Here is a 46,678-nt window from a genome sequence, read left to right on the forward strand (position 1 = left end):
AACTCTTATTTGAAATAAGAAAACATGAAATCTGTCAAATGAGCGACTATATTGATCAAATTTTGGATAAAGAGAAAGACTATCTCTTTATTCCTGCCATTAGGCTATCTATCATGTTTGATCGTTTGGTAGAACAAGAACTCTTGTTTGAGACTATGTCAACTGCCAAAGAGAGCATGTCCATGAAAGAAGCTAAGATGGCTAATATCATATACTTCATTAAAATGGCATTTAAGGACTACACATCATCTTATAGCGAAGAAGACTATAAACACAGAGAGATCATGATTTCAGGTATGATCGAGTCAACCTTTCAAGCTTATATAGAAGGTTTTGATATCGATCTAGATTATATGCAAGAACTCATCATCCAAACAGTATATAGAACCTTTGATGTACCGGAGGATAAAATAGACTACATACTCAATAATTATCGCAACTATTTAAGAAAAGATGTCACCTAGACATCTTTTTTACATAAGCGGTGCAAACAATCTTAAAACTAGTGCACATAATATTTTAAACCAACCCACATTTTGCAGATCTTCCATAGTAATCTCTACACTCTTATCCAAGGTATCTATATAATCCTCTTTTACATCTAAAACTGTCTTGGTGTTCATCATCCAAACACCACATTCAAAGTGAAGATACAAACTTCTGAAGTCCATATTGATGGTACCAACCACGGCATACATATCATCCACAACAAAGTTCTTACCATGCATGAAACCTGGTTCGTACTCGAATATTTTAACACCATTCTTTAAAAGCACTTCGTAGTAGGATTGAGAAACCATATGCACATACCATTTATCTGGTATATGAGGTGTGATAATTCTTACATCAACACCTGACTTGCTGGCGTTACATAAGGCTGTGATCATTTCAGAAGAAATAATCAAGTATGGTGTTGTTATGTAAACATAATCCTTTGCCTTGTTGATCATATTGATATAGACATTTTCTCCAACAGATTCATTATCAAGTGGATTATCTGAATATGGTAATACGAAACCCTTTTCCGTAATAGTATCCTGCTTGACCTTAAACTGCGTGATATCTGTATCATCTCCAGAAAGGTAATCCCACAAGGTTAAAAACATCACAGTAAAAGACCATACAGCGTCACCTCTTAACTTGATGCCCATGTCCTTCCAGTGGCCAAGTCTTTCTATTTTGTTGATGTACTCATCCGCTATATTTAGACCACCAGTAAAGGCAACCAAGCCATCAATGACCAAAATCTTTCTGTGATCTCTTGTATTGTATTTAGAAGATATAATGGGTACCAGTGGATTGAAAACCTCACATTTGATACCATAAGATCGAATCTTTTTATAGTACTTATGGGGTAACTTTAGAGAACAACCTAAATCATCATAGACAACTCTAACATCTACACCTTCTTTAACCTTTTCTTTTAGAATCTCTAATATAGAGTCCCACATGTAGCCCCTCTCAACTATGAAATACTCCATGAAAATGAATTTTTTAGCCTTCTTCAGCTCTATGATCATATCTTCATAGTTCTTCTCTCCTATGGGATAATAGGTGGTGTCTGTGTTGACATACGACGGATAAGGTCCATAAGTTTCTAAGTAGTTCATCTGCTGGCTACCATATGGATCTATGTCTCTTGCAGCTTCTAGATGACTTGGATCTACTTCTAATAAGGACTTAGTCTTATTTTCTATGACCCCCATCTTTTCTTTTTCCTTCCTACTCAATTGGTTACCTGAAAAAGTGATGTAAAAAACACCACCGAAAATAGGCATAAGGGCTATAGGCAGCGCCCAAGCCAACTTGTAAGCAGGATTTGTATCATCATAAACAATTTTAAGTATTGCCAAGGTTGAAATTAAGAGATTAATTCCATAAAAAAGCTGAGAATAATCGCTTAAAAGCCATAGCATAGAAATCAAAAACATAAGTTGTGATAGAAATGCTGTTGCTAAGATGATGATTCTGTTAAAAAATATTTTTCTAATAAACTTCATAGTGCCTCCGTAAAGTCTATTATACAACAAAAAACTCCCTGACGGGAGTTAATTAAATTTTAAATTTACTTATAGCATCAACCAGTTCATCAGATAACTCCTTACTCACATGAGCTGTCATAGACAGTTCTTGTATAGAAGCCATTTGCTCCTCAGTAGAGGCACTCGCCTGTTGAACACTTGATGAGTTGTCTTCAATTGATCTTGAAATCTCCTGAATTGAATGAACAATGTCATCCTTATTGGCATTGATTTTAGCAGAAATTTCTCTTACAAGATCAATACGCTGATTCAGACTAGATAATGCCGATGACGTATCTTTAAAGATATCACTGGTCGCTTCAATAGAAGAGTTTTGGTCATCAAATATTTCTTGAATATCTGACATCATATTTACTGCTTGAACTGACTTGTTTTGGATATCACCAATTAATGTCTTAATGTCTTCAGTTGCTGTACTGGTTTCTTCAGATAATTTTCTGATTTCTTCAGCAACTACTGCAAAACCTCTACCCGCTTCTCCAGCTCTAGCAGCTTCTATAGAAGCATTTAAAGCCAATAAATTGGTTTGAGATGATATTGCTTCTATGATCTCTGTGATTTGCTCTGCATCTGTTGCTGACTTATTAATTTCATTGGTCATAACTGAAATTTCTTGAGCAGACTCATTAGACTTAGCAGTCTTTTCATTCAGTTCATCAATAATTTTTAAACCTTTAACACTCATCTCATTGGTTTCATGAGAATACTCTTGAACTGAATAGATTTGAGTTTCAGAATCCTGTATCTGGTCACCAAGATCATTTGTCTTTGTAACAACTACAACTGCTTCATCTGTTTGTTCTTGAGAGGTATCTGCAATCTGAGACATAGCCTCTGTAATTTCGTTCATGGCATAAGAAGACTGTTCTGTAACTTCAGCTAAACTTGTAGAAGAAGCTGAAACTGATTCAGATGCGTCTCTTACTCTTCTTAATAGGTCTCCTACATTGTCCTTTAGTTCATTTAAGGCTCTTGCAAGATCGCCAATTTCGTCACTTCTTGAAAGTGTTTTTTCTTGTATTTCTACAGTGAAATCACCTGTCGCGATTTGCTCCATCTCATTTCTGAACTTAGAAAGTGGACGAAGAACAATTTTATTAACAATTACCAATATACCAAAGACAAGCGCTAAGATAAACCATCTTACCCATGACGTGTACTTATTGGCTATCTCCTGAACATTTTGTAATTGATCAATATGTTCATTTAATAAAGTATTGATATGAACCTGGAAACCATCTAAATCATCTTGGATAAATCGTGCATCATCATTGATTAGTTTCATGCCTTCCATCATCATTTGCTCTGACATATTTGCAGTTGCATTAGATGAATAGTCATTCATATCTGATGTAAGTTGCAAGTGATTTTCCTTCAATGCTAATAAATGATCGTATACTTCTTGGTACTCAGCTTCTTCATCTGGATTAAAATCATCTTTGGCCTCAGTTAGCATTACACCGGCATAACCAATAGCTTCATCATATTTAGCTGCAACTTCTGCTTCTAATTTCATCAAAGCTTGATGAGGATCAGGCGCATTGACATTATTTCCTCTATCATTAAACATGTTTGACATAGAAGCCAACATAAACATGTTTTCTTGTTTTAACTCTAAAACCTTGATATCTGATATAGCATTATTTAGTGGTATACTAGTATCTTTTACATCCTGTAATTCATTTGATACTATGCCTGTCTGAACTGATGTTGTTATCTCTAATGCTAACATACCAACAATAATTAGGGCAAATAAGATAAATACTCTTGCTCTTATACTTTTTACATTCGCTTTTCTTTTCATATATTTTCTCCTCATAAATATTTTATACCACATCATTCTTGATTTAAAATAAAGAATTTATAAAAAAATATTAAAATATTGAATAATAAAATTTTATTTACATATACTGGTTAAAAATAGGCTTTGCATCCATATGAAAGCATACTTACTTCTTAAATGATTCATACAAATAAAATAGCATAACAGTTAATTCTGTTACGCTATCATTAAATATAATCTTAAATTTTAAACTTACCAATTTCTAATTGTAAATCATCTGCCATTTGGTTCAGAATTTCTGCAGACTTAGCCACTTCAGACATAGAAACAGATTGTTCTTCAACAGAAGCTGTTACTTCTTCTGAAGCTGCAGCAGATTCCTCTGATACTGCAGAAATCTTTTCTATTGCCGAAACCATTTCTTCTTTATCTTGGTTGACAGCTTGAATAAAGTTAACCAACTCATCGATAATGGATGTGATTTTTTCTGTAGAGTGATGAATCTTATCAAATACTTGGTCTACAGAGACAACAGCAGTTTCCTGGTCTTTTGTTACCTTAAGCACTTCATTCATAGCTTCTGAAGTATTATGGCTTTCTGTTTGAAGGTCTTTAACAATGATTCTAATGTTATCAGCCGCCATAGAAGAGCCTTCTGCTAGCTTTCTTATTTCTTCTGCAACAACAGCAAATCCTCTACCGTGTTCACCGGCTCTAGCAGCCTCTATAGAAGCATTAAGGGCAAGCAGGTTTGTTTGATCAGCAATACTAGTGATAGTTTCTAAGATAACACCAATTTCACCAGTCTTAGATTCTAACATTCTAATTGCTGTATCTATCTTTGAAATAGACTCTGCATTTTCAGTTGATTGACTCTTTAATGTGCTCATAACAGTTAAACCATCTTTATTGGCTTCTTTAACTTCATCAGCTGCACCTGCCATGATTTCACTGTCTTTATTTAATACCTGTAATTTTTCAGAAAGGCCTACCATAAGAGTTGCTGAATGTTCAGCCTCTCCAGCCTGTTCACTCGCACCTAATGCAATTTCATCTACAGTACGAGCGATTTCTTCACTTGAAGCACTGACTTCTTCAGAACTTGCTGCAAGGTCTTGTGCCGACATAGAAACCTGCTCAGATACATGTTTACTTGCCTTAAGCATTTCAGAAAAATGATCCAACATGATATTAAAACTCTTGGCAATCGATCCAATTTCATCTTCTGTTAGAACGTCAGCTCTTACAGTTAAGTCACCTTCTTGCACTATCAAAATTGAAGATTCTAATGCTTTAATCGGCTTAATCAGATTTCTACCTAATAATATAGCTACAAAAACAGAAATCAAAACACCAACGCCTAATATAATATAAGATATGGCTCTAATAGGTCCTAATAAAACATTTACTTCAGACTGATTCATCGTTACAATAACAGTCCAGTCTAAGTACTCAATTTTTTTATAGACTGCAAATTTCTTTACACCTTCATATTTATATTCCACAATGCCTTCAGATTCTTTAGCCAAAGCTTCTTCAATCTCTTTTACTGGAAGATGCTGACCTATTAAGTCCGCATTATTATGCGTCATAATGATATTTTCACTATCTAATAATACAGGATAGCCTTCCTCACCTACCTTGATTTCTGAGAATGATTCTGAGAACACACCAAGATCAACGTCCATACCCATGACACCAATAAAGTTACCACCTAAATCATAAACTGGCTTAGAAATGGAGAATGTCACTTGACCTGTACCTAAATCTACATATGGTGCAGTATAATAAATATCATCTTTTTCTTTAGCTCCGATATACCAATCTCTAGTTCTTGCATCGAAGTCATCAGGTAAATCAAAGTCAATTGGAGATATTAAGTCACCTTTTTCAGTACCAATGTATAAGAGCTGTACTTCAGGGTGATCTTCTAAATATGTCCTAAACTCTTTTTTAATCCATATTGCTGCACTGGTATCAACTGATATCAACTTAACCTTATCACTTTCAGAGTAAATTGATACTGCTGTTTCAAGTGCTTCTAAATGATTTTCAATACCATATTCAATGGTCTTTACAATTTCTAAATTTGAACTCTCGTAGCCATACTTTACAACACCACTTGTTAACTTATTATTCATAACAGTTAAGAATAATAAAGGCAAGGTACTGATGGCCAATAAAATAACAATTAACTTAAACTTTAAACTCTTCTTCATCGTTCCTCCTTATATTACGAGTGAGGAGTATTCAATCACAAAAAATACGCCCTAGGCGCGTTGGCAGCCTGGCAATCGTAGATAATCCTTAGACCCATGGCTTTGCGTCCTAATCTTTCAATTAGTTTGCCTCAAATTCTAGTATATTTTCACTCAATTTACTACAGAATTATATAAATCTAAATTACATTATGCAAGTTAAATAAATGTAACATATAAAAAATTTGTTACTTTTACACAAGAAAGCCCTACTTTTAGACCATTTTATACACTCTCGCTTCATAAGGTTTATATAAAACATTCGAGGTCTCATATGAGGATAAGAGCATAATGTATTTTTTCATGGACAAACCAATATCTTTTGTTTTTTCCTCTAAATTGATGATGATCAAGTAAACATCTTTTCCCAACCTTCTTTCATATATCATGACACCCTTGTCATTTGCCTTATAAGGCACTGTCTTACCATATATCAATGTTTTGTGTTCTTTTCTAAACTGAATCATATTTTTATAGAAACTTAAAACTGAATCTTTTCTTAAAAGTTGATCTTCTACATTCACTTCCATATAGTCATCACTGTTTTTAATCCAAGGTGTGTGAATAGAAAATCCAGCGTTCTTTTCAGAAGACCAGGAGACTGGTAAACGTGCATTGTCTCTTGAAGCTTCATTTAACAGATCTATTACCGCCTCTTCAGATAAATCAGTTTCTCTAAGCTCATGATATTTATTGATACTTTCTATATCCCTAAACTGACTGATATGTTTAAAGTCAGGATTATTCATACCAATCTCTTGCCCCTGATAGATAAAAGGCGTACCTCTCATAGTAAGACTCAATAAGCCTAGCATCTTAGCAAGAGCAGCTTTATGTTTCTGATCTTTTAAAAGTTTCCCAAGCATTCTAGGGGTATCATGATTGTTCATGAAAAGTGTGTTCCAATATGGAGAACCTAGTTCTTGGTACTTAAACAAGGTATGTTTTAAATATTCTATATCATAAGGCTTTTGTTGCCATTTATCTCGTCCATGACTGTAAAGATGATCAAAATTGAAGATCATATTTAACTCATCTCTATTATCATGTGTAAAATACTTCATAAGTTCTATGCCGATACCAGGACATTCACCTACAGTCATGATATCTTTATCTTTAAAGGAAGCTCTATTAAGTTCTTGTAAGAAATCATGAACACGTGGTCCATACATATAGTGTTCAATACCAGTTAGGTTTGTCATCTTACCTAGACTTTCGTTGCCATCTGGTAGGCCTGTTTCTTTACTGATAAAATTAATGACGTCCAGTCTAAAACCATCTATACCCTTGTCTAACCACCAGTTAACCATCTGAAAGAGATCGTTTCTTACATCAGGATTGTCCCAGTTTAAATCTGGTTGCTTCTTTGAAAAAACATGTAGGTAGTAAGCTTCTCTGGATTCATCATATGTCCAAGCAGAACCACCGAACATAGACTGCCAATTGTTAGGCTTGTCTCTACATATATAATAATCTTGATAGATTTCATCATTGAGTCTAGAAAGTTTGAACCATTCATGTTCATCACTGGTATGATTGATCACAAGGTCCATAATCAGTTTCATACCCTTATTATGAACTTCTTCTAGAAGCAAATCAAAATCAGCCATTGTACCAAAATCGGATAGAATTTTCTTGTAGTTTCTTATGTCGTAGCCATTATCATCATTTGGGGAATCGTAAATGGGACTTAGCCAAATAACATCTACACCCAAGTCCTTAAGATACTCAAGCTTTTCTATGATACCCTTGATATCACCAATTCCATCACCATCACCATCTTTAAAGGACCTTGGATAAATCTGATAAACAACAGCTTCCTTCCACCAAATCTTTTTAAGCTTTCCTGTTGTATGATCGATACTTTCATCGTGATAATGATTCATCTTGTGACAAAGTGTTTCAAGTATGCTTGTATCCAGTCCCGGTATCCTAGCCAAAGACTTTAACTTCATCTGTTGGATGACTGGGTTGAATATCAAGTCATAATGATTGGCAATCTGCATCTCATTTAAGAGTGAAAAGAATAAGTCCTTGCCTATAGGATTATTCAGTACGTCCTTTATTTTACTATTTAAACCAAACATAAGCCCTCCTAAGAATATTGTACCCAAAGGAAGGCTTTTATAAAACACTTATTTATGATGCAACTATATTTTATGACTGGACAACCAAATATGGCCTGGACCTTCAAGCACAATGGACTTAAAATCCTCACCTTGAATCTTTATAGAGTCTGTCATGGCCATCAAGGCATCTTTGTCTATGCTAAGCCTAATATCAGCCTCCACTTGCTTGATTTGGATTTCTCCTAAACTATATAGGAATATTGAAGAGTCTTTAACATGAATCAAATCATGGTCGGTTTCCATATCGTGGCTAGAACAAAGAACTCTATTAGGATCTACGAGATAAGACCTTTTATTATCAAGTTTTCTAATCTCATTACACAAATGAACAGAAAAAATCATTTGACGGGTCCTGTCAAAAGTGTTCTTGAACTCAGTAAACTGAGTAGAATCCTTTTTTATGATGCTGTCCAAAAGTTCATGATAATCGGCATGAATTTTTATGCCCTTGTCTTTTGTGACGACTGATTTTATATCACCGAAAACCTTCTCGTTCTTTAATAAATTCACTTCTAGGTATTGCACTTCATTACCATGTATTTTATAATCCATAAGCCCCTCCTATATCAAGAATAGGAGAAGATATGCCTTTCTTCAATAAACCAGTGGTCACTTATTTCAGTCATCAGTCACTAAATCCAGCGGCTTAGGATAAGATAAGAGGTAGCCCTGTAAAAGATCACATGAAAGGTCTTCAAGCACTCTGGCCTCATCTTCTTTTTCAACACCTTCTGCTACAACCTTAAGGTGGTACTGCTTACCTAAGTTGATCATCATCTCTACAAGTTTTAAAACCTTTCTATCTAACAACATGGTATCAATAAATGATTTATCAATTTTTAGTTCCTGAATATTAAGGTGGGCAAGATATCTTAAGGATGAGTAACCTGAACCAAAATCATCTAATGAAATGGTAAAACCAAGAGTCACAAGTTCTTCTAAAATAAGCTCTACATGGTCAAGATTTTCTATCAATACTTCTTCAGTTATCTCAAATGTAATCTTTTGAGTAGGTATATGATGTTTCACCACCATGGACTTAATATGATCTGTAAAATCACCTGACAATAGATGTGAAGGTGAAATATTTATGGCTATTTTTATATCTTTACCAAAACATTTGCATATTTCATGGTAATTAGAAAAAACCTGACTGATGATCAGTTCGCCAAATGATTTAGCATAACCAAGTTGTTCAATAATTGGTATAAATGTATCAGGAGCAACTTGTCCTAAAACTTCATCCTTCCATCTTGCCAAGACTTCTACCCCTAAGAGCTTTCTCGTTTCAGCATGATGTTTTCCCTGAAATACGCAGTAGAACTTGCCTTTTTCAAGAGCCAGTTTGATTCTTTCCTTTAATAGTTCTTCTTTAAATACAAGTTCCTCCAAAGCGTCATCATAAATGATGCTTCGATCTTTATCGTTGGCTTTTGAATGTGACAAGGCAAGCCTAGTACGATGGATAACAGAATCAAAGGTATCACCTGAACGACTTTGTACAATTACTGTATGAAAATCAATTTTTTTGGTCATGTTCTTCATATTGAACTTAATTTCAAAGTTCTTTTTGAAATCATCAATCCATTTAGATATGTTATCATCTGATTCATTTTCCAGCCAGATGATGAACTCACTGCCGCTCATTCTTGCAACCAAAGCCTTGTGATCAAAGTCCTTTAAAAGCGTGGCAACAATCATCAGAACCTGATCACCAATTTTATCGCTGTATATGGAGTTAATCAAATGCAGGTTTCTAACATTAAAAACAACTAAATAGCCGCCGATGTTATTTTCTAATCTCGCCTTTACCTCTATCTCAAATAAGTTCATATTCATAAAGCCAGTCAAGCTGTCGAAGTAGGCCAACTCATATATTTTATCTATACTACTTTCTAGTTCACTGATATTTTCAAATAAATAGTCTCTGATTGAATAAATCATCAAATGAATAATTAATAAGTATAGTATCAAAACAAAAAATTGAATGATCCATAAGGATATTTCATCTAGTACATGAGTATCTGTCGGATTAAATATGGCTATTATATATAGGGATATGTAGGCAAGCACTGTGAAAATCCCCAGTCCTATGCTCTTGTTTCTTGGTAAAAACAATGTCGCTAAAGCATTGGAAATCATAAAGAGTGCAATACCGGCACTTTCAAACCCACCATCTATAAAAGATAAATAACCTATTATAAAAGGAATGACCAATGTGACACGCATTTTAAACTCATCACTGATTTGCCTTCTCATAATGGACATGTAGGCAAATACAGCGCCCATTGCGAAATCTAAATATACAAAAAATTTATCAAAATCTGCGTAAAACAGAATAATTGCAGTACAAAAACAAACCAAACTTCCTAGTGGCATGATTCTATCAAAATGTTTCTCAACCCGTCTTAAAATCAAATTATTATAGTCTTTTTTCATATCATCACCACTATAATAATACCCAAGAAGTTTTTAACTAAAACTAAAAGGCGCAAATGCGCCTTTAAATATATGATTTTGTCACCGACTCATCTGATTTCACAATATCACAAGGTTTACCTTCAAATAAGAGATAACCCCCTTGACTACCGCCTTTTGGTCCAAGTTCTATTAAATGGTCAGCAGATTTTAACATGTCCATATGGTGGTCAATAACAATTAAAGTATTATCCTCATCTACAATGGCATTGAAAAGGTGTATTAACTTACGTACATCATATAGATGCAGACCATCTGTTGGTTCATCTAAAACATAAACTTGACCCTTTTGATTCAACTTGGAGGCCAGCTTAATTCTTTGGAGTTCACCACCAGATAAGGTAGACATGGACTGGTTTAAATGAAGATAGCCCAGTCCAACTTTTTCCAAGTCATTGAGTCGTCCTATAATAAAAGCATCGTCAAAGAAATCAATGGCCTCGTTTACCGAAAGATCAAACACTTGAGCTATGGAATGGGATTTATACTTGTATTCTAGAACTTGATTATTATATCTCTTACCATTACAGGATTCACAAACCGATTCAATTTGGTCCATAAAACCCATTTCAGTTGTAATAATGCCTTTTCCTTTACATACAGGACATGCACCTTTTGCATTAAAAGAGAAATAGGAAATGTTCTTACCCGTCTCTTTAGCATACAACTTTCTTACTGCATCTGATATACCCATATAAGTTGCAGGTGTAGAACGGCTATTTGCACCAATAGACTTTTGAGAGATAAAAACATAATTCTTTTCAAGCTGATCTAAAATACAAGAAGCCAAAGAAGATTTACCAGATCCCGCCACACCTGCAATCAGGGTCCAAACACCTCTTGGTATTTCCAAACTGATGTTTTTTAAGTTATGATGGGATAAGTCTCTTAGTGAAATAAAGTCCTTTGATTCTCTAAGGTTTTCTTTGAAGGTAAAATTGTCCTTTAACATTTTACTTGTGATGGTATCCGCTTCTAATAAAGCCTTATAAGGCCCTTCATACATGACATAGCCACCCTTTTCTCCCCCTACAGGGCCCATATCAATAACATGGTCAGCCATTTGAATGATGCCTGGATGGTGTTCTACCATCATAATGGTATTGCCTCTGTCTCTCAATTTTTCAATAGAAGACTTTAAGTTGAATATATCATGCTGGTGTAAACCAACACTGGGTTCATCTAGAACATAAACCACATCAGTAAGAGCTGAGTTGATATACTTTGATATCTTAACGCGCTGGGCTTCTCCACCTGATAAAGTACCCATGCCTCTTTCTAAAGTTAAATAAGATAAACCTACATCAATAAGAGGTTGCAACCTCTTGTTTATTTCATCAACAATGGGGTCAGCCAATGGATCTTTTAAACCATGAAGAAAAGATTTGATTTCTGGGATCGGAAGAGCCAAAATATCACTGATACTTTTGTCATTTATCTTACATGAACGAATGGTGTCATTAAGTCTTGTACCATGACAAGATTCACAAACACGAGTGGTCACCATGGTATCTAAAAGTTTCTTATGTCTTTTACCTTCTTTTGTGTAAATGATAGACCTGTACATTCTAGGATAGATACCTTCGAACTTGGCAGACTTCGGCCAGTTGGATGGTGGATCTTTTAGCTTGACTTGGGGAGAATGTAAAAAAAGCTCTAATTCTTCCTCCGAATAATCTTTTATTTTTTTATTCAAATCAAATAAACCGCTGTTGGCATAACGTTTCCATCGCCATGCCCCTGTAGTAAAGGCAGGAAAGTTGATTACACCTTCATCATTAAGACATTTATTAAAATCAACCAGCTTATGAATATCTAATTTGGTAACTTCACCTAAGCCTTCACATTCACTACATCTCCCCTTAGGATGATTAAATGAAAAAACATCTGAATAACCTACAAATGGTTTACCCACACGTGAGAACAAAAGTCTTAGAAAGGCATTGATATCTGTATAAGTACCTATTGTCGACCGGCTTGAATTACTTGGTTTTTTTTGATCTAAAATCATTGTTACAGGTAGATTTTCAATGATACCAACATTTGGACGACCATACTTAGGTAAATACTGCTGAACAAAGCTTGGGAAGGTATCATTTAATTCCCTTCTAGATTCTGCTGCAATTGTATCCATACATAAAGAAGATTTGCCAGAACCTGATACACCAGTAAAAACTGTGATTTTATTTTTGGGAATTTCTACATCCACATGTTTAAGATTGTGTTCATATGCGTCTTTTACTATAATCTTCATTTTGCCTCCACAAGAAATTGGATGGTAGAATTCCAATAATTCATGTCATAAAACTTGTTGTATAAATTGTCAATCAAAAGTTTTGGGCCTAACAAACGATAGCCCAAATCATTTACCATCTGCATGGCCTCTTTTTCGTGTTTCTCCAAATCCTCATCATTTTTATAAGATACCTGAAAAGAAAAGTACTTACCGCCAGGTATGGTCATCTCAGTTAAGTTATGACTTGGATGTTCTCCTTGATAAAAGAAGCCATAAATAACTTCCTTATCTGTAAACTCTACAATTTCATAATTGTAATTGAGATAATCTATCTCATATTCTCTTGTTATATCATAAATCTGACGGATGTTAGCATTCACCATATTAAAACCTTTTATTACATGTATGGTTCTTTCCTCATAGTCTTCTACCGTATAGCCACTATGAAACTCTTTATAAGTAGCAAGTCTTTTTTCAATATCAATTTTTTTGACTTGCAGCTGTTGTATTTCACTGGTGATCTTTTTATGTGCCTTGTCCAGATAATAGGCATAATCAAAAGTAGGTTTGTTTATGACTTCCTTAATTTCCTTTAAAGACATCCCCATCTTCTTGAATAAAAGAATCATTTCTAATCTATCTACTTCTTTAAATCCATATTCACTGTAACCGTTAGAATCTACTACTACATCTAATAAACCCTTTTTCTCATAAAAGCGAATTTGAGATTTTTGAATACCCAAAAGAGATGCTACTTCACCCTTAGTTAATTTATTTGACATTTTTCCTCCAAAAAGACTTGACTGTGAACTAAGTTCATACCTTATGATACATTATAGATTATCAGAAAGGAAGTATTATGAATAACATTCAACTAGGAAATGACAATATAAAAAAGATATTTTGGATGTATGCAATTCCATCCGTTTTATCAATGATCGCTCAAACTACAGCAACTATGATAGATTCCATATTTATTGGAAGATATGTAGGCTCTTCTGGCCTATCTGCAATCACAATATTCTTTCCACTAATCGGTATTGTTATTGGTATAGCATCCATGTTTTCCATAGGTGGTACAACATTAGCGGGTATAGAGCTTGGGAAAAAGAATCTAGAAAAGTCCAATAACTATTTTAACGTAACCCTGGCTATATCACTTATATTGAGTATTACATTCACCGTTCTTATTCAGTTGACTTTACCCTACCTATTAAAGCTTCAGAATATAGATCTAAAAACAACACAACAAATCATGGACTATGGTGGTACCATCAGCTGGTTCTTTCTATTCTTTATGATGAACTTTGCATTGACCTTCTTTTTAAAGTTAGATGGTAAACCAATTTTGGTCGTGGCTACCATGATCTCTGGTACCGTCATCAACATACTTTTAGATTATTTATTTATTGCTAAAATGGGTCTGGAGTTAAGAGGTGCTGCACTTGCAACTGGCATGTCGCAATTGATACCATTTATCGTATTGATTGTTTACACTTTTTCTAAGTCCAACTGGAAGATAAAAAAGCCTGTCTTTCACTTTCATGAAATCAAACAGATTGCCTTCAATGGTTCTTCTGAACTACTAAGTCAGTCAGCAGTTTCAATAGCAGGCCTTATCATCAATGCCATGATCATTACTAGAGTTGGTGTTATTGGTCTTGCAGGTTATGCAGTGTCACAGCAAATAGCCTCAATAGCTGGTTCTTTGGGTTATGGCTTTGCTGAGTCCAACCAAGCAGCACTCAGTTACAACTATGGTGCCAACTTAAGAGACAGGGTGGATGCTTTAAGAAACTACACATTGAAGGCAAATATTATAACAGGTATCATCTTGTTTTTGCTTGCAAACATTTTCTCATATGAAGTCTCATCCTTATTTGTAAAAGAACCTGAGACCATAGAAATGTCTGTCAGAATACTTAAGTATTTCTCTTATGCCTTTATCTTCATGGGTGCAAACATCACAATAGGCACCTATTATACAGCTATCAATGATCCTATACTATCTGGAGGTATCACACTATTTAGATCTTTCATAGCTCTACTAGTCGGTTTAGCCATTTTGCCTGCTATATTTGGCAACAATGGTATATGGATGAGTATAGTATTTAGAGAAATTGTAACCATTATTGCTGGTACAGTTTTACTGTTTATGAAACCTTACGGCTTAATTAGAGGTAGACAAATAAAAAACGCCGCATAAAAAAATAAGATACCTCGTGTATCTTATTTTAGTTTATCTACTATATAAGCTGAGTATTTAAAATCAACATTCATGATGTGTTTGAATATCCATGAGGAAATAAACTTGATCAAATCTCTTAGGGACGCCTTTTGATTCTCAGCAATCTCTGTAAAGTTAATTTCCATTAAATAAGTCATAAAAGATTCATGTTCCTTTATGTGTTCATCAAGTTCTAGATATTCATAAGTTTTCATAAGCTGTTCTTCTTGTAGAAAATGATACTTGGTATATTCCATAAGCTTGCTGATACAATCAACTATGTCATCTAGAATATCATCGTCTCTATTAAGTAAATTTTCTAAAGTTCCTGCGATTTCAAATAGTTTTTTATGTTGTTCATCCACCAAAGGAATATGAACAGAATATTCATCTTGCCACTTAAACATTTGCACCACCTTTCTAATTAATTAATTAATGCCCGAATATGGTCCTTATTAAACAGAAATCACCATTTTGTTATATATGAATGGAAAAACCCGAACGTACACCTATGATAATCGTTTTCCTATAAATACCTTTAATTCATTGTGTGTAATTTACAACCACATTCGATTCGTTTGTGTTTACTTTACGAAAGTATGGGTATATAGGACCCAATAACCCGAATAATAAAATTTTATATTGATTTAATATTCGGGTTTGATATAATACTCATGTGTTAAAGATTTATAGGAGGACTTATTCATGTTTGAAAGATTATTTAAACTTAAAGAACACAAAACAACAGTAAGAACAGAGATTATGGCAGGTATCACAACCTTCATGACTATGGCTTACATATTAATTGTTAACCCTGACATGTTATCAACTACTGGTATGGATGCAGGTGCAGTATTTACTGCTACAGCACTCTCTGCTGTGATTGGTACATTGGTTATGGCTTTTGCAGCTAATCTACCATTTGCCTTAGCACCAGGTATGGGTCTGAACGCATTCTTTGCTTTCACAGTATGCGGTATCATGGGTTACAGCTGGCAGTTTGCTTTAACTGCAGTTTTATTAGAAGGTATCATCTTCATTGCACTTACATTCTTAAATGTAAGAGAGGCAATTATCAATGCTATTCCAATGAACTTAAAGCATGCCATTTCAGTAGGTATTGGTTTGTTTATATCATTAATTGGTTTAAACAGTGCAGGTATTGTATCAACTGGTAAATTCCACATCGGTGATGGTCAATTAGGTGGTCTTATTGTTCAATTAGGTGAAATCACTTCACCATCAGCCCTTGTAGCATTATTCGGTATTGTTCTAATTGGTGTTTTACTGGCTAAAAACGTTAAAGGTGCTATCTTGATTGGTGTTTTAGCTTCAACAATTGTTGGTATCCCATTTGGTGTAACTGATTTATCAAGTATTCAATTTAATGGTTTCTTACCACCATCATTATCACCAATCTTATTTAAGTTTGATTTTTCAAATATTTTTTCTTTAGATATGTTCATAGTACTGATGACATTCTTATTTGTTGATATGTTTGATACAGTTGGTACACTAGTTGGTGTATCAAGTAAGGCTGGTTTATTAGATGCTGAAGGTCGTGTACCGAATGCCAAACAAGCTTTATTAGCAGATGCTGTTGGAACAACATTTGGTGCTTGTATCGGTACATCTACAGTAACAACTTACGTCGAGTCTGCATCAGGTGTTGCAGAAGGTGGTAGAACTGGTTTAACAGCTCTATCTACTGCAGCAATGTTCTTTATTGCATTGTTCTTAGCACCAATCTTCTTAGTGGTACCATCAGCAGCAACAGCACCTGCACTTGTAATCGTTGGCTTGTTCATGATGTCACCTATTAAGGAAATCGACTTCTCAGACTTTACAGAAGCATTACCAGCATTCTTAACATTAGTTATGATGCCACTTTCATACTCTATCGCAGATGGCATCATCTTCGGTGTTGTATCGTATGTACTTCTTAAAGTGTTTACAGGTAGATACAAAGAAGCGCCAATCTTAACATACATTTTGGCAGCATTATTTATTTTAGATATTATGTTCTTGAAGTAAGACATAGCGAAAGGATATCCCACACCGTGGATATCCTTTTTTTAGTGTCTATTTAAAATAGTTTGCTCATCATTATGAATGGTTTCGTTTACCATATCTAATAAAACCTTTGGGTTATATTGATGGTCATAATCTCTATTGATATGCATGAGTTGCTGTGAAGATAGATGTCTAACATCTACAGTTGAAGTACCTAGTTCTAATTCTAGTTCGATTTTTCTAGCCTTCATATTAATGAGTTCATGAATAGTTCTATTCATAACCTCACCTCCTTATGGTCTATATACCCTAAATAAAAGAAAAAAAGCAGAAAATCTGCTTTTTAAATAACTTCTTCTGTTGATACAAGATCCATATCATTTCTACGATACATTTCATTGGATTCAACTGAATAGAAATGAGCTTGACCATTCGGTGTGTTGTAGCCATTTTCATATAGAATCCTTGATTTACCAATCGGCCAATAAGAATCATTGTTGATGTTATCACTTGCATGAAGGTACTCAGGTATAGACTTACCAATATGCTCTAGTATGTATTCATCATCAAAGTAATCTTGGCTGTTAAATACACGAATAATCTCTTGTATTTGCTCAATATTTGTCATTTCTGTACGAGGACTGATTGCGCTTCTTACATATTGAACACGTCTATCCTGGCTTGTCATAGTACCATCTGTTTCAGCATGTGATGGCGATGGCATAACCACATCAGCATATTCTAGAAGCACAGAGTAGTATTCGCCTTGTACCATAATAAACTCAAGGGTATCCGCTAAATCTACCGTTAAGTTGTCATCCATGATGATCAAACCTCGAACATGGCCATTAGCAATTTTTTCATTCAGCTCAGATGTATTCATATTGACGCCCATATCAACCATACCTTGAGTATTTCCATCTTCTCTTAATTGGATAATACCATTTCTAGGTCTACCGATATGTCCTGACATAACCGCAATTTCAGCGACTAAAACCATCGCATCGTCTGATAACTTGGCTCTGTCTGCAACAAACATAACATTCTTTTTAGAAAGTATCTCTTTTGCAACATGTTCAGCATCTGCAGATATCTTAAGATCAGATAAAGATTCTCTAAGTGCTTCAACACCTTCTCCAGTGTTGTAACCCGTCTTTTCTAGTATATATTTCGCAATACCTTTTAAAAGGTTTAAATCTTCTTCATAATAACAAGCAGTTGCCCATTGATCTTCTTGAGTCTTTTCATCACCAATGACAATCATGTCCACACCTTTTTGTGCAGCCTTTTTAATTCTTACACCAAGAACAGGTTGTGTCTCCATAATTGACGTCCCAACAGTAACAATCATATCTGTGTATTCAAGCTCTGTTACAACATTAGACGATACATCATAACCCAAGACATCCTTTAGACCCTTTTGATATCCTTTATTGGCATAAATATTCTCAGTTTTAAAAGTTTCATTGGCCATTTTCTTTGCAAGATATATGGTCTCATTAAAATACTTACCTGATACGATTGTTGCCATTGAATTATCGCCATATCTTAAATTGATAGACTGAGCCTTTCTAGCGATGTACAAGATAGCCTCATCCCATGAAACTTCCTCTAGAACGCCATTTTTTCTAACCATAGGCTTTCTGATACGTCTTTGGTTTTGTTGTAGTACAAGGTCAAATCGTCCTTTTTTACATAAAAGACCCTTATTAATAGAATCAGTTGCCTTAGGAAGCGATCTTAAAAGCATAGCACCCTTTGACTCCAGTTCAATGGAACAGCCCAAACCACATTGGTTACAGATTGTTTCAGTTAAATCTCCCTTTAAAGGTACTGGCTTTTGAACCAGAACTTTTTCCTGTAAGGCGCCTGTCGGACAAACATGAACACATTGACCACAAGAGATACAGTCAGTATCTGATAAAGACTTGTTAAATGCAGGTTGCACTGTTGCAGAAAAACCACGATTTGCAAAACCTAAAATACCTTGATCCATGACTTCTTCACAAATACGTACACACATACCACATAGGATACACTTGTTAGGGTCTTTGGTAAAATAGAAGTGTTCATCATCCATTGGAAGCGACTTCTTTTCACCATCAAATCTAACTGGCTCTACATCATATTCATTAGAATATGAGAACAAGTCACATTCAAAAGCATCCATACAACCACATTCAAGACATCTGTTTGATTCAGAAACAACTTCTTTTTCTGTAAATCCATGCACAACTTCTTCGAAATTGTGAATTCTTAATTCAGGATCCTCATGTGACATATGAGAACGTTCTTGACGTGAGATGTGTTTAAGGTCCTCAGAAGTTACATCCTTTTTAACCGTATAAAGTGGTGAATGTACAATGAAATCACCCTTCAAATATTTTTCAATCACTTCAGAAGCATGTTTTCCATCAGCAATGGCCTGGATGGCAATACCAGCACCATCGTTTACAGCATCACCACCGGCAAAAACACCGTCTAAGTTTGTCATAAACTGGTCATTTACAGAAATGTTACCACGCTCATTTAAACCAATTTCCTCAAAACCTTCTGGCATTAATCTCTGTCCAACTGACATGATAACTGAATCTACTGATAATATTTCCTCTTCTCCAGTTGGCTCAACACCACGTCTACCTGAAGCATCCATGTCTGTTTGTCTCATCTTTTGTAAACGAATATGAGTGACCTTACCTGTTTCATCCGAGATAAACTCTGTTGGATTAGATAAGAACTTAAATACTACGCCTTCTTCTTCTGCTTCTTCTATTTCTACATCTACTGCAGGCATATCTGCCTTAGTTCTTCTGTAGATGGCATAAACTTCTTTTGCACCCAATCTAATGGCCGTACGACAAGCATCCATAGCCGTGTTACCACCACCGATTACCGCTATCTTGTTACCAGTTCTTACAGGCTTGTTGATGGCAAATTTATTTAAGAATTCTATACCACCAATAATCCCCTTTGAATCTATACCTGGACATCTTAGGTAAGATGACTTCCAAGCACCTATCGAAACATAGACAGCATCAAAGTGATTTCTTACATGTTCTAGTGTCATATCTCGACCAATTCTAGTATTTGGGATAAGCTTAACACCCATGGCTTCTATTAATGCAATTTCTTGCTGTAATACATCTTTAGGCAGTCTATAAAGTGGAATACCGTATTTAAGCATACCACCAAACTCAGGCATGGCTTCATAAACAGCCACATCATGACCTTGTTTTCTTAAAAAGTAAGCTGCAGATAAGCCACCCGGACCACCACCAATAACAGCAACGCGCTTACCAGTTGTTTCGCTGACCTCAGGCATGTATGGCTTGTCTGATTGTAAATCCAAGTCGGCAACATATCTTTTAATCCAGGCGATTGAAATAGAATCCTCTACTTTACCTCTTCTACAGTTGGTTTGACAAGGATGCGGACAGACTCTACCGATGCTTGCAGGTAGTGGTAAGTCTTCCTTAATAAGCTTTAAGGCTTCTTCATATTCCTTGTTGGCTGTTAAACCTACATAACCTTGGATATCAACATTAGATGGACAGTTTAACATACAAGGTGCTTTACAATCACCCTCATGATCTGAAAGCATCAGCTCTAAAGTTGTTTTTCTTGAAGCTCTAATTCTATCAGAGTTGGTCTTTATAACCATGCCGTCGCTGATTTGAGTAGAACAAGATCTAATCAATCTTGGGCTGTTTTCTATTTCAACAACACACATACCACATGAACCATAATGCTTTAACTTGTCATCATGACACAATGTTGGTATTTCAAAGCCATTATCTCTTGCAACTTCCAATATTGTATAGCCTGCGTGGCAATTAATTTCCACACCATTTATATTAACTCTTATTTGTGACATGAATCCTCCTACTTTCTAGAAATTGCATTAAACTTACACTTGTCGACACACTGACCACATTTGATACACTTGTCATTGTCAATGATATGCTTTTTCTTAAGCTCTCCAGAGATTGCACTTGTCGGACAAGCTCTTGAGCAGACCGTACATCCTACACAATTATCTTCAATGGTGTAAGTTAATAACGCGCTACAAGAACCGGCACTACATTTACCTTGTAAATGCTCTTCATATTCATGTCTGAAGTATTTCAGTGTTGTTAATACAGGATTTGGTGCAGTTTGACCTAAACCACACAACGAACCCTCTTTAATTTTATATGACAACTCCTCTAATAACTCAATATCGCCTTCACGGCCCTCACCAGAGGTCATTCTCTCTAATATTTCTAACATTCTTCTTGTACCAATACGACAGTAAGTACATTTACCACATGATTCTTTGCATGTAAACTCTAAGAAGAACTTAGCCATTGATACCATACAAGTGGATTCATCCATAACAACCATACCACCTGAACCAACAATGGCACCGGTCTTATTGATTGCCTCATACTCAACAGGTGTATCTAATAAGGCTTCAGGTATACAACCACCTGATGGTCCACCTAACTGCACTGCCTTAAATGGTTTGTCTTCTAAAATACCACCACCGATGTCATAAATAACATCTCTTAAGCTCATGCCCATAGGTACTTCCACTAGACCACCGTTTTTAATTTTACCTGTCAGTGCAAATACTTTTGTACCATTACTTTTTTCTGTTCCAAGATCAGCAAAAGTATGACCACCCTGTAACATGATCCATGGTACATTAGCCAAGGTCTCAACATTATTGATGTTGGTTGGATAATCAAAATAGCCCTTTTGTGCCGGGAATGGTGGCTTCAATCTTGGCATACCTCTTTCACCTTCTAATGAGGCGATTAAAGCAGTTTCTTCACCACAGACGAATGCACCTGCACCAGCCTTGATGCTGAGTTCGTATGAGAAATCACTTCCAAATATATTTTGACCTAAAAAACCTTTTTCTTTGGCTTGTGCGATAGCGAGTTCTAATCGTTTAATAGCAAGTGGATACTCAGCTCTAACATAAACGATACCCTTTTTAGCACCAATCGCATAACCTGCAATCATCATACCTTCGATAAGACTATGAGGGTCACCTTCTAAAACTGAACGGTCCATAAATGCACCTGGATCTCCTTCATCAGCATTACATACCATATACTTTGTATCACCAGGCGAGTTGTAAGCTGCCTGCCATTTAAACCATGTAGGGAAACCTGCTCCACCTCTACCTCTTAAACCTGATTCTTTAATTACATTGATGACATCTTGAGGTGTTGATTTCAAACATGCTTTAATCCCTTGATAGCCATCTCTTTTAATATAATCATCAATATTCTCTGGGTTGATTAAACCACAGTTTCTTAAAACGATTCTATGTTGCTTATGTATCTGATCAAATTCTGAATCTGTATTCATTTGATCTAATTTGCCATCTTTAATTTTATCAAGTATTTCTTTGGCTAGATTTTCATCTACCTGTACATAACGTCTTACACTTGGACCATCGTATACATCAACGATGGGTTCTTGATAGCAAGTACCTACACAACCTGTTATTTCAAACGTAATATCTAAATTCATATCATCTGCATGTAACTTTAAAGCGTCCATTACCTTGTCAGCGCCAGCAGCTATACCACACGAACCCGAACCTACAACTACTTTCATTGCGCCTCCTCTTGTCTAATCTTCTTGATGATTGAACTTACCTTGTCTCTTGTAAGCTTAGCATGCGTTTGATCATTGATCATCATAACTGGTGCTAAACTACAGCAACCTAGACAGGCTACATTGATATATGTGAATAAACCGTCAGAGGTTGTTTCACCTTCTTGTACACCCAATACTTCTTTAAGTGCCAGTTCAATTGCACCAGAACCATTAACGTGACAAGCGGTCCCCTGACAGAGCATAATTAAATACTTACCAACGGGTGCCATTCTAAATTGTGAATAGAATGTCGCCACACCATATACTTTTGCTTCCTTAACTCCCGTTACTTCAGAAACTCGACTTAATGCCATTCTTGGTAAATAACCATAAGACTCTTGAACATCTTGTAAGATTGTTATTAAGTTTGAATTTTCTGATAAGTGATTGTCCAATATTTCATTTACTGAACTTAAATCTACAGTCTCTATTGTACTGTTACATTTACATGTCATCTCTTTCCCCCTATAGTAATCATGATTAGAGTTATCTGACAATTGCATATAACCTATCATAGTATAACATTTTGTTAATAAATAATCAATAAAATGTCGCATTCGGGGAAACGTTTTCACAGTAATATGAAGGAAATGTTGCAAATTGCACATTTGTAGGACCCTATTGAGAAAAATCATGCCCACATTTTAATAGTCATAAATTTACTTTTCGACAATAAAAAACACACATTTTTTTCTTTATGATAATAGTTTGATAAAAAATAAACTTTTCAAAAAAAGACAAAAAAAAATTAGACAATCTCATATGAGATTGTCAGATTAATAAAGATAAATGCCTACCCTATCTAGCTTTTTAAGATCATACTTATCTATGATGTTGATGAGTTTCATTGGATAATTTGGATCTGTTGCATAACCACATCTCCTGATTGCATAAGCAGCAAGCGTTGAGTCATACATGACTTCTCTATAAGGTTCATATCTTGATTTCTTTAAAATATTCTTATGGTCTAGCCAAGCTTCCTTAACGGTATGATAAGCTCTAAAATCAGCGTCTGTTCTAAAAGAGACACCATTATAAACTTCCCATGTATTAGAGGTTACAGAACCATTAGAAGCTGAACCCTTAATACCGAACAGGTTATTTGAGAACTTGCCACTGTATTTATCAACTGGTACATATTGTCCCCAGCCTGTTTCTAAGATAGCCTGTGCAACCTGTAAAGACGCTGACATACCAGTCTCATGAAAAGATTCTAAAGCCAAATCTGATGCAAAGTACTTAAACTCAGATTTTTCTATAATTGGTTTAGATGAATAGAGTTTTTCCAAATAAGTATTTAAGGTTACTGTGTCAGATTTTATAGTTTGTCCCTGATAATTGCCACTAGCATATATACTTATTTTTCCGCTAGAAGATGGCATATAGTCAAAAGTCTCTTCAAGTGTCAAACCAGATGCAAGTACCTGGTCGCCATTTTGAACTAAATGATAAGTGATATCCGCCACATCTACATTGCTGGAAACTGACAATGTCGCTGAAGACGTTAAAACCTGATTAGGTCCAACACCCTTTAAAAGAAGTTTAGGACTGCCGTCTACACTAATACGTTTAGGCGGGCTGGTTACAATGTTATCATTAACATCTTTTACAGATACAATCAGTTCTTTTTCACCATGATAGGTCATATCTGGAAACCACTTGTATGATCCCCATGGAATGACTGCTAAAGTTTCTTCAAGACCTGTATTTACATCTCTAAGTATGAAGCTGGTCTCATTGACGTCAAAGTTTCTTGAAGCAATTAAGGACACTTCCTTGTTTACAGTTGCATTCTCTGATACACCACCCATATAAAGGTATCTATCAACGTCAAAAGTCACCGTCTTTTTCTCGCTATAGTGAGTTTGACCTAAACCATCTACTGCAATGACTTGAATGTTATAGTCTCCATTTTTTTCATAAGTCGGTTTAAAGCTGTAGCTACCAATTGGATCTCTTTTGGTGATACTTGTAACATTACCAGAAGAAACTTCTGTGATTTCATAATTGATGTACTTGGGAATAAAGTTCATTGTTTGGCTGATGTTTATGGCTTCTTTTGAGTAATCATCAAGGCCTAATAGATTGATTACTGGCTTTACATCAAGATTCACTGCTTTTGCATCAGCGGCTACGAGCTTTCTATTCTCATCGTAATAAGCAGCTACAAGCACTTTCTTACCCATATCTTCAACCTTTGGAATATATCTAATAGCCGAACCATTCGAGCCACTGGCCACAACATATCCCCGCATATCATTAGGATCTAATAATAGAAGTTTTAAAGAATCATAATCGTAGGCGCCATCCACCTCGACTATCATTTCTGATTCTATGGTCATGCCTGACGTGATATTACGCATACTCATATCATAAAAACCTTCATATTCAGCCTTAAGAGAATCATCTACTTTTACATGACGATTGACACCATCCCATTTGACTTCTACGCCAAAGAGATTAGATACCAGTTTTACAGGTACATAAGTACGATCATTATGTATTATAGGGGCGACGTCACTTAAATCATACTTACCATTGTATTCAAATACCGGACTATCTATCCAGAGCTTAATGATGTTATCACCATTTTTTATAGAAACCGTTCTATATGTTTCATCCCAAGATACCTGTCCGCCTAACTCCTCAGTCACAAACTTAATAGGTACCATCAACCTGTCATTGACAATGATGGGACTAGAAGTCTCAGTAATGTTGATATCGTTGACGAATAGTTGAATATCCGTTGCAAATGTTGCTTGAATCATAAATGCTAGTAGAGTAATTATTATTATTGTCTTTTTCATTTTAGTCACCTCACATTTAATATAACATGTTTGATGTTTATAAAGGCCATCTTAAGAATAGATTAATACAATTTACATCATTTCGTAATATTAAGGTTAACCTTAACAAAAGTCATGAAACATAGTATAATAACATGGAATCAGGAGGCTATATGGTAACATTAAAAGACATTGCAAAAAAAGCTGGTGTAAGCGTTATGACTGTTTCAAGAGTTGTCAATGGCAACCAGTCAAAAGTTTCAGCTAAAACTGCTAAAAGAATCAACAAAATCATTGATGAACTCGGCTATGTACCAAATTATTCAGCACGATCATTAATATCAAAGAAAACAAATATTATCGCAATAATACTGAGAAAAGATAGTAAACCGGATAATCCATATAACGCAAGAATGTTATCAGGCATCATCCCTTTTTTACAAGAAAAAGGTTATTACAGCATGGTGGTTGGGCTAGATAATTTTAAAGAAGTATCAAGGCACTTAAAATCATGGCATGCAGCAGGGGCAATTTTTCTAGGACTTTTTGAAGACGATGTACTGAGTATCCAGGATGAACATGATATACCACTTATTTTTACAGATTCCTACAACAACCTTGATACCATAACAAATGTCGGTATTGATGACTATAAGGGTGGCTGTCTTGCAGCCCAGCACTTTATATCTAAAGGTCATACTAAAGTAGGTTTGGCGACATACGCCATAGACCATAGTCCAATTTCTAAGGCAAGATTTCAAGGTTTTACAGATACCTTAAAAAAACACCATATAGAAATAAATGATGAACATATTTACAATGACCATTCTCCTGAACATATTGTTGAGAAGGCTTTAAAAACAGATATCACTGGACTATTTATAACAGCAGATATTCTAGCCCTTGATGTCATGGAAATCCTCAAGGAAAAGGGACACTTGGTTCCTGATCGCATGTCCATTATCGGGTTTGATGACCTACCTTATGGTAAATACTCATCACCAAGACTAACGACCATTCAACAGGATATAGATGAAAAAGCAAAAGTAGCTTGTGATTTATTGTTAAACAACATGGATCAAAAGCTACCTTCAAAAAATTATATTATTGATGTTAAACTTCAAATAAGAGATTCTGTTAAAGATTACTCCACTGTATGATTAAGTTCATAAATTAAATCATTAATTTGAATCTTATAAATACCCGTTTGACTCAAATCAAATCTAAATGTGATGCCCTTGGTTTTACCGCCTGGGGCACTTTCTACTTCTACAAGCTTTTCTTCTATAACTTGATCATTAACCTTAAATACCAAGTTCTTTTCACCTGCTTCATAACCTGAGTTAAGTACTTTGACTCTAGCCATTGCCTTGTTAGTATTTACAAAGACTTCAAAATCGATTAATTCTAAACTTGCCTCTTTTTTATCAACTACAAGCGTCTCATTCAGAAGATCTCCAACCTCGATCTGATATGTTCCAGGTTCGAAAATATCGTCCTTTGAAAATGTATAGGTTTCAGTACTATGAGGCTTGATACGCATATATTTAGTCTCAATAAGTTCATCGTCCATCATAAAAGGCATATCAATTCCCAGTGTCATGCCAGATGTGTTTTCTATAGAAAGCGTGACTTCGAATAAGTCATTCGATTGAATGGATTTTTTCATCACAATATCTTTAACACTGATATTACCTACAATATACTTAACCAAGCTATCTTGTTCTTCTTGACTAGATGGATAAAGTCTTATGGCAGTACCACCACCTTGAGATAAAGAAATTGGAAGTACATCAGTATTATCTACAAGCAGCTTATAAGTCGCAACATTGTTAGGGTTAGTTAAGTAGTCTGTATTTGTATCGTCTGTGTAGACCTCAGCAGTATAGAGTCCCTCACCTAGAAAATCTAGTGGTAAAGAAAGTTCTCTTGATTCTTCATCAGTTATACAACCAACAAACCATTCATCTTTTCCTTTGGTCTTTCTAGCAGTCATTACATAGTCACCAATCTCAGCTGAGATAATCTTAGACTCGTCCCAATCCACTGCTACATCCTGAACAAACTTAAACTCTTCATAAGGCTTAGAAGAATCATCTAAATAGTTTTCAGGTAAATCTGTAATCATTTGAAGCGGACTATAAAGTATGACGTAAAGTGCAAGCTGCTTAGCACGTGTGGTATGAACCCTATAAGTACCATTATCAATGGTCACATCAAAAATACCTGGTGTATAGTCAATAGGACCACCTAATATTCTTGTAAAAGGTAAAATAGTTGTATGTTCTGGTGGATTCCCTTCACTCCAAGCATTGTATTCCATACCTTGTACACCTTCACGCGCCACCCAGTTCGGATAAGTACGGCTAAGCCCTGTGGCTTTAATTGGCTCGTGTGTGTTAATCACAATTTGATACTCAGCAGCCTTTTTAACGGCATTGTTGTAATGATTCACCATATATTGACCATGATGGTGTTGGCCTCTTGGCTGCTTCATTCCACCATCAGCTACATATCCTGATTTAATCGCATTAATGGAAAGTCTCTGATAATCCGAATAAGCATCATCCATAGAAGCTTCATAGTTTTCTATACCACCAGACGTTTCATTATGCATGATGTACTCAACATTTCTTTCTTGACCATAAGCAACAACTTCACTGACATCAAAGTCCTCATATTCACCATCTTCTGTGAACTTAAAAAGATCATAGTTTTCAATCCAGTTGCCATCCCAACCTTGGTTCCATCCTTCTACAAGTAAACCGATTGGTTCGTCATCAGACAGGTACTTTTCAATAAAGTCAATGTAGTACTTAGCATTTTCAGTTGTGGCACCATGGTTTAAGTTGTGTCTACCCCAGTCTGATTTCTTAATATGCATTTCCCACCAAATACCCATATATTTCATAGGTGTAATCCATGATGCATCTTTAATTTGACTTGGTTCATTGAGGTTTAATATCAAACTTGAATCTGCAAGACCACCTGCATCATCAGCAATTGTAATGGTACGCCACGGTGTTGTCATAGTTTCTGATGCCTTCACTTTCACCCCATCAGGCCATGGTGCTAAATGACTTTCTAAGTTAAGATCCCCACCATGTCTTAAAGCCATGCCAGCATAATCTACTAGGGCTGCTTCATGTATAGAGACATGTGTCCCTGATGGGAATTTCATGGTTAGTGGTGTTGATGCATCTTTGACTTCTGAAAGAGACGTCTCTTTGTAAAGGTACTCATAAGAATCCCAATCGTTTCTAATCCACCATGTTTTGGCATCCTCAGCTATTTTAAACTGAGTCAACTCATCCATCACATGTATTTCATTGATTCCTTCTTGCTTAGGTATGATATACCTAAAGCCTAGGCCATCGTTAAATACTCTAAAATAAAGATCTAAGACTTTTTTTGATGACTTTTCTTCTAGAACCACCTTTAGTTCATTATAGTGATTGTCAATGTTAGACCTTTGTCCCCATACAGGCGTCCAAGAGTCATTTACTTCAACTTGTTCAAAGCTCATGATATTGAAACTCGTCATAGGTTCAATAGACTCAAACTCAAAACCTAGTTCAGATGGCAAAATAATTTTTTCATCCTTGTAAGTAACTTCATAAGTCAGATCTTCTTGTGAATGTATGACTACCTTAATGGAATCATCAGGTGACGATACTTCTAAAGATAAGATCTCTTCTTCACATGAAAGCATACTAAAAGATAGTAAAATGCTTATAAACAACAGTAATACTTTTTTCATAACAATTCCTTTCAAAATAGGTTAACGTTAACCTTCTTTTGGTATTATACTAAATTATTGATTGGAATGCAAAAAAAAATCTCTTCAATGAAGAGATTTGGTGGTCAATGCGGGACTTGAACCCACGGCTTCTTCCACGTCAAGGAAACACTCTACCAACTGAGTTAATCGACCATATATACTTATCATAATCAATAAAATTAAATTTTGCAATAAAAAAAGACATGTTTCCATGTCTAATTTTTCTTACCTTTATTTTTATTATCGGGCTTATTACTATTGCCCTTTTCCTTTAAACTCATGAACTTCTCTTTGACTTCTATTTTTAGATCTCTAAAAGTCTGTTCTTCTTCGGCATCTTTCAAGTCAGATTCATATTCAATCGCAAAAGAATTTGTATCCTCATTAGCCAATAAAACCTCTAACCACTCCTGTAAATCTTGATCTTCTTCAAGTGCCAATTGACTATCCCAAGGTAGATCTTCTGATGTATCTTCATCCTCTGGATCATCACTTTCATCCTCATCAGATTCTTGAGCCTTTCCCCAGTCCTTTTGATACTGATGTTTGATAGGATCCCAATGAGATTTTGCCTCTCTTAATAAATCACTTGGCTTTTCACCTTCATCTAGTGAATCATAATCTAAAGTATATGTTTCACTAGCGGGGTCGTAAATAAAATGATCATCTAAGAAATCTTCAAAACCCTCTGCACCTGCCATTTTAGCAAAATGTAATCTAGATACAAAACTGTACAAATCTTCTAAATCCTCGGGATCTTCTGGCTCATCAACATCTTCTGGTTCATCAGCCTCATCAGCTTCATCACCTTGGCTCTTAGCCCAAAGTTCTTGATAGTCCTTCTGGAACAATCTCCAAATATCTCTCGCTCTATTTTTCATTAATACAAGTGAAGGATATTCATCTAGATATTCTGTAGGAATATTGTTATCATCCTTATCTAACTCTTCTATATCAGATAGAAACGCCTCGATAACGTTATAATCTTCAGCAGTATCAGGAACCAACATAAGTCTTTCAATAAATCCTAAGTAAGCATCCTCTAAATCATCTAAGTCATCTAACACAACATTAGCTTCTAGTATATCTTCAGATTCTTCGTCATTATCTGACTTGTCTTGTTTGTCCTTAAGATTATTTACAACTTGTTTACCAATACTGACTTGATTTACTTTAGCTTCTTCTACAGTTTCTAAGTCACTTTCAATATATATCACTCTGATATTTTCACTAGGTTCTAGATTTTCTTCTAAAAAGTTCCTAATTTCATCACTAAAATCATCTGCATCATCTTCATCATATGTTACTGATGAGATTAGAATATTGTTGTTCTTCTTAGATAAATAATCATTCTCATCCGCTTTATCGATGATATCACCTAAAACGTACATGATATTTTCACCTATCATATCTTCATCAAACACATCATATGCTTCACTATTTAGTGGCATAATTTCAATTACATCCTGATTGTCATCAATTGTAATCTCCAAACTTGGATTTATATCTATTGAGACCAGGGCATATGGTTCTACTGCATTCATATTGCCACCAATAACAGCAAATAGTATCAAATAGGCTACAGCTGCCATACTAAGTGCTTGCTTTTTATATCTCAATTAAGAAGAATCCGCATTTTCATAGATATCTTCCTCTACGAAGTAGACTTTATTACCAATCATCAAGTCATCTTTTAAATGAACACGAATAAACTCATGCTCATCGGTTAAGAGGATAGCGTAATCTTTTTTTATTTTTACAACCAATCCTTTTTTCATAACATCACCCATTTCTTTTCCCTTTTCGTATACTATACAATCAAGTGTTGAATTTTAGGGACCTAAATATAAGAAATGTGTTTTATTATATCACTTTTCGTGAATTTTAACCTGTCTTTCTATGGTCATACCAATAAAATTTTCTATGGCTACAAGTCTTTTATCATCCTTAAGCGTATATAAGATAAATGACTTACCTTCATTTAATGCTCTTCCTGTACGACCAATTCTGTGAACATAGTTTTCAGGATCGTCTGGTAAGTTATAATTAAATACATGACTCACATCATTGATATCTAATCCACGTGCAGCAACATCTGTGGCAATCAAATATTTAAGACCCGTCGTCTTAAATTGATTCATAACAAACTCTCTTTTAGCTTGAGTTAAACCACCATGAAGGACTTCAACATCGAAGCCATCATCTTTCATGGCCATAAATAGGGCATCTGATCCTTTTCTGGAACGACAAAATATCATTGCCTTTTGAACAGCTTGAGATTTTAAAAGCTTTTTAAAGTCGTCATATTTCTTTCTGCCTGATGTTTCTATAATCAATTGAGATATCTTGTCTAGTGTTATGGTCTTCTTAGGCGCAACCAAATGAACCGGTTCTTTTAGATAGTTCTTAGAAAAAGAATCTACACGGTGACTCAGAGTCGCAGAAAAACACAAGGTTTGTCTCTCTTTAGGTATAAACTTAATGATTTGTTTGAGTTCTTCTTTAAAACCTATATGAAAAAGTTGGTCAGCTTCGTCCACAACAAGAGACCTAATCTGATTAACATCAAAAGACCCACGTTTCATATGATCTAGAACCCTTCCCGGTGTACCTATAATCATATGTATTTTTCCCTTTAAGGCATGAAGTTGAGCATTGATGTCTTGACCGCCATATGCAGCTAAAATATTGATGGATTTCATTTCTAACAACTTTTTAGCTTCTGCAGTTATTTGAATGGCAAGCTCCCTTGTTGGTGTGATGATCAAGACCTGTGTCCCCTGGTCATCTTCTATGGATTGGATAAGGGGTAATAAAAACGCAAGCGTCTTTCCCGTACCAGTTTGAGCTTCTCCTAAAACATCTTTACCATCTAGAATATGTGGAATGGTCATATTCTGAATGGGTGTTGGATCAATGATATTTTGACACTCTAAGGCATAAACCATTTCCCAAGCAAGTCCTAATTTATAAAACGACATATTACTCCTTTTTATTGTAATTCTCTATTAACTTCATCAGATATTTGGACTGGAAAGTTTCACTCACCAGTATTTGCTTAACAGGCGGCAACTTAAGAAAAGCACCTGTAAAGGCAGCCATAAAACGATGGCTTGCCAGTGAATGATTGTCAAAAATCAGATGATGCAAAGTATCTGTTTCTATTGCCTCTAAAACCAGCTTATGAACCGTGTTGACAGGCGTAAATATCCTAACATCTCTTTTACCCATGGTAATCGCATCAAACTGACAGACACGCGCGCAAACACCACAGCCAATACAAAGCTCATCATCTAAAATTACTTGATTGTCAAAGTCAAAACATCCCATTGGACAGACTTTGATGCATTTCTTACATGAGATACATTGATCATTCAGGCTGGCTATAAAATTAGATGATGAAAGAGTTTGAGCTAGCCCCATCTTCTTGGCACCCTTTAAAGCCATACAGCAACAGCCACAACAGTTACAGATAAATCCTACATCATCCTGAACATTTTCAGCAAACTGAACAAGATTATGTTTATAAGATATTTCAAGGATCTCTAGAGCTTCCTCATTTGAAATGAGTCTTGCATAACCATGTTTTGATAAGGATTTAGATAAACCATTGATAGATAAACAGACCTCCTGTGGTGCATCACAAACCTGGCCCAAATGCTCCGCTTTATGTCTACAGTAACATCTGCTCACACCTATAGAATCAGCTTGCTTGATTATATGACTGGCTTTTTCATATTCTAAGACATAAGCATGATCTTTTTTATCAAGACTCTTTTCATTTACAAGAATTCTTCCAATCGGTGTGGTTAAACTTAGAAGCTTTCTCATAAAATCCTCTTCGTTTTCCAGATACTGATGAAAGAGTTCACTTAAAAGCTTTTGATCAAAGTGGCCACCTGTTCTCATCAAGGCAAATTCAAAGAAACCAATCATAGGTGGTGGTACCACATACCATTCATCCATATCTAGTAGTAGCGCTTTTTCAGATAAGCTATTTAAAATCTCATATGCCTGCTCATTCGATAGCTTCCAGATTTTCGCAGCATCTTCTACACGAAAGGGTTTTATGGGTAGTTTAGAAACCAATGACGCTTCTTCATGTGTAAACATAACCTTTAAAATCTCATAAAGTGATTCTGATTCTGGTGCCCCTTGAGGGAACCTGTTGAATCTATCAATCAAGTTTTTATAACCACTTCTGCCTGTTAAATGAGCCATACTTTCTCCTTATCTGAAACTTAAAAAGCTCTGAGCATAACTCAGAGCTAATAATGATTTAGTTTGCTAATGTAGCTTTTTCATTAACCATGTTTAAGATGTTTTCTTGTAAAACTGAAAACTTTAAATATGGGATACCATACATTTCTTCAAATACACTGTAATCATCCGATCCTGTGTACTCTACAAAGTATGCTTTTAAAGCTTCATCATCAACTGCCACACCTGAATCTTCAGCAATAGCTTGAATGATTAATGTAATTTGAGAATTTTCCTCAATAGCAGGTGCAGATGCTTCTAACATAGCTTCTTCGGAATCATAACCAGCATATGCTTTGATGAAATCCTTGTAAGGCATGCCGTAAGTATTAGCTGTCATCTTAAAGTAGTTGATAACAGAGTTTTGTTGGTAAGTTGTTACTGCTTCAGGTACTGAATCTACAGTTGATTCTGTTAACAAGTAGTTTTGTACATAACCCATTACAGCATTTGATTTTAAGTTTTCTTTGATAACTTCTTTTAACTCTGCAACAGTTGTTACATTGTATTCCACTGATAAGTTTTCAGCAACAAAAGCATCATCTAACTCAGGTGTTACAGGAACAGAAATATAGTTAACAGTAATTGCAAATACAGCATCTTTACCATTTAATTCTGCATTACCATATTCTTCTGGGAATGTTACTTCAATATCAAAGCTCTCACCTGGCTTATGACCAATCAATTGCTCTAAGAAGTCATCAATGTATTGAGTCACACCAATTGTAACATCAGTACCAGCACCGCCTGTTGAACCACCTTGGAATTCAACACCATCGACAGAACCTACATAATCAATATTTACAGTATCACCTAAGGCGATTTCACGGTCCATAACTTTTTCTTCACCTAAGAAGTTTGCTAAGATACCATCAATGTTTGCATCTACTACTTCATCTGCAATTGTGTGTACATCACTTGGTACTGATATGTTCATGTAATCAGGTAATTGTACAAAATCCTTAGCTGTTACGCCATCAATAAATCCATTTTCGTTAAGACCTGCAGAGTAATCTATTGCTTCAGCAGCAGCTTCTTCTGTTGCTTCTGTTTCAGTAGCTGTTTCATTAGTCGCTTCTGCAGTTACTTCATTTGTCTCTTCATTTGCTGTTTCATTATTTTGCGATGAACATCCTACAGCAAATAATACGCTTAGAGCCAACATCGCAATTAATAGTTTTTTTAATTTTTTCATTCTCTTTCTCCAGTTCTTATTTTTTTAAGTCAGTGTATAGTATATCATACTTCTATTAATTTATGATACAAAAGTGGCAATTTGATGACATTTTAATATTTTATTCATTATTTTATGCATTCTTAATCAATTACAGAATTTTAATAAAAAAGAATGCCGGCAATAGCCGACACAATTTATTCATAACTCATATGCCAGAAATTCATTTCGTGTTCACAAGATTCAACGAAGATGTCAATGAGTTCTACTAAATCGCTTTCTTGATAACCTTCTACCAAATCATTCATAAGTTCAATAGATCTTACTGCAAAATCCTCAAATGCCTGACCAGCATAAGCGTCTATCCAAGCATCATAATAATTATCTCCACCAACTTCTAAACGCTTTTTCTTTAAGGCTTTACCTATAAACTCATAAGTTAGCGTGCATGGCAGTGCAGCACAAAAGAGTTTTGCTGCATTTTTTTCTGGTGCATACTGGAGCATAAAATCTAGATAGTCTCTAGTTGCTTGTTTTTCTTCTAAAGATTCTACTTTAAAAACATCTAAGTCATAATCTTTTAGATACTGGATATGCATATTGGTTTCTTCACTCATGACCACACCAATGCAAGTATGTAAAAACTGAAGATCTCTAACATTGTCCAGTAAGAGATAAACATTTGCAAAAACCTTGGAATAGTCTTTTAAATAATGTGTATCTTGAATCAAGTAATTCTTATACTTTTCTCTATCTAAGCTGCCGTCGAGTAAACCTTTTATAAAGGGATGGTCTAGATATGCTTGATAATAATCTTTGACTCTTTGATCTGCTAGTAGTCTATCTGTAAACATCATGTTCTCACCTCAAATCTCTTAAGTCTTGGTGAGATGATTAATAGTATAACAATACTCAAGCCAACTTCTACACCGTAGCCAGCAATGTTATAAATCGTAGCATATGCCCAAGTCGACATACCTTCTGGTGCAAATTGACCAAAGAAAATAATACCTGACAAGATACTGAAGAATGTAGAAATAGATGTTGCAAACAATGCACCACCTAATAATCTAATTGGATTTTTTGTACCAAAGATAGGTGTTAAACCAAGTGCAATCATTGCCCCTAAATAGTCTAGTGGAATTTGCATTGGAAAATACGGAGGTGCTATGATGATTTTTGTAATACCTACAATAATACCGCAGATAAATGCTTCTTCCATGCCATAAAGCACAGCTAAAATCATAATAGGCAGTACCGATAACAAAGAACAGCCACCACCTTGTGGGAATGGTACCAACTTGATTGAATACAGAACAATTGTCAGTGCTGATACGATCCCAATTCGTGCTATTGATTTGGTATTCCACTTGAATTTAGTCAGTTTAACAATAGCAAATGCAAATACAGCTACTGTTAAAATTGTTGCCAAAATAACTTCCATTTTTTCCTCCTTAAATTGCAGTAGGGAACCAAAAAAGACGCCTACCTGAGACGTCAAACATAACTAAACTATGCTTCCTACGCTGGCATTACCCAGATCAGGTCTAATGGTCTGAAGTCCTACTTCACTCTCAGCCGCTACAGCAGCTCCCATGTCAAACACAGTATAAACTATTTTATTATGATGTGCAACCAAATTTAACTAGATAAGTTTTAAACTTATGATACATTTAAATCTTTTTTACATACTTAGAAGAAATCTCAATACGACCTATACCATCTATTTTGCAATCAATGTCATGAAGCCCATCTTCAGTTTCCTTAAGTTTGATATTTTTTATTTTAGTCCCTTGCTTGATACCAGTAGAAGATCCTTTAACTTTAAGTTGTTTGATGACTGTAACAGAATCTCCATCATTTAAGATGTTGCCATTTACATCCTTCCATACATATTCAGTTTCAACTTCTGGTTGCCATTCAAAACCACATTCTGGACAAATGATGAACACACCATCCTCATATGTATATTCTGAATGACATTTTATACAATTAGGTAACATAAAGCCTCCTTATAAATCAATTAACAGAACCACTACATTATCTATCTTTTTGTCTGTTAAGTCAATGATTAAATCACATCAAAGTTTTCAAGAAAAAATTCCGAGATTGATCACCTCAGAATTTATGTATCGTCTATAATCTTCTTCTCATGATATAAAAGTGGTCATTTTCTCCTACAACAGCAAAATCTAATCTATCATATAAACTTCTTGGACCATGATAATTATCTTGATCGCTTGATGCTTGTTTCATAGTAACAACATCCATCCACTCGTAACCTGTATTTTTATAAAAAGCAATAGCATACACAATCAATGCACTTGCAATACCTTGTCTTCTTCTTTTAGGATCAACTAAAAAGCATACCAAGGCTACCGTATTATCTAAAATGTCTAATCCATATGGATTTTGAATAATCCTAGGGTAATTATTAATTTCATCACAGTTGCACCACCCAACTGGTCTATCATTTTCAAAGGCTAAGAAACCATTTAACTTACCTTCTTTTATAAGCTCTTGACAATAGTCTCTTGTATTCACATCATTATCATCTGATAAATAAAAGTGACAACAATAACACTTTGACCAAGCAGGATTATCGCAAAAGGCTATATCATCAAAGAATTTCAGATAATCAGGAATCAAATCCGGACTTAATCTTTTTACATCATAACTCATACAGTCTCCTTATTTATTCTCACAACAATCTTTCCATATGATTTTCTACTCTTATAGGTCTTTAAGGCATTTACGATTTCATCTAAATCAAAGCTCTTGTATATCAATGGTTTTAATCTTTCTTCTACAAGCATGGTATGAAGAAAGTCTAAATCCTCTAATGAAAACTTTGCTAGGTAGTTGGTATAAGTGATACCATCTTTTTTAGACATCATCTTGCCGAAAATCATAACTTTAAACAAGTGCTTCATCGCACCGCCATTGGCTATGTATATGCCCTTCTCAGATAAGAGATGTTCATAATCCTTAGCCGGTTTATAAGTTGCACAATCATATATCAAGTCATAATCACCTATCATATCTGATAATGAAATTTTATTATAGCCAAATATATGGTCTGCGCCAATAGAAAACATGACATCTTTTTTCTCTTCACTACATAAAACACTTACCTCGGCACCAAAATCCTTTGCGATTTGTACAGCAAATGAAGCTACGCCGCTGCTAGCACCGTTAATCAAGACCTTAGAGCCTTTCTTTACCTTACCATAATCTCTTATCCCCTGAAGAGCTGTTACACCAGCAAGAGCAAGTGTTGCTGCTTCTTCATGTGATACGGATTTCATTTTTTTGTCAGGATTTTCTCATCTATACATCGGTACTCAGAAAAAGCCCCCATACCAAAATCAGAAAGCTCACCAAATACATGATCGCCTACTTGAAATGATTTAACCTCTTTCCCCAGAGCTTCAACAACACCAGAATAATCCATTCCTAAAATCTTATTCTTTGGACCAAAAAGACCATTCACCAGCTTGATTGGAAATGGACTGCCAGTCAGACAAGCATAATCCGCAAAGTTTATACTTGAAGCTACAATTTTTACTAAAACTTCATTATCTTTCGGTACAGGTCTTTCAAGTTCTTTTAGGATAACGACATCTGGACTTCCATAATGTTCATAATAAACGGCTTTCATGATTTAATCCTTTCATACACATGTGACACTCTCTATAAATATACTACCCTTTTATCCTATAAGTTAACGACTAACATATCAAAAAAATTCTCTATAAATCCATAAATAGAACCAACTCATCTCCCTGCATTTGACCTGTATTGATAAAACCTTGTTTCTCATAAAACTCCTTGGGACTGCCTTCACTAAGCATACTTGTGACTTTAAAATACTTCTTACCTTCAGAACGAAGCATTTCTACCAAAATTCTAATGACTTCTTTCCCATAACCTTTTCTCTGATAATCTGCTGAAATCATCATCCGCCATAAATAGGCTCCGTTTACCGTTTCTGAATCATGGTACTTACATTCTTTATTGAGCATAACAAAACCAATGGGCGTTTCATCCAAATAAACCGCTCTTGGCCAAGCTAAATCCATATAACCATAAGCCTGTGCAAGTGAAATAGCATTTGGCGCAACAAGTTCGTTTTGTGCAGCACTCAAAGTATCACTTAAATCTATGACCGCATTGACATTATCCTTTGTTATTTTTCTTAGAGTTATCATAACTTTTCCTTTCATAACTATCTTTATAATTATGATAGCATGAACCACTAAGCTATGTGGTTGCATCATTATTACACCTAGTTTTATATGTTAGAATCTGTGGTATTTATATTACTCGATTACGACCTATACATTTTAAAGTTTATCGGGTCTTTCTTCAAACTAAAAATGCAGGACTAACCTGCATCAAAGTAAATTATTTTTTTGACAAAGTGATCACCTATAAAGGTCTACATTAAGGCAGTCATCCAAAAGCTTATAGCAACAATCAATGAAAGAGGTGTCATAGTATATCTTTCTTTTTTACTTCTAGAAAATAAGTTCATTAGAACATTAATAGACAGGTAGACTGAAAGAAATATACATATCCGCCTTGTCACAAGAGCAGAAAAGATCAAAGGCAGTATGCCTGCAGTTTGCAACAGTATTAAGATAGCAAACCACTGTACGAGAACAGAAACCAATATGACTATCCTCATATTTTTTGCTACAAGTTTGTCTTTACCGCCCATAACATATTCCCCCAGGGGTTTGCCTAAGGCAACTAAGATATAAACGATTGAGATTATAAAAAATATAATGGAGCCTAAAATCGCTATGAACATGAAAAATCCTCCTTAATCATTCTATACCCCATCCATAAACAGTCACACAGTGAAGTCATCAAAAAAAGTGACTAGGCTTAAAAACCTAATCACATATATTCTACATTACTTCTTCAGCTTTAGTTTACATACACTTTCCACATGATTGGTGTGAGAAAACATATCTACAGGTACAATGCGTTCTAGCTCGTAACCGCGTTTTAAAAGATAATCAACATCCCTCTTTTGAGTCGCTGGGTTGCATGAAATGTAAATGACCTTTTTGGGCTTGAGTTTTACAATAGATGATAAGAATTTTTCATCACTACCTGATCTTGGTGGATCCATAAATACTGTTGTTACAGGTACTCTCTCCTTGGCCATTTGCACCATTATTTTTCCTGCATCACCCTCAACAAATTGAACATTGCTAATTTTGTTAATCTTAGCATTCTTAATGGCATTTTTAATAGCTGCTTTATTAATCTCAACCCCAAATACTTTGTTGGCCTTCTTAGCAGCGATCAATGAAATGGTACCAATACCACTGTAAGTATCAATAACCAAATCCTTTTCTTTTAAATCAGCCATCTCTATGGCAAGGCCATATAACTTCTCAGTTTGGACTGGGTTAATTTGATAAAAGGACTTTGATGATATGTTGAAAGTCAGACCCATCAACTGGTCTTTGATAGTACCACTACCATATAGGATATGTTCTTCTTCTCCTAATACGACGCTTGTTTGTCTCTTGTTGACATTCTGAATAATTGTTTTTATCTCAGGATGTCTTTTTACAAGGGCTTTTATAAACTGTCCTTTACCTGGAAATACCCTATCTGCAACAACTAATACTACCAAAACTTCTCTAGAATAATGACCTGTTCTAATAAGGACATGTCTTAAGAAACCAGATTTCTTATCTTCATTAAAAACCTTTAATTTGTATTGATTGGCAAGTTGCCTAATGGTTTCCATAATAGGATCTGCTAAATCGTCTTGTACCAAACATTTTTTTATTGAGACAACATCATGACTGTAGAGCTTATAAAAGCCGCTTTTTATCTTTTTATCAAACTTAAAAGTCGAGATCATCTTATTTCTATAAGCATAAGGGTCATCCATACCTATTGTATCTTCAACCTTGTAGCCTTTATAGAGACCTTTAACATATTTGGTTTTAAACTTAAGTTGTGCATCGTATGACATATGCATCAACTGACAGCCGCCACAACTTGTATAATACTCGCACTTAGGTTTCACACGATCATTTGATGTTTCTATCAATTTATCAATCCTGCTTGTAAAATACTTACCTTGTTTTACTACAAATAAATCAGCTACTTCATCCTTTAGCAAAAATGGTACAGGGATCTTCATCTTACCTTGTTCTACAACGCCACATCCATTTTCATCATAATAAAGTGCTTTTCCTCTAATGTTCTTTTGGGTTTCTACAAACTTTTTACTCATCTTATTTCCTTCATATACTTTTAATCCAACCTTGATAGAATACCATTATTCTAGAAAAAATGATACATCAAATGATGGTGACATTATATTTTTTTACAAAATCTACAGGGTGATAAGAAAGTTTGGACTTTCTAAGACCCGGTATCCCCAAGTCTTGTTCCCTGTTGATATACTTAAAACCAAGTTTATCTTGTATGTACTCGTGAAAAACCATAGGATAAACACCGTGATAGTTATTGTCTCCCTTTTCAAAGTGAATGACAAGGGTATCTTGATTAAGTCTTTCTCCTATAATAAATGATACAGGTTTATTTTCTACATACAATACACCACCAGTTACATCTAAATAGTCAAAATGGTCTAAAACATCATCAAGGGCCATTTTTTCATCATTGACATCATCAAACCATAAGTCACAGATTCTTTTTACATCAGCAAAGTTCTTTTCACTCATGACTTCATAATGCCATGTATATTTCTTTAAAAACTGATTGATGTGATTTTTTTTCTTTCTATAAGTTTTGCCTGAAAGCTCTTTCATGCCTGTATAATCATAGAGATAGTCATAATCGTCTCTAATGGCTTTAAAGGTAGATGACAGACTTGATTTCATTAGGATGTCTACAAATTTTTCTTCCACCTTTTTCATGATAAAGGGTCTATCCTTTAAATAATCTTTCATAAAATTTATAGATTGATACAATCCTTCTATATCCTCGTAGTTACCAATTGGCTGTGACAGATAATAGATATCTTCTTTGATATTTACCAACCATAAAAAATCATTAAGAATCATATAGTGAAACTGATACTTGTTACGCCAAGCATATAAATTTGTAAATGAAAGTTCTGAAGCCTGAATCTGAAAGTCTGTTAGACGCCCTTTAATCACTTTCTTATCTTCTATATCAAGTTTTTTCATTTCAGCCTTCTTAGCCATATGTTCACATCCTTAAAAAAGTTTACAATTCTATATATTTCAGAGGGTTTATTGTCTATATACCATTTTTTCTTAAAGTCTAAAAGCCAGTACTCTATATCAGAAGCTAAATCACTGTATTTAAAATCAAGTGACCAATCGACCTTGTCTTCTTCAACTTTTATGACCATATATAAGCGGTTAAGATACTTTATACCCTTACAGGCTAATAAATACGCTCTAAGGTGACCTTTTATATTATCAGAAGCAAGAACATACTTGTCCAATAAGTCCTCATACAAGCTATCCAAACGTTTTTCAGCATATAGAAGCTTATCATACGACACATCAATACGATCTAAATAGACTCTTTTTTTCTTTTCAAAATAATGAACTACAGCCGTTAAGTTGCAAAAATGTAGTCTTGATATCTCATCTATTATGCTCATGATGCCTAAGTTGTTAAATTCAATAAGATCAATAGCCTTGTTTAAGTCATTATAAGACCTATGATCTCCCCATGCAAAAGACGCCCCATAAATAAGACCAGGTATTGAACCTGAAAAGTCGTTCATATGACCATAATCGCCCCAGTCGGTATTTAAGATGCCTTGAACCTTATACTTATTGGCATAGTCTGTCATTAAGCGCACATTATCATAAGCCATCTGATGGTTGTTCATAAGTGTGTTCCATCCATTAACCCCTGGGCACATGAATTGTCTAAAACCGTTTTCATCAATAATTTTTACTTTTTCTTCAGGATAATCAAGCCAGTACCACCAGTTTAGGCAAATAAGGTCTTTAGGTAGATCTTTAATGTGCTCGGGATGTTTGATGATGATATCTCCCCAAAACATGACTTCCTTATTATGAGATTTTACATAATCAACTATCTTGATCAGAAAATCCACATAAAGCTTACTTTTGCCAAGTTTTTTTGCAAGGTCTGCATTTTTACCTTCACCAAGATCAAAGGTTTCATCAGCACAAATATTAAAGCGATTACTGGATACAAGCGGCATAAAATCATCAATCATACGCTTAACGACTTCAAAACTTTCCTCTAAAGAAACATTGAGCGTGTGATGACTCATCCTGTCTTCAAATGAAAAATAATCAAACCTATCCAGCTCACTCAAGTGTTTGTATGACTCCGTCTGTAGAAGCTCATAGAGGTGACCAAAAGTAGAAATGGACGGCACCAGTTCAATGTATCTATCTTGACAATATTGGTCAAACTCAATAATTTCATCAGCACTTAAAGGGTCTGTGACTGACCAGACTTCACTTTGGCCGGAAAATAAAAAGGTGTGTTCAATGTATAGTTGAAGTTGATTTAACTTATAATATGCACATGTATCTGCAATTTCTTTTAATCTTTCAAGTTTTGGCACCTTCCCTCTTGTAACGTCATGATAAAAGCCACGGTCACCAAAGTCAGGCTTATCACTTATAATACAAGCCGGTATGTGTCTACCATATTCGACAATTAATTGCTTTAGAGTTTGACTGGCATAAAATACGCCTTTAATGTCTTTTCCTATCAAACTTATTTTTTCTTTACCGACCTCAATTCGATATAACTCCTCTATGTCATCTACGATAAGATCAATGACACCTTCTGCATTGGATGACTTTTTTAGCTTTATACTGAGCTTTGAATCTACAAAATTCACCAGTTGGTCTGCAACATTATGAGAAGCTTTATCTAGTTGACATTTGATACTTGTGTTAAAATCTATAGAGAAGTGTCCTTCATTGTTTATTATGTTTTTTGGCATTGGAATTAAGTTCATATATTTGCCTCCTCTATAATAGTTTAATACATGGCCTTTCATTAACCAAGCCAATCACATAAAGAAAATCATGCTTTGTTCTATAGTAATTTACACTTTTTCTCAATTTCTTAATTAAAATGCTAAAAATTAGGTATACTTATATTAGTGGAGGCATTATGACACAAGCGATTGACAAACACGTATACAAAATTATTCTTGAAAATGATAAGACTAATATAGATAATTTCATAAACGAGTACAGACCTTTTATCATCAAAACCATATCAGATCTTAAAGGGTCTTACCTTGACATTCATAACGATGATGAATATTCTATTGGACTCATCGCATTTAATGAAGCACTAAAAAAATACCAACCAGACAAAGGTAGGTTTTTATCTTATGCAAAGTTGGTCATCGAAAGTAGAATAAAGAACCATTGGAAGAGTCAACATTTAGATGAACACACAGATTATGAAAACGTAGTTGTAGAGAGTAATCATGTTTTAAGAGATGAAATCGAATACTTTGAAAAAGTGCTTTTATCATTCGGAGTTGATTTTGAAATCTTAATAGACCACGCACCTAAACATGTGGATACAAGAAAAAGAGCCATACATATAGGAGAAGAAACAAGCAAGGTTCCTTCTTTTGTTGAACATATCTATGCTAAAAAAAGATTACCGATTACCTTAATGTCAAAAGCATTTGACACAAGTATTAAAATAATCAAAAAAAGTAAACTGTTTATTATCAGTGTTGTTATTATATTTGATAAGAAATTAACTGCCATTCAAGAATGGTTAAAATAATGGAGAAAAGAATGCATCAGGCAATTGTTTTTAAAATCACATCTGAATATGCAATTGTGCTAACCAAAGACTCTGCCTACAAACGTATTAAGAGAAAAAACAATATGTATGTAGGCCAGCAGATTTACTTTGTCGATGACGACCTTTACAATAAAAATGGTGAAAGTCGCATGATAAGACTCAGTTATATGCTGGCAACTATTGCTATTATTATGGTTACCTTAATTGCAATACCACAAATTAATACAGAAGAACTTTATGCCCTTGTATCCATTGATATAAATCCAAGCTATAACATTGCCATTGATAGGAATTATCAAGTTTTAAACATTAATCCACTTAACTCATCTGCAAATAAACTCTATCGAAAAGATTTCATAGGTAAAGACTACTTTGATGTAATCCATGATTTAATCATATTATCAGAAGAAAATGATTATTTGAACCAATCTAATAATGTCATCCTTTTATCTGTGACAACTAAAAAAGACTTTGAAGCATTTGAATCTGATTTAATAGAAAAAACTCAAGATATAAAGACACAAACAAACTCCAAAATTGTGCTTGTAGAGAGCGACTGGGACCGTGCTATGTATGCACTTGAATCAGACGAAAGTATCGGTCGTAACGAGCTTGTCATGATGGCAAAAGTACCTATTAACAATAGCTTATCCACTCAACAAATACTTGATCTAAACGATAACAAAGAACATGTCATTTATATAGACGACCCACTTGATAGAGAATTACTTGAAAAAAACATAGAGATTATCAAGAACTTTGATTCAAAAACAACAATGGTTAACAACTTTATGACAAAGATAAATGAGGATAATCCCGATGTTGAAGCTCTAGCTATGGAATCAGAAAAGATTATCCAACATTATTCGGCCTATATTGATGCAAAGGCTATCATAGATGAAATAAAAAATATTAGTATTAATCTAAAGGATATTGAATATTTTATGACCAATGCAGATTCAATTCTAAGGTCAGGTACAATAGATGACATGTTAATACTAATAACTGAGGCACAAGATATACTTGATGCTGAACTTGAAAAAGCTAAAATAACAAGAGAAGATTTGCTAGAAAAAATTAACCTTTTGGTTGAAAAGTTGCTTATGTTCGATGATGAAAAAGTTGTTTCATTCATGGCTGTTCTGGATAACAGTGTTGATATCCAAATTTTAGAACATCAACTTGTACAAGCCGAATCTCTTTTGGAAGAACTAATGAACTCTAACTTATTTAGTGAGACCGATACTCAGACCGAATCAACTAGCACTAAAGATTCAAATCTTCAAAGTTCATTTGATAGTGTAACTGTTAATCAAGGCGATTCTACCAGTGAACAACAAGATGATGAGTCAAACAACAACTCTAGTGATGATTTAGAAGATGATTCAAATGATGATGATTCCATTGACGATGACTCTAATGATGATGAGTCAAACAACAACTCTAGTGATGATTTAGAAGATGATTCAAATGATGATGATTCCATTGACGATGACTCTAATGATGATGACTCAAATGAAGATGACTCTAATAATGATGATTCTAATGATGATGATTCTAATGATGATGGCTCTAATAATGATGACTCTAATAATGATGACTCTAATGATGATGATTCTGATGATGATGAGTCCAATGATGATGAGTCCAATGATGGTGACTCCAATGATGATTCTGATGATGATGATTCCAATGACGATGACTCTAATAATGATGACTCCAATGATGATGACTCCAATGACAATGACTCTAATGATGATGACTCTAATGATGATGACTCTAATGATGATGATTCCAATGATGATGACTCTAATAATGATGACTCTAATGATGATGACTCTAATAATGATGACTCTAATGATGATGACTCTAATGATGATGACTCTAATAATGATGACTCTAATGATGATGACTCTAATRATGATGACTCTAATGATGATGACTCTAATGATGATGACTCTAATGATGATGACTCTAATGATGATGACTCTAATGATGATGACTCTAATGATGATGACTCTAATGATGATGACTCTAATGATGATGACTCTAATG

General features: G+C 34.8%; 37 protein-coding genes, 1 tRNA gene and 2 riboswitches (1 of these 40 only partly in view). Of the genes, 6 read left to right on the forward strand and 32 right to left on the reverse strand.

The genetic code is table 11. The annotated features are described in order from the left end of the window. A protein-coding gene (locus tag EZV73_RS19905; protein WP_240842181.1) for a TetR/AcrR family transcriptional regulator crosses the window boundary here: on the forward strand, positions 1-464 show its 3' portion. Its footprint begins 139 nt before the window's first position; 464 of the gene's 603 nt are visible here — the last part of the coding sequence; its start codon lies beyond the left edge, outside the window; it ends in the stop codon at positions 462-464. 9 nt (positions 465-473) lie between these two features. Here EZV73_RS19905 and cls read toward each other — a convergent pair whose 3' ends face one another. The 8 genes from cls to EZV73_RS19945 all read right to left on the reverse strand — a co-directional run bounded on the left by cls (position 474) and on the right by EZV73_RS19945 (position 13,708). Next, complete coding sequence (cls, locus tag EZV73_RS19910; RefSeq protein WP_240842182.1) at positions 474-2,000, reverse strand: cardiolipin synthase; 1,527 nt, start codon at positions 1,998-2,000, stop codon at positions 474-476. A gap of 52 nt (positions 2,001-2,052) precedes the next feature. Beyond that, positions 2,053-3,846 carry a methyl-accepting chemotaxis protein gene (locus tag EZV73_RS19915; protein ID WP_240842183.1) on the reverse strand — a complete coding sequence of 598 codons (1,794 nt, stop codon included), beginning with the start codon at positions 3,844-3,846 and terminating at the stop codon, positions 2,053-2,055. Positions 3,847-4,064: 218 nt separating this feature from the next. Continuing rightward, positions 4,065-6,044: a methyl-accepting chemotaxis protein gene (locus tag EZV73_RS19920; RefSeq protein ID WP_240842184.1), complete on the reverse strand. Its 1,980-nt coding sequence runs from the start codon at positions 6,042-6,044 to the stop codon at positions 4,065-4,067. Between the two features lie 59 nt (positions 6,045-6,103). After that, a riboswitch (cyclic di-GMP riboswitch) is annotated at positions 6,104-6,185 on the reverse strand. A 113-nt stretch (positions 6,186-6,298) separates the two neighbouring features. After that, entirely contained in the window at positions 6,299-8,170 is a 1,872-nt protein-coding gene (locus EZV73_RS19925; RefSeq protein WP_240842185.1) for an alpha-glucosidase, read from the reverse strand. A 63-nt stretch (positions 8,171-8,233) separates the two neighbouring features. Further along, the gene (locus EZV73_RS19930; protein ID WP_240842186.1) at positions 8,234-8,764 is read right to left on the reverse strand and encodes an AIM24 family protein; all 531 of its coding nucleotides are present in this window, start codon (positions 8,762-8,764) and stop codon (positions 8,234-8,236) included. Between the two features lie 66 nt (positions 8,765-8,830). Beyond that, positions 8,831-10,651 carry a bifunctional diguanylate cyclase/phosphodiesterase gene (locus EZV73_RS19935; RefSeq protein WP_240842187.1) on the reverse strand — a complete coding sequence of 607 codons (1,821 nt, stop codon included), beginning with the start codon at positions 10,649-10,651 and terminating at the stop codon, positions 8,831-8,833. A gap of 64 nt (positions 10,652-10,715) precedes the next feature. Continuing rightward, the gene (locus tag EZV73_RS19940) at positions 10,716-12,944 is read right to left on the reverse strand and encodes an excinuclease ABC subunit UvrA (RefSeq protein WP_240842188.1); all 2,229 of its coding nucleotides are present in this window, start codon (positions 12,942-12,944) and stop codon (positions 10,716-10,718) included. Further along, on the reverse strand, positions 12,941-13,708 hold the full coding sequence (locus EZV73_RS19945) for a MerR family transcriptional regulator (RefSeq protein WP_240842189.1): 768 nt from the start codon (positions 13,706-13,708) through the stop codon (positions 12,941-12,943). The genes EZV73_RS19940 and EZV73_RS19945 overlap by 4 nt, the downstream gene beginning before the upstream one ends. 77 nt (positions 13,709-13,785) lie before the next feature. Here EZV73_RS19945 and EZV73_RS19950 point away from each other — a divergent pair, with 77 nt between their 5' ends. After that, entirely contained in the window at positions 13,786-15,132 is a 1,347-nt protein-coding gene (locus EZV73_RS19950; protein ID WP_240842190.1) for an MATE family efflux transporter, read from the forward strand. 23 nt (positions 15,133-15,155) lie between these two features. On the opposite strand, the gene EZV73_RS19955 is transcribed toward EZV73_RS19950, so the two are convergent. Continuing rightward, entirely contained in the window at positions 15,156-15,560 is a 405-nt protein-coding gene (locus tag EZV73_RS19955; RefSeq protein WP_240842191.1) for a bacteriohemerythrin, read from the reverse strand. Positions 15,561-15,858: 298 nt separating this feature from the next. Between EZV73_RS19955 and EZV73_RS19960 the strand changes: the two genes are divergently transcribed. Beyond that, complete coding sequence (locus tag EZV73_RS19960) at positions 15,859-17,187, forward strand: NCS2 family permease (protein WP_240842192.1); 1,329 nt, start codon at positions 15,859-15,861, stop codon at positions 17,185-17,187. Positions 17,188-17,228: 41 nt separating this feature from the next. On the opposite strand, the gene EZV73_RS19965 is transcribed toward EZV73_RS19960, so the two are convergent. From EZV73_RS19965 to EZV73_RS19985, 5 genes are all read right to left on the reverse strand, one after another. Continuing rightward, positions 17,229-17,447, reverse strand: coding sequence for a hypothetical protein (locus tag EZV73_RS19965; protein ID WP_240842193.1), 219 nt, complete (start codon positions 17,445-17,447; stop codon positions 17,229-17,231). Between the two features lie 62 nt (positions 17,448-17,509). After that, a complete protein-coding gene (locus EZV73_RS19970; protein ID WP_240842194.1) occupies positions 17,510-21,040 on the reverse strand; it encodes a molybdopterin-dependent oxidoreductase in 3,531 nt (1,176 codons plus the stop codon). An 8-nt stretch (positions 21,041-21,048) separates the two neighbouring features. Beyond that, positions 21,049-22,779, reverse strand: coding sequence for an NADH-quinone oxidoreductase subunit NuoF (locus EZV73_RS19975; protein WP_240842195.1), 1,731 nt, complete (start codon positions 22,777-22,779; stop codon positions 21,049-21,051). After that, positions 22,776-23,276, reverse strand: a complete 501-nt coding sequence (nuoE, locus tag EZV73_RS19980) for an NADH-quinone oxidoreductase subunit NuoE (RefSeq protein ID WP_240842196.1) — start codon at positions 23,274-23,276, stop codon at positions 22,776-22,778. The genes EZV73_RS19975 and nuoE overlap by 4 nt, the downstream gene beginning before the upstream one ends. A gap of 321 nt (positions 23,277-23,597) precedes the next feature. After that, positions 23,598-25,628, reverse strand: coding sequence for a glucosaminidase domain-containing protein (locus tag EZV73_RS19985; protein WP_240842197.1), 2,031 nt, complete (start codon positions 25,626-25,628; stop codon positions 23,598-23,600). 152 nt (positions 25,629-25,780) lie between these two features. Between EZV73_RS19985 and EZV73_RS19990 the strand changes: the two genes are divergently transcribed. After that, positions 25,781-26,767: a LacI family DNA-binding transcriptional regulator gene (locus EZV73_RS19990; RefSeq protein ID WP_240842198.1), complete on the forward strand. Its 987-nt coding sequence runs from the start codon at positions 25,781-25,783 to the stop codon at positions 26,765-26,767. On the opposite strand, the gene EZV73_RS19995 is transcribed toward EZV73_RS19990, so the two are convergent. The 18 genes from EZV73_RS19995 to EZV73_RS20080 all read right to left on the reverse strand — a co-directional run bounded on the left by EZV73_RS19995 (position 26,752) and on the right by EZV73_RS20080 (position 43,808). Beyond that, the gene (locus tag EZV73_RS19995; protein ID WP_240842199.1) at positions 26,752-29,367 is read right to left on the reverse strand and encodes a glycoside hydrolase family 97 protein; all 2,616 of its coding nucleotides are present in this window, start codon (positions 29,365-29,367) and stop codon (positions 26,752-26,754) included. The genes EZV73_RS19990 and EZV73_RS19995 overlap by 16 nt on opposite strands. A 98-nt stretch (positions 29,368-29,465) precedes the next feature. Beyond that, positions 29,466-29,541, reverse strand: a tRNA-Val gene (locus tag EZV73_RS20000). A gap of 62 nt (positions 29,542-29,603) precedes the next feature. Beyond that, positions 29,604-31,007 carry a hypothetical protein gene (locus EZV73_RS20005; RefSeq protein WP_240842200.1) on the reverse strand — a complete coding sequence of 468 codons (1,404 nt, stop codon included), beginning with the start codon at positions 31,005-31,007 and terminating at the stop codon, positions 29,604-29,606. Continuing rightward, complete coding sequence (locus tag EZV73_RS20010) at positions 31,008-31,166, reverse strand: anti-sigma factor domain-containing protein (protein ID WP_240842201.1); 159 nt, start codon at positions 31,164-31,166, stop codon at positions 31,008-31,010. It abuts the gene before it with no gap. 90 nt (positions 31,167-31,256) lie between these two features. After that, positions 31,257-32,369 (reverse strand): DEAD/DEAH box helicase, encoded by a 1,113-nt coding sequence (locus EZV73_RS20015; protein WP_240842202.1) that lies wholly within the window; start codon positions 32,367-32,369, stop codon positions 31,257-31,259. A gap of 1 nt (position 32,370) precedes the next feature. After that, entirely contained in the window at positions 32,371-33,609 is a 1,239-nt protein-coding gene (locus tag EZV73_RS20020) for a 4Fe-4S binding protein (RefSeq protein WP_240842203.1), read from the reverse strand. A gap of 58 nt (positions 33,610-33,667) precedes the next feature. Further along, complete coding sequence (locus EZV73_RS20025; RefSeq protein WP_240842204.1) at positions 33,668-34,843, reverse strand: trigger factor; 1,176 nt, start codon at positions 34,841-34,843, stop codon at positions 33,668-33,670. Positions 34,844-35,019: 176 nt separating this feature from the next. After that, entirely contained in the window at positions 35,020-35,679 is a 660-nt protein-coding gene (tenA, locus tag EZV73_RS20030) for a thiaminase II (protein ID WP_240842205.1), read from the reverse strand. Further along, positions 35,676-36,266 (reverse strand): energy-coupled thiamine transporter ThiT, encoded by a 591-nt coding sequence (thiT, locus tag EZV73_RS20035; RefSeq protein WP_240842206.1) that lies wholly within the window; start codon positions 36,264-36,266, stop codon positions 35,676-35,678. Before thiT ends, tenA begins: the two co-directional genes overlap by 4 nt. A 57-nt stretch (positions 36,267-36,323) precedes the next feature. After that, positions 36,324-36,429: riboswitch (TPP riboswitch) on the reverse strand. Between the two features lie 66 nt (positions 36,430-36,495). Further along, positions 36,496-36,825 (reverse strand): zinc ribbon domain-containing protein YjdM, encoded by a 330-nt coding sequence (locus EZV73_RS20040; RefSeq protein WP_240842207.1) that lies wholly within the window; start codon positions 36,823-36,825, stop codon positions 36,496-36,498. Positions 36,826-36,958: 133 nt separating this feature from the next. Further along, the gene (locus EZV73_RS20045) at positions 36,959-37,504 is read right to left on the reverse strand and encodes an N-acetyltransferase (RefSeq protein ID WP_240842208.1); all 546 of its coding nucleotides are present in this window, start codon (positions 37,502-37,504) and stop codon (positions 36,959-36,961) included. Next, complete coding sequence (locus EZV73_RS20050; RefSeq protein ID WP_240842209.1) at positions 37,501-38,130, reverse strand: NAD(P)-dependent alcohol dehydrogenase; 630 nt, start codon at positions 38,128-38,130, stop codon at positions 37,501-37,503. The genes EZV73_RS20045 and EZV73_RS20050 overlap by 4 nt, the downstream gene beginning before the upstream one ends. After that, on the reverse strand, positions 38,127-38,483 hold the full coding sequence (locus EZV73_RS20055; protein ID WP_240842210.1) for an alcohol dehydrogenase catalytic domain-containing protein: 357 nt from the start codon (positions 38,481-38,483) through the stop codon (positions 38,127-38,129). Before EZV73_RS20055 ends, EZV73_RS20050 begins: the two co-directional genes overlap by 4 nt. Before the next feature lie 91 nt (positions 38,484-38,574). Beyond that, complete coding sequence (locus tag EZV73_RS20060) at positions 38,575-39,033, reverse strand: GNAT family N-acetyltransferase (RefSeq protein ID WP_240842211.1); 459 nt, start codon at positions 39,031-39,033, stop codon at positions 38,575-38,577. Positions 39,034-39,263: 230 nt separating this feature from the next. Beyond that, entirely contained in the window at positions 39,264-39,638 is a 375-nt protein-coding gene (locus EZV73_RS20065; RefSeq protein WP_240842212.1) for a hypothetical protein, read from the reverse strand. A gap of 105 nt (positions 39,639-39,743) precedes the next feature. Then, complete coding sequence (gene rlmD, locus EZV73_RS20070) at positions 39,744-41,090, reverse strand: 23S rRNA (uracil(1939)-C(5))-methyltransferase RlmD (RefSeq protein ID WP_240842213.1); 1,347 nt, start codon at positions 41,088-41,090, stop codon at positions 39,744-39,746. 67 nt (positions 41,091-41,157) lie between these two features. Further along, positions 41,158-42,030, reverse strand: coding sequence for a DUF2156 domain-containing protein (locus EZV73_RS20075; protein ID WP_240842214.1), 873 nt, complete (start codon positions 42,028-42,030; stop codon positions 41,158-41,160). Continuing rightward, entirely contained in the window at positions 42,009-43,808 is a 1,800-nt protein-coding gene (locus EZV73_RS20080) for a family 20 glycosylhydrolase (protein WP_240842215.1), read from the reverse strand. The genes EZV73_RS20075 and EZV73_RS20080 overlap by 22 nt, the downstream gene beginning before the upstream one ends. A gap of 158 nt (positions 43,809-43,966) precedes the next feature. Here EZV73_RS20080 and EZV73_RS20085 point away from each other — a divergent pair, with 158 nt between their 5' ends. Continuing rightward, positions 43,967-44,602 carry a sigma factor gene (locus tag EZV73_RS20085; RefSeq protein WP_240842216.1) on the forward strand — a complete coding sequence of 212 codons (636 nt, stop codon included), beginning with the start codon at positions 43,967-43,969 and terminating at the stop codon, positions 44,600-44,602. A gap of 11 nt (positions 44,603-44,613) precedes the next feature. After that, positions 44,614-46,678, forward strand: a 2,065-nt coding sequence (locus EZV73_RS20090) for an anti-sigma factor domain-containing protein (protein ID WP_240842217.1), incomplete at its 3' end; no start/stop codon positions are given.

Source organism: Acidaminobacter sp. JC074, assembly GCF_022496765.1.
Classification (GTDB): domain Bacteria; phylum Bacillota; class Clostridia; order Peptostreptococcales; family Acidaminobacteraceae; genus JABXKX01.

Coding starts and splice junctions, on each gene's coding strand:
- EZV73_RS20075 (WP_240842214.1), bottom strand. CDS start 42,030: ATGGCTAAGAAGGCTGAAATGAAAAAACTTGATATAGAAGATAAGAAA.
- EZV73_RS19950 (WP_240842190.1), top strand. CDS start 13,786: ATGAATAACATTCAACTAGGAAATGACAATATAAAAAAGATATTTTGG.
- EZV73_RS19940 (WP_240842188.1), bottom strand. CDS start 12,944: ATGAAGATTATAGTAAAAGACGCATATGAACACAATCTTAAACATGTG.
- EZV73_RS19955 (WP_240842191.1), bottom strand. CDS start 15,560: ATGTTTAAGTGGCAAGATGAATATTCTGTTCATATTCCTTTGGTGGAT.
- nuoE (WP_240842196.1), bottom strand. CDS start 23,276: ATGACATGTAAATGTAACAGTACAATAGAGACTGTAGATTTAAGTTCA.
- EZV73_RS19990 (WP_240842198.1), top strand. CDS start 25,781: ATGGTAACATTAAAAGACATTGCAAAAAAAGCTGGTGTAAGCGTTATG.
- EZV73_RS20020 (WP_240842203.1), bottom strand. CDS start 33,609: ATGGCTCATTTAACAGGCAGAAGTGGTTATAAAAACTTGATTGATAGA.
- EZV73_RS19935 (WP_240842187.1), bottom strand. CDS start 10,651: ATGAAAAAAGACTATAATAATTTGATTTTAAGACGGGTTGAGAAACAT.
- EZV73_RS19960 (WP_240842192.1), top strand. CDS start 15,859: ATGTTTGAAAGATTATTTAAACTTAAAGAACACAAAACAACAGTAAGA.
- rlmD (WP_240842213.1), bottom strand. CDS start 41,090: ATGAGTAAAAAGTTTGTAGAAACCCAAAAGAACATTAGAGGAAAAGCA.
- tenA (WP_240842205.1), bottom strand. CDS start 35,679: ATGATGTTTACAGATAGACTACTAGCAGATCAAAGAGTCAAAGATTAT.
- EZV73_RS19985 (WP_240842197.1), bottom strand. CDS start 25,628: ATGAAAAAGACAATAATAATAATTACTCTACTAGCATTTATGATTCAA.
- EZV73_RS20065 (WP_240842212.1), bottom strand. CDS start 39,638: ATGTTCATAGCGATTTTAGGCTCCATTATATTTTTTATAATCTCAATC.
- EZV73_RS20015 (WP_240842202.1), bottom strand. CDS start 32,369: ATGTCGTTTTATAAATTAGGACTTGCTTGGGAAATGGTTTATGCCTTA.
- EZV73_RS20050 (WP_240842209.1), bottom strand. CDS start 38,130: ATGAAATCCGTATCACATGAAGAAGCAGCAACACTTGCTCTTGCTGGT.
- cls (WP_240842182.1), bottom strand. CDS start 2,000: ATGAAGTTTATTAGAAAAATATTTTTTAACAGAATCATCATCTTAGCA.
- EZV73_RS19965 (WP_240842193.1), bottom strand. CDS start 17,447: ATGAATAGAACTATTCATGAACTCATTAATATGAAGGCTAGAAAAATC.
- EZV73_RS19970 (WP_240842194.1), bottom strand. CDS start 21,040: ATGTCACAAATAAGAGTTAATATAAATGGTGTGGAAATTAATTGCCAC.
- EZV73_RS20055 (WP_240842210.1), bottom strand. CDS start 38,483: ATGAAAGCCGTTTATTATGAACATTATGGAAGTCCAGATGTCGTTATC.
- EZV73_RS20010 (WP_240842201.1), bottom strand. CDS start 31,166: ATGAAAAAAGGATTGGTTGTAAAAATAAAAAAAGATTACGCTATCCTC.
- EZV73_RS20025 (WP_240842204.1), bottom strand. CDS start 34,843: ATGAAAAAATTAAAAAAACTATTAATTGCGATGTTGGCTCTAAGCGTA.
- EZV73_RS19945 (WP_240842189.1), bottom strand. CDS start 13,708: ATGTCAAATAAATTAACTAAGGGTGAAGTAGCATCTCTTTTGGGTATT.
- EZV73_RS19930 (WP_240842186.1), bottom strand. CDS start 8,764: ATGGATTATAAAATACATGGTAATGAAGTGCAATACCTAGAAGTGAAT.
- EZV73_RS19995 (WP_240842199.1), bottom strand. CDS start 29,367: ATGAAAAAAGTATTACTGTTGTTTATAAGCATTTTACTATCTTTTAGT.
- EZV73_RS20060 (WP_240842211.1), bottom strand. CDS start 39,033: ATGATAACTCTAAGAAAAATAACAAAGGATAATGTCAATGCGGTCATA.
- EZV73_RS20045 (WP_240842208.1), bottom strand. CDS start 37,504: ATGAGTTATGATGTAAAAAGATTAAGTCCGGATTTGATTCCTGATTAT.
- thiT (WP_240842206.1), bottom strand. CDS start 36,266: ATGGAAGTTATTTTGGCAACAATTTTAACAGTAGCTGTATTTGCATTT.
- EZV73_RS19975 (WP_240842195.1), bottom strand. CDS start 22,779: ATGAAAGTAGTTGTAGGTTCGGGTTCGTGTGGTATAGCTGCTGGCGCT.
- EZV73_RS19925 (WP_240842185.1), bottom strand. CDS start 8,170: ATGTTTGGTTTAAATAGTAAAATAAAGGACGTACTGAATAATCCTATA.
- EZV73_RS19915 (WP_240842183.1), bottom strand. CDS start 3,846: ATGAAAAGAAAAGCGAATGTAAAAAGTATAAGAGCAAGAGTATTTATC.
- EZV73_RS20085 (WP_240842216.1), top strand. CDS start 43,967: ATGACACAAGCGATTGACAAACACGTATACAAAATTATTCTTGAAAAT.
- EZV73_RS20040 (WP_240842207.1), bottom strand. CDS start 36,825: ATGTTACCTAATTGTATAAAATGTCATTCAGAATATACATATGAGGAT.
- EZV73_RS20080 (WP_240842215.1), bottom strand. CDS start 43,808: ATGAACTTAATTCCAATGCCAAAAAACATAATAAACAATGAAGGACAC.
- EZV73_RS19920 (WP_240842184.1), bottom strand. CDS start 6,044: ATGAAGAAGAGTTTAAAGTTTAAGTTAATTGTTATTTTATTGGCCATC.